Consider the following 56112-nt stretch of genomic DNA (forward strand, 5'->3'; position numbering starts at 1 on the left):
ATTCGAGAAATACGCCGACGGGGAATACCGGGTCGAATGCAGACTTGAAAGCAAAATCAAAAGCCCCTCACCCTAACCCTCTCCCGGAGGGAGAGGGAACTGACCGAGTTGTTTGGACAAAGTGCGCCAACGCTCGATACCGAGTCGAATGCAAGTATCAAAACCAACCAAAATCGGCACCCTCTCCCTCGGGAGAGGGCTGGGGTGAGGGGCGAATCCAAAACAATCCCAAGCCAACCACCCGCTTCTAACCACTCAACAATGAGCGTTAGCTCGCGTGCCCCTGATCTTGATCTTGCCTAACCAGCGACATCGGAAGGCTGAGCGCAGGGATTGATCCGGGCGTGGGAGCGCAGCGACCGTCTGGCGCAGCCAGACACAGCGGAAGTAGGTGCAGCGCAGCAAACCGTAGCCGCTGCGCCCGGATCGATCCCGGAGCGAAGGGACCCGAGCCTGCGAGGGCCGAACGCAGGAGCAAAGCCTTTTGGTTCCTTTTTGGCGTCTGAAAAAGGGACTCGCCGTAAGGGCGAAACCACCAGACGCATCACCCGAAGAAACGGATATACACCCAAAACAACCCGAGCATGGTCGGCCCTAAGGCCGCCAAGACAAAAAAAACCCCACAACCAAAAGGCGTGGGGCAAAGGAATTGGTTGGTTGCGGCCAACCAAAGGAGCTCAGCCAAATCAAAAAATCAGATGCAATCCTGCGCCGCCCGCTCAAAGCTCGACGGCAACAAATTCGAGGCCAGCAAGTGCCGCTCATAAATGAACACCTTGCCGCCATTCCCCGCCTTGTAAGCCTCAAGCACGTTGTCTGCGGAAATCTTGCTCGGCACCACAATCCGATAACTGCGCTGGGTCTGCGAAACCATCGGGTTCAGCGCACTGCCCTGCAACTTCGGCACCACGCACTCAGCGTACTGTGCCGGGGTCTTGCTGGTCTGCAAGGTCAGGCTCGGATTGTTCGGCGCCGAAGCACAACCGGCGAGCAGCAAGGAAGCGACAGCCATCGCAGGAACGAATAAAAGACGCATTGGTGTAATCCTGAAAATAAAGGTTCGGTTCAACCGGCAACGGTTCAGCCTCACGGAGCTGCCGTCGCCATTTATGTTTTGAGCGATCAGCTCGACGCCACCAGGGCCTTGAGCGATACATCGAATTGCTTCAAGGCGTCGAATTGCAGGTCGCGTTGTTTATCGATCTGTGCAGCGATCGCCGGTGCTGCCTGGTCATGCACCCAGACCGAAGGCAGCTGTTTTTCCACCGCGCCTTCAGCCTTGCCGATGTATTGCAGGTCGGCATCGTAGAAGCGTGCGGTAAATCGCGCCTCGACCAGGCTGTTACGCTGGGTCAACAAGCGATTGAAGGTATCGAGCTTGACCACTACGTCCGGGTGCGCCTGCACCAGGGCATCGAGGTTGTCGTAGACCGTCACCGAGAGAAACTGTTGTTGCAACGAACTCACCAGCCAGTCGATAGCCAACTCCGGATCGGAACTGCCGACAAACGCTTCGCGAATCCGCGAATCCAGCGCGTCTTTGGCGCCATTGGCTGCCATGTCGTGGTAACGCTCAAGGTATTGCAGGTTGTCCAGCGTGTTCGCGCTGAGCAACACGCCGACGGTTTGCGAATGCTGCAAGGTTGCGCCGCTGCTACCCAGGCTCTGGAAGTGGCACGCCCCGGCGTCGGCTGCGTAGGTCGGTGCGGTAAACATCGCGCCCGCGGTCAGCAGGGCGAGCAAAGCCAGTCGGGGCAGCATGTTCATCGCGCAATTTCCTTGAGCGGCGTGGTCGATGGAGGCGATTTTCCGCCGATCGCCGGCAAAGCAGAACTTGCGTTTCTTGATGGTCACTATTACTTCTAGCAATAGTTGCGCTCGCGCAGACTGCGAGACACTCCAATACAACGACAAAGACCCGTGAGGTTTGCCTTGAGAACGTTCGACCTGATCCGTGACGCCGTTTTGCCCGAATACCGCGACCGCGTCGCCGAGTATCTGGTGCAGTACGAGAACGTGTTGCTGGATAAAAACAACAGCGACCCACAGCTCAACAAAGACACCGCCAACCAGTTGCGCGGCTACCTGCGCGGGCTCAACACCACGCGCGTGTTGGGTATGGCTTATTGGGAAGAGCTGGATCGCCGAGTGGTCGACACCTGGCTCGCGCCTGCGCCATGACCGTCTAGACTTGCCGGGCGTTGTCCCGTCAGTCGAACCGGAGGTGCGTCATGAGCAACAGCGAACCCACAACTTTCAACGGCTGGGCTGCGACCGCGGCCGGCGCCCCGCTCGAACCTTACAGCTATGACCCCGGCCCCCTCGGCGAGGAAGACGTCGAAGTCGCCGTGGAATACTGCGGCGTCTGCCACTCTGACCAGTCGCTGATCGATAACGATTGGGGCATCAGTCGTTACCCGTTCGTACCCGGCCACGAAGCCGTCGGCAAAATCGTGCGCATGGGCTCGCAAGTGCGCGGCCTGCAGCTCGGCCAGCGTGTCGGTATCGGCTGGTATAAAGGCAGCTGCATGCATTGCTCATCGTGCATGTCTGGCTCGCAACAACTGTGCGGCACCGCGCAACCGACCATCATTGGCAGCAATGGCGGCTTCGCCGATCACCTGCGCGCGCATTGGGCGTGGGCGGTTGCGGTCCCGGACAGCCTCGATCCGGCGTTGGTCGGGCCACTGTTTTGCGCCGGTTCCACGGTGTTCAACCCGTTAATGCAATTTGGCGTGAAACCGACCGATCGGGTCGGCGTGGTCGGCATTGGCGGGCTTGGGCATCTGGCGCTGCGCTTTCTCAACGCATGGGGCTGCGAAGTCACCGCATTCACCTCGTCCCTGAACAAGCAGGACGAGGCCAAACGGCTCGGCGCGCACAATGTGGTTGCCTCGACCGACAGCAACGCGCTGAAGGCGATTGCCGGCAGCCTCGACTTCCTGCTGATCAGCGCCAACGCCGACCTCGACTGGCCGGCGATGCTGGCGACGCTACGCGCCAATGGCCGCTTGCATTTCGTCGGCATCGTACCCAGCGCGATTCCGGTGCATGTGTTCGATCTGATTCCGCAGCAGAAATCTCTATCCGCCTCCCCTGTCGGTTCGCCGGGCACCATGGCGACCATGCTCGAATTCTGTGCCCGGCACCAGATTCTGCCGCAGGTCGAGATGTTCCCGATGAGCAAGGTCAACGAGGCGGTCGATCACCTGCGCAGTGGCAAAGCGCGCTACCGCGTGGTGCTCGACGCCAGCCAATAAAGCCAGGGCGCGGCGGTGCCAGCCGACCGCGCCCTCTGCGAAAAACCCGTTCGAACGCTTACAATCGCCGGCCCAACCGCTCAATCAGACAGGCCCGCCCGGAAATGCTGCTCGACCCGCCAACGATGCTCACCATCACCATCGCGCTTGCAGCCGCTGCCGCGCTCTACCTGGCGGTCGAATGGCGCAGCATTCGCGAACCTTCGCTGCTGTTCTGGAGCGCCGGTTTCGCCACGATCAGCGTGGGCTCGACCCTCGCCCTGTTGCGCAGCAGCGGCTTCCTGTGGCTAGGCATCTGGTTCGCCAACGGCTTGCTGGTGACCGCGCACTTCTTTTTCCTGCTCGGCGTGGCGCGTTTTACCCAGACACGGCTGTCGCCGGCCTGGTACCTGATTTTCCTGACCTGGCTGGTGATGCTGCTGTTGCCGGACGGGCCGTTGTGGTCGAAGGCCATGCTGGTGGCCAATTCGCTGCTGGTGGCAGTCCCCACGCTCAAGGCCAGCTCGCTGCTGCGCCCGCATGGCAAGTCGCTGAGCGTCGGCGCGGTGCAACTGCGTTATGTACTGCTCGGCCATGGCCTCTTCTACGTCGCAAAAGCATTGACCGTGGTGATTCCTGGCACGTTGATCGATCTGGCGGCGTTTCGCGGCGAGATCATTCAGATCTCTTTGGTCGAAGGCGCAATGGCGATCATGTTGATTGCGCTGTCGATGACCGGTACCGAACGTTACCGCCGCGAAAAGCAGATTGCCCGCCTCGCCGAGCGTGATCCGCTGACCGCCCTGTACAACCGCCGCGCCCTGGAAAAACGCGCAACGCGCCTGTTGCAACAGGTTTCGCCGAAACAGCCGGGCGCCCTGCTGCTGATCGACATCGACAATTTCAAACTGGTCAACGACCACTACGGCCACACCGCCGGCGACCGCTTGCTGATCGCCCTGAGCGAAATGATCCTCGCGGCCCTGCCGCGCAATGCACTAACGGCGCGACTCGGCGGTGACGAGTTCGTCATCCTGTTGAACAACGCTTCCAGTGAGCGCATCGTCGAACTGGGCAACACCTTGCGCGACCAGTTTCTGACGATGGCCTCACAGACCTTTGCCACGCCGGCCGCCGTCACGCTGAGCATCGGCGCTACCTTGTTCGACACCGCACCGCCCAGTCTTGCCGCCCTGATCGAACAAGGCGATCTGGCGCTCTACGAATCCAAACGCGGTGGGCGCAATCGTCTGCGTCTGACCGGGCTCACCACTTCAGGATAATAAAAACCATGTCCAGCCTCGACACGCCCCTGCAAGACCTCGCCGCCCCCGAAGGCGTCTGCTACGGCTGCGGCGGCCGCAACCCACACGGCTTGCACGTCAAAAGCCGCTGGCACGACGACGGCGTCCACGTTATCGCCGAGCATTTGCCGGACAGCCAATATTGCGGCTGGCCGGACCTGGTCTACGGCGGCCTGATCGCCATGCTGGTCGACTGCCACTCCAACTGGACGGCGATGGCCTACCACTACCGCGCAGAAAACCGCGAAGCCGGCAGCTTGCCGCGCATCGATTGTGTCACCGGCAATCTGGGGATCAAATTCATCAAACCGACACCCATGGGCGTGCCACTGATCTTGCGAGCCAGGGTTGACGGTGAAGTCGGGCGCAAGACGCGAGTGATTTGCGAAGTGTATGCAGGGGAAGTGCTGACGGCGGTAGGCGAGTCTGTGTTTGTGCGGGTGGATACCGGGCAGTTGGCGGATGCGGCGCATGGGCGTTGAAATCTTGTATCAAAATTTTTGCGACAGACTGATAGACCGACTGGCCTTCATCGCTAGCAGGCTAGCTCCCACAGGGATTTTTGCAGTTTTCACGGGATGTGTCAGAAAACGAATAGCGCGTTAAAGAAGCACCCGACTGTGCTTCTTTAACGGACGGAGTCAGTGCGCGAATGCCGCCCGCGCCGAATGCAACTTCTTATAGCTCTCAATCAAACGCAAATGCCGATCCAGCCCTTCCAGCTTCATGCTCGTCGGGGTGAGTCCGTAAAAGCGTACGCTGCCGTTGACCGAGCCAATAGCTGCGTCCATGCGCTCATCGCCAAACATGCGGCGGAAGTTGGCTTCGTAGTCTTCCAGTTGCAGATCTTCGTCCAGCTCCATCTCCAGCACGACGTTGACCGCTTGATAGAACAAGCCGCGTTCGACGGTGTTGTCGTTGTATTGCAGAAAGGCTTCGACCAGGTCCTTGGCTTGTTCGTACTTCTGCAGAGCGAGGTAGATCAGCAGGCGCAGTTCGAGGATCGTCAGTTTGCCCCACGGCGTGTTGTCGTCGAACTCGATGCCGATCAGCGTGGTGATGTCGGTGTAATCGTCCTGTTCGCTGTTTTCCAGACCTTGGGCAAGATTGCGCAGGCCGACTTTGCTCAGGTTGTGCAGGTTGAGAATATCGGCGCGAAATTGCAGGGCTTTGTTGGTGTTGTCCCAGATCAGGTCTTCGATCGGGTAGATCTCCGAATAATCCGGCACGAGGATGCGGCAGGCCTTGGCGCCGATGTGCTCGTACACCGCCATGTAGACTTCCTTGCCCATGTCCTCAAGGATGCCGAACAGCGTCGCCGCTTCTTCGGCATTGGAGTTTTCACCCTGGCCGGAGAAGTCCCACTCGACAAACTCGAAGTCTGGTTTGGCACTGAAGAAACGCCACGACACCACACCGCTGGAATCGATGAAGTGCTCGACAAAGTTGTTCGGCTCGGTCACGGCCTGGCCGGAGAACGTCGGCTGCGGCAGGTCGTTGAGGCCTTCGAAACTGCGGCCCTGAAGCAATTCGGTCAGGCTGCGTTCCAGCGCCACTTCCAGGCTTGGGTGCGCACCGAACGAGGCGAATACGCCACCGGTGCGCGGGTTCATCAGGGTCACGCACATGACCGGGAATTCACCGCCCAGCGAGGCATCCTTGACCAGCACCGGGAAGCCCTGCTCTTCCAGGCCTTTGATACCGGCGAGGATGCTCGGGTATTTTTCCAGCACTGCTTGCGGTACGTCCGGCAGGGCCATTTCGCCTTCGAGGATTTCGCGCTTCACCGCGCGCTCGAAAATCTCCGACAGGCACTGCACCTGCGCTTCGGCCAGGGTGTTGCCGGCGCTCATGCCGTTGCTCAGGTAAAGGTTTTCGATCAGGTTCGACGGGAAGTACACCACTTCGTTATCGGACTGACGCACGAACGGCAGCGAACAAATACCGCGCTGGGTGTTGCCAGAATTGGTGTCGAACAGATGCGAGCCGCGCAGTTCGCCGTCGCGGTTGTAGATCTTCAAGGTGTAGTCGTCGAGGATCTCGCTCGGCAACTCGTCTTTTGCGCTCGGCTTGAACCACTTTTCGTCCGGGTAATGGACGAAGTCGGCGTTGGCGATCTCTTCGCCCCAGAACTGGTCGTTGTAGAAGAAGTTGCAGTTCAAGCGCTCGATGAACTCGCCCAGCGCCGAGGCCAGAGCGCCCTCCTTCGTGGCGCCCTTGCCGTTGGTGAAACACATCGGCGAATGCGCATCGCGAATGTGCAGCGACCAGACGTTGGGCACGATGTTGCGCCACGAGGCGATTTCGATCTTCATGCCCAGGTCGGCGAGGATGCCCGACATGTTGGCAATGGTCTGCTCCAGCGGCAGGTCTTTACCGGCGATGTACGTGCCCGCTTCAGAACCCGCATGCGGCATCAGCAAGGCCTGCGCATCGGCGTCGAGGTTCTCGACTTCTTCGATGATGAATTCCGGGCCGGTTTGCACGACTTTTTTTACGGTGCAACGGTCGATCGAACGCAGAATGCCCTGGCGGTCCTTGTCGGAAATATCTGCCGGCAATTCAACCTGGATCTTGAAGATCTGGTTGTAGCGGTTTTCCGGGTCGACGATGTTGTTCTGCGACAGACGAATGTTTTCCGTGGGGATATTGCGCGTGTCGCAGTACAACTTCACAAAGTAAGCCGCACACAACGCCGACGACGCCAGAAAGTAGTCGAACGGCCCCGGTGCCGAGCCATCACCCTTGTAGCGGATGGGCTGATCGGCGATCACCGTGAAGTCGTCGAACTTGGCTTCAAGTCGAAGGTTGTCGAGAAAGTTGACCTTGATTTCCATGCGGGATTACCAGAATACGGCTAAACGAATGGCCGCCATTATCCGGCTTTTGCGCACGATGTCTTGTGCTTTCGGGATTCGCCGCCAGCCGGCGACACTGGCATTTTCGGCAAATTCGCTACACTTCGAAGCAACGCGTCGTCATCCATGACAACAATCTGAACAATGTCCCCGCGCCGTTGTTCTAGATTCAGAAGACACCGGATCAAGGACGAGCACATGGCCGTTACTGCTTCTGCGCACCCCCTGCCGAGCCCGCAACGCGCGGTCACCCGCCGCCTGGCCATTGCGGTCGGCGCGTTGTTCGTTGCCGGCGTCATTGCCGCGGTGAGCGCCCTGCTCGGCATTGCCAATCAGCTTGATGAAAAAGACGTCGAACAAAACCGGTTCTATTCGGCCAGGGCGTTGGAAAACCGCATTACCACCTCGAAAAACTACATCACTAGCTACGCCTACTGGACCACCGCTTACGAACATTTGAGCGGGCCGGTCGATACGGACTGGGCGTACGCCGAGCAGAACATGGGCAAAACCATGTTCACCAGCGACGGCTATGACGGCGTCTTCGTGATCGATCGCAATCGCACCAAATACTCGGTGATTCGCGGGCAGATGGTCGAGACCGACCTTGCCGAGGTGCTGCAGGTGCCTGCCGCAGAATTACTGGAACAGGCGCTGAGTCAGCCGGACCTGACCAAACCGATTGCCACCTATTCCTTGTTCGAAGGCTGGCCGGCATTGATCACGGCGGCCCCGATCATTCCCAACGATGAACGCCCGCTCGATGAATTGAAAAATACCTCGGTGTTGATCTTCGTCGACAAACTGACCCCGACCAAACTACGCAAAATCGGCAGCGGCTACGGCCTGACCAACCTGACGCTGGCTCCGGACGACAGCATCCAAAGCACTCAGCCAAGGGTGCCGCTCGACAGCACCGGTTACAGCCTGATTGCCGATCTGCAACGCCCCGGCCAGCAACTGTTGTGGTCGTTGATCCCGCCCCTCGGCGCGACGCTGATCGTGCTGATGCTGCTGACTGCGTATTTCTTCCGCCATGCCCTACGCTCATCGCAATACGTCGACAACAGCATTGAAGCGATGCAGGCCTCCAATCTCGCGCTGGAAAGTGCCAACCATGCCCTCGAAGCCAGTGAAGAGCGCTTTCGTGCGGTGGCCGAGGCGGCTTCGGACTGGATCTGGGAAGTCGACCGCGATCTGTTGCTGACTTACCTGTCGGCACGCTTCAGCGAGGTCACCGGTTATCCGCAGACCTTGTGGCTGGGCCAGCACATCGGCGAATTGCTCACCTGTGACACGACACCGCTGGAGTTGTGGCTGCGCAAGCTCAGCGAAGAAACCAGCAGCAGCGATTTGCGCTGTACCTATCGCGATCACTCCGGACAACCGCGCCACTGTCGGCTGTCGGCACGACCAATCTTGCATCAGCATAATGTCGTCGGCTATCGCGGCACCGCCAGCGACATCACCGACGAAGTGGCCGCCCATGCGCAGATTCAGCACTTGTCGATGCACGATGCCCTGACCGGCCTGCCGAACCGCAACAAACTGGCGCGATATCTCGATGAAGCCCTGCTGCTCAAGGAACACGCGCCGCCGCTGTCGCTGCTGATGATCGACCTCGATAATTTCAAACCGATCAACGACTCACTCGGCCATCCGGCCGGCGATGCGGTGTTGCAGGAAGTCGCCGTGCGCCTGCGTGAATGCACGCGCGAAGACGACATCGTCGCGCGCCTGGGGGGCGATGAGTTCATCGTCGTTCTTAACGGCATGGACACGCATCACGAGATCGACAAATTCTGCACACGGCTGATCGGCAGCCTGCATCAGCCGGTCCTGTTCGAAGAACATCCGCTGCACATCGGCGCCAGTATCGGTATCGCCCTCAGTCGGCGTCACGGTTACGTGCCCAGTGATCTGATCCGCTATGCCGACATCGCGCTGTATCAGGCCAAATCCGACGGCAAGAACACCTGGTGCTACTTCGAAGCACACATGAGCGATCAGATCCAGACGCGTCGGCAGATGGAAGACGACATGCGCCACGCGCTCAAGCACAACGAATTCATCCTGCATTACCAACCGCGCTACAAGGTCGATGGCAAGCAGATCGTCTCGGTCGAAGCGCTAGTGCGCTGGCAGCATCCGACCAAGGGTCTGCTCGGCCCGGACGTATTCATTCCGTTGGCCGAGCAGACCGATCTGATCGTGCCCCTCGGACGCTGGGTATTGCGCGAAGCCTGCGAGACCGCGCTGGCATGGCCGGAGGACGTGCTGTTGTCGGTGAATCTGTCGCCGGCGCAATTCGCCGTCAGCGACGTGGTCGAGGATGTGCGCGAAGTGCTGGTTGCCACGCGCTTTCCGGCCAGTCGCCTTGAACTGGAAATCACCGAAAACGTCATGCTCAACGACACCGACGGCGCATTGACTACCATGAATGCGCTGAAAGAACTTGGCGTGCGCCTGAACATGGACGATTTCGGCACGGGTTACTCTTCGCTCGGTTACCTGCGCGCCTACCCTTTTGATGGCATCAAGATCGACAAGCGCTTCATCGCCTCGATCAGCAGCGGGACCAATGATCGCGCCGTGGTGCAGGCGATCATCGGCCTGGGTAAAGCCATGGGCCTGACCGTGACTGCCGAAGGCGTCGAGACCGAAGAACAACTGGATATTCTCGGTGTCGACCAGTGCAATGAAGTCCAGGGCTATTTCATGAGTCGGCCGATCGACAAAGCCGCGTTTGCCGAGTTGTTGCAGGCCTCACGCCTGTCGCCGGTGAGCAGCATTGCCACCAGAAAGGGCCGGGTGACCTGAGGTCAGCCCTGCCCGGCCACCCGCACCTTGCCGCTGAAGACCTTGAAGCCGAACGTGTTGTAGGCCAGCGTCAGCGGTACCAGCACGGCAAAACCGATCAGCATGAATACCTGGCTGTTCGGGCTGGACGCCGCGGCGCTCAGGGTCAGGCCCGGCGGGATGATGTAGGGAAACAGCGCGACCAGCATCGCGGCGAAGGCCAGTACGAAGACACCGAGCGCGGCGAACAACGGCAGGAAATCCCGGCGGCTGCGAAAACCCCGGGCAAAGACCAGCAAAGAAACGCCGAGGAGCAACCCCGCCGGCAACCACAGCCGTACATCCAGCAAGCGTTGCGCGTATTGCGGATGCAACGTGGCAGTCCACGCAACCAGTGCCAGCAGCGACAGCACGACGATCAATGCCAGAACCCGCGCCTGCCGCGCAGAGCGCTGCTGCAACTGATCCATCGTTCGCCAGTAAAGCCAGCAGGCGCCCAGCCACAGATAGCCGAGCACCAGCACCCCACCGCAGAACAGCGCAAAAGCACTGAGCCATTCACGGCCATCGCCGCTGTATTGACCATTGTGATGCGCAACACCCTGCACCAGCGTACCGAGCACCATGCCCTGCACGAACCCGGTCAGCAGCGATGCGCCCGTCAACACCCTGTCGATCGCCCGTTTGCGCCGTTCACTGGACGCATGGTCACGAAACTCCAGCGCCACCGCCCGCGCGATCAACGCCAGGAACATCACAATGAACGGTACATACAGGGCCGGCAGTAAAATCGCGTAAGCCAGCGGAAACAACGCGAGCAACCCACCGCCACCGAGTACCAGCCATGTCTCGTTGGCGTCCCACACCGGCAGAATCGTCACCGCCATGGCTCGACGCTCGCGGCTGCAAGCCGTCACGCCCATGAGCATGCCGACGCCCAGGTCGGTGCCATCGAGAATCACGTAGTTCATCACCGAGAACGCCAGCGCGGCGGCGCTGAGCAGGGTCAGCCAGTCAGTGTCCATGCAGCGGCGTCCTCAAGAATGCCCGGTTTCGTCAGCCAGGGTCGGTTGCGGTCCCGGCTCATCGGCTTGCGGCGGCTTACGCAGCAAGCGCAGCAACACCCACAGGCCGATGGCGAAAATCAATAGATAGAACAGCAGGATCAACCACGTCGAACCGAGCACTTGCGCACGCGATACCGACGACAGACTGTCCGCCGTACGCATCAAGCCGTACACCGTAAACGGTTGTCGGCCGACCTCGGTAACGACCCAGCCGCTGAGCATCGCCAGAAATCCGGCCGGGGCCAGCCACACGCAACCGCTCAAAAACCAGCGCGCGCTGTACAGGCGCCGACGCCGGCGCAGGATCAGGCTGATCACGCCTTGCGCAAGCATCAACAGCCCCAGCCCGACCATCAGGCGAAAGGCAAAAAACACCGGAGCCACCGGCGGGATGTCTTGCGGCGGGAATTCATCCAGCGCGGCGATGCTGCTGTGTAGATCGTGATGTAAATACAGCGAGCCCGCGCGTGGAATCGACAATTCCCACAGGTTGCGGCGCTCGTTCATGTCTGGCCAGGCCAGCAGGCGCAACGGTTCGCCAGCGCCTGCGGGTGGTCGGGTCCACGAGCCCTCGATCGCAGCGACCTTCTGCGGCTGGACCTGCAAGCTGTGCCGGCCATGCAGATCGCCGACCACGATCTGCAGCGGCATCAACAGCGCGATTACCCACAGGGCCATGGAAAACTGCAAGCGCGCACGGGGATTGTGCGCGGCCTTGCGCAATTGCCAGGCGCTGGCGCCGGCAATCAACGTGGCACTGCCGATGAACACGGCGAGGATCATATGCGCCAGACGATGCGCAAACGACGGATTGAAAATGATTGCCCACCAGTCCTCGGCGATGAATCGGCCGTCCGCGGCAATCGAATAGCCTGCCGGCGTTTGCATCCAGGAATTGGCAGAGAGAATCCAGAACGCACTGATCAGTGAACCCAGCGCCACGGCACAGGTGGCAAAAAAATGCAGTTTCGGGCCGACCTTTTTCAGGCCAAACAGCATGATGCCGAGGAAACCCGCTTCGATGAAAAACGCCGCCAGTACTTCATAGAACATCAGTGGCCCGATGACGTCGCCGGCCTGCACCGCCAGCCGCGACCAGTTCAACCCGAACTGGTATTCCAGAATCAACCCCGACGCGGTGCCCACTGCGACGTTGAGCGCGAACACTTTCAACCAATAACGATAAACATCCAGATAAACCGTGCGCCCGGTTTTCAACCACAACGCTTCCAGCACCATGAGGAAGTTGGCCAGACCGATGCTGAACGCCGCCAGCACGATGTGAAAACTGATGGTGATTGCGAACTGGGCGCGGGCCGCCATCAGGGCGGAATCAACGGACTCCATGCGCGCATTCAGCCACTGAAAAACAGCGCAAGCTTGTTGCCCTCGGGGTCGCGCAGGTACGCCACATAGAAGTCCGGCGTGTATGCCTCGCGCGTGCCCGGCGCGCCTTCGTCGCTGCCGCCGTTGTCGAGTCCGGTCTTGTAAATCTGATCAACCTGCTGCCGGGATTCGGCGCGAAACGCCGGCATCATGCCGTTACCCGCAGTCGCCGGCTCGCCGTTAAACGGTTTGGCGATGTGCACGCTACCGGGCCCGTTGGACTTGTCGGCCGCGCCGGGCAGATAGAAACAATCGTGTTCTTCGCGATCATGCTGATAACCCAGCGGCGTGAGGATCGCGTGATAAAAGGCCGCCGAACGTTCCACGTCATTGGCGCCGATAAACAGATAACTGAGCATGGGGATGTTCCTCCGCTGGCCATTCAACCGTGGGTTTGTTCTTCGTTATGGGTGAACAGATTGCCGGCGTCGCGCACCAGTTGCCGCCATTCCGCAGCGGTGATCAGGCCTTGTTCCTCCATCGCATCGGCGGCCCTGAGCAGTTCGTCGTAGCGCTGCTCGGGGTCCGGATCGTCCTGTGTTTGCGCCGCCAGTTCGCGCCAAGCCGCCAGTGATGCCTGTTTTTGTTGATCGAACATGCGGGTATCTCCTGAAAGACTCACCCGGTAGAAAGATTCGTTGCGGCGCTGGTTCAGGGCAGACGACGGACGGACGGTCCGGTTGAAACGGGTCAACGGTGTAGCTGTATTTGTTTATTGACCGTGCGGTGCCGATCCGCGAAGTTATTCCTCGTCCGGTTGTGGCTCATCGCCGGGGAAAAAGCCTGCTCGCCATGTGTTTCCCCGCCTGTTTCCTGCGTCGCACTGTTCACTGTTCATCCCTGTTCGCTGGAGTTTTTCGATGCCGTCGCCCAAATCCCTGCCCGCCGCCCTGCTCGGCCTGGCCCTTGCCTGCCCGGCGCTGGCCGAGACCCAAGGTCTGGAACTGGGGCAAGTGCTGATTTCGGCGGATGAGCGCAGCGGCACAGACGCCAGCGTCGAAGAAGCCAAGGCCAGTCTCGAACAGGTGCCCGGTGGCACCAACGTGGTCGACATGCGCCAGCCGTTGCAGGGCCGCGTGGCGAGCAATCAGGATGTGCTGGCCTACCAACCGGGCGTTTATGCACAGTCGGCGGGCAACGAAGGTGTGAAGATTTCCGTGCGTGGTTCGGGCATCAACCGCGCACCGGGCGCGCATGCGTCGGGGCTGTACACGATGCTCGATGGCTTGCCGTTGACCGGTCCCGGCGGCACGCCGTACGAGTTGCTCGAACCGTTGTGGGTCGATCACGTCGAGGTGCTGCGCGGCGCCAACGGTTTCGATCGCGGCGCGCTCGCGCTGGGTGGGGCCATCGATTACCTCAGCCACACCGGCTACACCGCGCCGAAGCTGCAAGTGCGCTATGCGACCGGCAGCCACGGCTATCAGCAGCGCCAGGTCAGTTCCGGGCAAGTGCTCGGCGACTTCGATTATTACGTATCGCTGACCGATGCCAATGCCGACGGCTATCAGGATCACACCGCCAGCGAAAGCAAAGGCGTGATCGCCAACTTCGGTTATCGCTTCAACCCGAATCTGGAAACGCGCTTCTATATCCGCTATCGCGAATCCGACAACGACCTCGCCGGTCGTGTGACCAAGCATTCCATCGAGCATCATCCGCGGGCAGCCAACCCGTCCTACGTGGCGCGGGACGACAGCCGCAAGCAACCGGGCAGCACCTTCATCGGCAACAAGACCACCTTCTACATCGACGACGATTCGAGCATCCAGACCGGCCTCGTCTATCACGACTATCCGATGGACCTGCGCGAAGGCCCGAACCGCTTGAAAGTCGCCTACTCCGACGTCAGCGGCACCTTCGACTACAAGCGCCGCGACACCCTGTTCGGCATGGAAAGCCGCAGCAATGTCGGCCTGCGCGTGACCAAGCACCTGCCCAACGACGGCGCCAGCGAATTTGTCCGGGTGCCGAGCGGCAACACGGCCGGTCATGCGCCGGGCACGCGCATGCGCAACTTCACGTATCAGGGTTCGGACACCGTCCTGCATTTTGGCAACGACCTGGAAATCGCCGACGACCTGTGGCTGACCACCGGCCTCGCCGCCATCTATACACGCCGCGAAAGCGCCGTGACCTACCCGCAAAGCGGCGGCAAAACCAGCCTCAACGATTGGGATTACGCGCCGCGAATCGGCCTGCGCTACCAGATCACCCCGGATGTTCAAGTATTCGGCAACCTCAGCCGCTCGGTCGAGGCGCCGCACCCGTGGTCGCTGATCTACAGCTCCAACGTGCGTTTCCCGGCTGGTAACGGCGCGGCCACCGGCACGCAAAAAGACCCGACCACCCTGCAAAACCAGACCGCCACCACCCTTGAGCTCGGTGGCCGTGGCGACAGCGCTGTCGGCGAATGGAGCCTGGCCTGGTATTACGCACAAGTGCGCCACGAACTGCTTTCGGTACTGCCCGACGCCACTGCCGTCACGCCGTACGAACTCAACGCCAGCCCGACCGTGCATCAAGGCGTCGAAGCCAGCCTCAACAGCAAACTGTGGACGGCGGCGGATGGCCGTCAGTTGAGCCTGCGTCAGGCCTACACCTTCAGCGATTTCCACTATCGTGATGACCAGCGTTTCGGTGACAACCGTCTGCCGGGCTTGCCGATGCACTATTACCAGGGCGAGTTGCGTTACGACTGGCCGCAAGGTTTCTTCGCCGCCGTGAACACTCAACTGGTTTCGAAAGCAGCCGTGGATTACGCCAACAGCTACTACGCTGACCCGTACGCGCTGTTCGGCGCAACGCTGGGCTACAACGCACCGAAGGGTGACTGGCAGGGTTGGGTCGATATGCGCAACCTGACCAACAAGCATTACGCCGCCACCGTCACGCCGGGGTATGACGACAAGGGGCTGGATGCAGCACGGTCGACGCCGGGCGAAGGAATGGGGGTGTATGTCGGGGTTTCGTGGAGTTTGCTCTGACCGATTGCCCTTGGAAGCAAGTACTGCGGGTTGCTCAGTGTCAGTCTCGCCAAGCTGACTATGATTTCACCCGCCTCCGATGATGGATCGTTCGATGAAATCTCGATGTCCTGAATGTGGCTATATTGCGAACAGTATTCCTCCAACCCACAAGTGCCCCGAGTGTGGAAGTTTCTCCCACGACTGGCTGATTTATGACTGGGCCACCTTCGCTTCCATCAAGCGTCGGCATCTCAGCTATAACGTCGCAATTATTTGCCTGGCGCTCGCTGGCCTGCTGACGGCTTTGAGTGTGGGATCATCCTCTGTGCTGCCATGGATGCTCGCCTTGCTGCTCATCCCTGCGATGGTCAGCGGATGGCGTTGCCGCAGGCAGCTGAGAGACCCGTCAAAATACCAGGGACACAAGGCTGGCATTGTGTTTCCCTGGTTTAGCGGTTTCGGGGGATTGTGAAGCACAGACAACGAGATCCGCTTCGCCCTACCCATCAAGGAAGATAACAACATTCGCCAAAGTAGAACGTTGAATAGCAGAGCGGCTGGCCAGAACAAGCCTGCCGCTCTTCCTCCCTGGGCTGAACAACCGCGGCGCGCACCCAGAGCTAAAAAGTGAGGCCCGCAAACACGGGCCTCACTTCGTCAACGGGCTGAATCGCTATGGATTAGAGCCTCACAGCGCTTTTTCCGCATTGTAGCCATCGGCATTTTCAAATACCCCCATGAACCCCGCGACCGTCGACTCGCGTGCCCAGTCGCGCTGAAGCTCGCAGTACAGCTGCACGCGGCTGATCAACCGGGCACCCGCCTGTTCCATGCGCCGTAACGCCGCTTCGTGAGCAACAACCGACGTACCGCCTACGGCATCAATCGGTATGTAGACCTCATATCCCTCCTGAATCGCATCGAGCACCGGAAAAGTCAGGCAGGCTTCGGTCCAGAGCGCGGTCATGATCAGCTTCGGTCGGCCAAGTGCCTTGACGGCTTGCTTGAACTCCGCGTCTTCCCAGCTGTTGATCGAGGTACGGTCATAGGTGGGCAAATGCCCGAGTACCGCTTGCAGTTCCGGTATCGGTGGTTTGTTGCGACCGGTCGCGACGTTCACCGTTGAATGGATGATCGGGAGATTATAGTTGACGGCCGCTTTGGCCACGCTAGTGATATTGAACACCAACTCGTCGCGCGGCATCGAGCGGATCGAGGACACCTGAATCGGCTGGTAATCAATAACGATCAGCGCCGAATTCACTGGCGACAACAGTTGATCGGTCAGAGGGTTGCGGATTGTCTCGCTTGCCATTTGCTGCTCCTGCTTTTAGTTGTCTTGTACGCAGCGCGGACCCGATAGCTCGCTCGAACAGCGGCGAGTGTTTCGTAGCCTGCACTGCATTGAGGGAGACTGCATTTCCCGGCTGCGTACCCGGTTGGGCCGTGTTGCCAGAGAGCAGGATTGTGCTGTTGCTCGACTCAACGCAGTAGTAGCATCCCGAGACTAGCTGTGTTGCAGAATGGGGAACGCTGGTTTTGGATATCGAAGAATTGCAGACCTTTGTAGCAGTCGCTGATGCGGGCGGAATTTCATCGGCGGCAACTCGGCTGGGCGTGTCCAAATCCATCGTCAGCCGCCGGCTCGCGCGGCTTGAGGCGGATCTGGGCATCCAACTGCTCGCACGCACGACTCGCGGCGCGGCGCTGACCGAAGCGGGGATCACGTTCCGCGATCATGCCGCGAGGGTCTGCGCCGAAATGGACATGGCGAAGGAAACACTTCTGCCTGCCGGCCCGCTGCGCGGCCGACTGCGGATTGCCGCGCCGCTATCTTTTGGTCCGACGCACTTCGCCCCGATGCTGGCAGAGATGGCGCGCCGTCATCCGTTACTGCAGATGCAGACTTGCTACAGCGATCGCTTCGTTGATCTGATCGGTGAAGGTTATGACTGTGCGATACGCGTAGGATATCTACCGGACTCGAATCTGATTGCGCGTGGCATCGGCCCGATCTTCACCAAACTCGTCGCCAGCCCCGGTTACATCAAAGTCCATGGCGAACCGGCATGTCCACACGACCTGCAGGCTCATGAGGCGTTGATGCAGGGCACCGAAACCTGGCAATTCATGGACGGCGGCAACGTGGTGACGGTTCGTCCGCAAGGACGTTTCAAGGCTGACAACGGCACGGCGTTGGTTGCCGCTGCAACGGCCGGATTGGGCATTGCCTATTTGCCGGACTGTCTTACCTATGAACAGGTGAAGTCAGGCGCACTGGTGCCGATCATGACTCACTACCCCCCGCCGCAGGCAGGCGCCTATGTCGTGCGCCCCCCGGGACCACATCCGGCGCGCAAGATCCAGGCCCTCACCGAACTGTTGATCGAGTCGTTCGGACAGTCACCTCATTTCGCCAAGCCTGTATCCGTGTGAACGGCTTCGCAATAAAACGCTATTCCAAAAACAGCACAGCCGCCGCTTCCCGCATGAAAATCTCAACGGTCTTTGGCCCGACCCCATCGAATTCGCAAAGGCGTTTTTCAAACGCCCTGCGATCAGCACTCGCGGCCACGATGTTGCTCACCTTGCCGGCGTATTCGCTATTGAGTTTGTTTGCCAACGCGAGCAATCGCGCAGCCGTGCTCTCGTCGTAACGCACGTACCGAGCTTGCCCGAGAAGCCCGACCAACTGGCGGTGGCTGCACTGTGCGAGTTTCTGCGGTGTATCGTTGCGATGCTGCACGACGATGATCTGGTACGCCTGCGCAGCAATCGCGCCCTGGATTCTTTTGCCCATCAAAAAACTGGCAACCAGCCATTTGAACAGCCCCGCTTCGTTGGCACCTTGAAGGTCGATCTGCAAGTCGCTTGCGCTGATGTTTTTACTCACCGGTCTGGTCTCAATGATGACACTCGCCCCCGGCATGGCTGCCGGGTATCAGCTGGATTTCAGCCTCGCCTTGTCAGTTCCGATAGGCCCAGGCAAGTGAAGGTTCGAAAAAACATCACGCTTCGAACATGTCGCAAGATGTATTCAACGAGGTCTGCTTCGGCCGTTAAATTGAATCTCAACCCAGCCCATGCGGTCAGCTTGTGGAGAAGACCAGACGAATGCCACGGGAAGAACCAATGAGCCTCGCAGCCTATGAATGCGCAGATACCCGGTCAAAAACCGCCTGAGATCAAGGCGCAAGAGACCGCAGACGCTGCCCCGATCAAGGCTGTCAGCGCTGTCGCGGCCTTGCGCCTCACAGTGGCGTTCATGTTGACGGTGATTCTGGCGTTTCTCAGCGTGGAAGGGTGGCGGACCTGGCGTGACTACCACTCAGCATTCAATTCGGCGCGCAATTCCGTCACCAACCTTGCCAGGGCGACGGCGCAACATGCCGAGGATGCCATTCGGCAAGTGGACGTGCTCACAGCGGCTCTGGGCGAGCGGGTAGAAGGTGATGGGCTGCGAAACATTGATGTGAATCGCATCCACAAATTGCTCGTCCAGCAATCCAGACTGATGCCGCAATTGCATGGCCTGTTCATTTATGGCCCGGACGGGCAATGGATCGTCACCGACAAGGAAGTGATTCCGGAACCCGCGAACAACGCCGACCGCGATTACTTCCAATATCACCGCACGCATACCGATCGCAATGTGCGGATCGGCAAGGTGGTGAAAAGCAAATCCACCGACGACCTCATCATCCCAATATCGCGCCGTCTGAATAACCCGGATGGTTCCTTTGCAGGCGTGCTCCTTGGGACCATCAAAGTCAGCTATTTCGTGGATTATTACGGTGATTTCAAAATCGACGACCGAGGCGCACTGGTTCTGGCACTGCGCGATGGAACAATCCTGGTCCGTCGCCCGTTTATCAAGTCCGTTATCGGTCAGAGCCTGGCGAGCAGTGAAATATTCACCCGTTATCTGCCCGTCTCCAGCGACGGCATTGCAGAAGTCAAAGCCGTCGTGGACGGCACCGAGCGCCTGTATGGTTATCGGGCCTTGACCACTTACCCCTTGGTGGTCGAAACCGGGCTGTCCCGTGAATCGATCATCGCGCCGTGGCGCTGGGACCTTTACAAGACCGGGTTTGTGCTGTCCTCGGTGATCTGCGCGTTTACGGCGTTCGGTCTGATTGTCCTGAATCAGCTTCGCCAGCGCATGGCCATCGAAAGAGAGCTACGTCTTGCCCACCAGACCATGCGCGATATGGCCTTGACTGACAGCCTCACCGGCCTGGCGAACCGGCGTCGGCTGGACACTGCACTGGCTGACGAGATTCGCTTGGCCAAGCGGCAGAACTCGTCGCTGTCATTGATCATGATCGATGTCGACTACTTCAAACGCTACAACGATACCTACGGGCATGCCGCCGGTGATGAATGTCTGAGCATGGTCGCCAGCGCAATCTCCCAAGCGCTGAAGCGCCCCGGGGACCTTGCCGTCCGGTACGGCGGTGAAGAGTTTTCGGTGCTGCTGCCCAACACCGACCTCCACGGGGCGCAACTGGTCGCCCAGCAAATTATCGAGACCATTCGAGCGCTGGCAATAGAGCACGCCAATCATCCGCTGGGTCACGTCACTGCCAGCGCCGGCATCGCGGCGTCCAGGCCCGCTGAACATGAGGTGAGCGCCGCTATGCTGATCAATGCCGCCGACAAGATGCTCTATGCAGCGAAGCAGCAAGGTCGCGATCGCTACTGCAGTGCCGCGCAGCCAGCATGATCGCTAATGCTCGTCATAATGCGGTCACTGCGCTTTGCTAGCCTCTGGCGCACGTATCACTTGCCCAAGGCGTGCAATTTCAAATGCAATGGAACGAGCCCCCACTTCGCCAGAAAATTATCCTGCGCTCCGACAACATGCGCTCCGATGACTTCGGCGCCCTCTTCTCGCAATTCTTCGGCAACCGCTACGCCGACACCCCGCCGATTCCCACGAACATCGTCATCAGTGGCGTCTACGGTCGACACGAAGGCGTGAGCTTTCGGCGCATGCATTATCGCGGCGACTTCAGCGTGGCCTTCCCTGACCCGCAGGACGAGATCACCTTCGTCATCCCCACCGCCGGCAAGATACTGTTCAATCACGCCGGGGAATCCATCGGCGCTTGCCACACCGGGTTGGCGATCGACAAGGCGGACATCCGCTCGATGCGCTTCTGCGACGATCACGCGCATCACGGCATGTCGATCAATCGTCATCAGCTCACTGAGCGTTTATCGGCCTTGCTGGATAAACCGATCGTGCAGAAGATCGTGTTTCAGCCCAGCGTGGATTTGCAGTCGCCAGCCTTTCAGGGCCTCAAGGCGCTGATCGATCTGGCCACCGGAAGCGAGTTCGACACGTTGCTCAATGGCGGAACCTTGATGCCCTCGCGCCTGCGCGAAATGTTGATCGATGCGGTGCTGGAGGCGTGGCCGCATAACTTCTCCGAGGCACTGCGTCGGCCGGCACCGCTGGTAGCGCCCAAGCATGTGAAATTGGCCGTGGAGTTTATTCAAACGTATCCGGAGCAACCGGTCAGCGGCGTGGAGTTGGCGCGAATGAGCCATGTCAGCCAGCGTGCCTTGCAGGAGGGCTTTCGTCGCTTTGTCGGCACGTCGATCGTCGCGTATCAGCGCCAGGTGCGTTTGCAGCGTGCTTATGAAGCGTTGGCGCAGCGGCATTCGGCGTCGGTCACGCAGGTGGCGCTGCGCTTTGGCTTTAGCAATGTCGGGCGGTTCTGTCAGTATTTCCAGAGTGCGTTCGGGGTGAGCCCGGCGCAGTTGAAATCCAGGCTTTGAAGCTTGCGTATCACCGAGCCTGCCCATGCACGTCATCCGCCTCCAGCGTGATTTGATGGAACAGCCACACCCTCATAACGACTAACCCTGACAGGCCACTCGATTGCAGCACCGGATCGCGTGGCGTCTACCTGGCTGCGGTGGCTGCTGCGGATGCGCCGGCGCAGGCTTCGATAGGGGGTTTCGATGACTGAGGATTTCACTGGATTTTTTACTGATCACGCGATTTTAGGCATTTCGCTGGGGAACTGGATTCTGGCGTTTTGCGCAACGTTGCTGAGCTATTTTCTGGCGCGGACGGCGATCCGCTTCGTGTTCCGCAAGGTGCAGGCGCGAGCCGCAGCCGGTAACAGACATTTGAGTTACATGGCCAGCGAAGTGCTGTCGGCGACCAGCACCACGTTGTTGCTGCTGGCGTCGATTCTCATCGGGATTGGCTTGCTCGATCTGCCCGAGCGTTGGCTCAATCGGGTCAGCAGCCTGTGGTTTGTCGTGGCAGCGCTGCAGGTCGGTCTGTGGGTCAATCGCGCATTGGCGCTGGCGTTGCATCGCTATTTTTCACGCCACAGCACCACTGGCACGTTTCAGGGCAGTGCTCTGGCGACGCTGAGCCTGTGGGGCGTCAAGGTGTTGTTGTGGGCGGTGATTCTGCTGGCCATGTTGTCGAACCTCGGCGTCAACATCACCGCGTTCGTCGCCAGCCTCGGCGTCGGCGGTATCGCCGTGGCGCTGGCGGTGCAGAACATTCTTGGCGATGTGTTCGCCTCGCTGTCGATTGCCGTCGACAAGCCGTTTGAAGTGGGCGACTTCATCGTCGTCGGCACGCTGGCCGGTACGGTTGAACATGTCGGTTTGAAAACCACGCGCATTCGCAGCCTCGGCGGCGAGCAGATCGTCATGGCCAACGCCGACATGATCGGCAGCACCATCCAGAACTACAAACGGCTGCAGGAGCGGCGGATCGTTTTCGAGTTTCGCCTGACCTATGAATGCTCGACCGAGCAGATCAAAGCGATCACCCGCCGCGTCGAAACCATCATCAGGAATGAAAAACAGGCGCGCTTCGATCGCTGCCATTTCCGCAGTTTTGGCGAAAGCGCACTGGAATTCGAGACGGTGTATATCGTCCTTGATGCCAGCTACAACGTGTACATGGATGTGCAGCAGCGGATCAATCTGCAGATCATGGAGGCGGTGGCCGAGGTCGATGCGGCGTTTGCCTTCCCGTCGCGGACGGTGCACATCGCGTCATTGCCCGAGGCGGCAGCATTGCCGCCGAGAGCGCAGCATGTGTCGCGCACGGAACACGCCTGAGCGCTTTGAACAACCGGCCGCCAGCAGCACTGGCGGCCGGTTGTTCGTTCAGAACGCGTAGCTGGCCTTGAGCCCGCCGTTGAAGCCGTGGCTGTCACCGCCACCGCTGGCGCCGACTTCAGCGCCCAGGCTCAGGGCGCCGAGATTGGCCATCAGGTTGACGCCGCCGCTGAACTGATCGCGGCTGTCGAAAGCCGCGCGCTGCTCAACGTCGAGGCCGAGCAAGTGGCCCTGGCTGTCGACCTGGTTATCGCCCAAGGTGCGTTCGTAGCCAACCTGCACGCCCGGCACCAGTTGCCAGGCGCCCATGGCCAGCGGAGCGAAGGCGACGTTGAGGTTGGCAACAGCGCTGCGGCGCGTGGCGCTGTTGTCGTCGACGTCCAGCGCCAGTTCGCTGCCCTTCTCTTTGAAACCGTTGAGGTCGAGGTGGCTGATGCGCAAGCCGAGGCTCGGCTCGAAGGTCATGCCGTCAACCGGGGCGCGGTAACCCAGCGCCAACGTGGCCCCGGTGAGGTTGCCATGGGTGTCGCCTTTCGCCGTGCCGAGGCCACCGCCGAGTTCGCGTTTGCTGGTGTAATCGACGTAACCGGCGCTGGCGTTGGCGTCAACGAACAGGCCGCGGTCCAGGCTGCTGAAACCGTAGCGCGCGCCGACATTGAGGAAGGTCAAGTCCGTATCCGCCTCCCCGCCCGCCCCGCCGACGCTGCCATTGCTGTAGCCGAATCCGCCGCGCGCACTGAACTGTTCGCTGAAGCGTTGAGTGATGCCGACCATCAGGCCCTGGCTGTGTTCGTTACTGCTGTCGGCATGGGCCGAGCCATCGGTGCCGAGGTAGCCAGCCAGCGCGGTACTCCAGAGGCGGTACTGCCCGACCTTGAGGTCGCTGCCGCTGGCGAACGGTGCCGCGGCTTGCTCGATCATCGCGTTCTGGCGCAGCAGGTAGCTCGCCGCGTCGGCATGCACCTGGCCGCCAACATGGCTTTCAACCCCGCCGAGGGTGCCGGCATCGATCGCCGATTGCAGATAGTAGTTGTAGGCGCTGTAAGTCCCGGACAACTGAGTGTTCTGCAACTGCCGCAGCAACTCGGCACCGGCCGCAGCGTTGCCGATCAGCCCGGCCTGCCCCGGCAGACTGTTGTATTCGAACAGTTTGCCGCGCAACACATAAATGGTTTCCTGCGACAGACCGAGCCCCTGTTTGAGGTAATTGTCCATACTGCCGTACTCGGCGGCGACCTGATCGAGACCGGCCTGCAAATAACTGGCCTGGACGCCGAGCAACGGCTCGTAGACCGCGGCCATGCTCGGCGGCAAGGCTTTCAGCGTCGCCGCCACACGGGCGGCGGTGTAGTCGTTGGTCGCCAGATAGTTGGCCATGATGGTCGCCTCATCGACCCCGGCAATGCTCTGCAACACCGCCGCAGTCCAGCCGGTGCGGTCCTTGCCGGCGGTGCAGTGAAACAGCTGCGCCGCATCGACACTGGCAAGAGCGTTGAACAACTGGCCGAACTGACCGCGCATACCCGCGTCGCTGACGAAAGCGCGGTTGGTCTGCTCCATCATGGCGATGGCGTCGGCGGCACTTTTGAACGAGATGTTGGTGATATCTGCCCCGGACGTGGTGCTGCCGATGATGTCGATGTTCTGCCAGCTGGCTCCCGCGATCATCGTGTCAGGCGTGGCGGCGATTTCGCTGGGCGTGCGCAGGTCATAAATCGCCCCGATACCCAGCCCGTTGAGCGTCGCCAGATCTGCAGCCGACGGCGTCAGCGCATTGGAGCGGTAAAACACGCCGCTGCGCAGGGTGCCATCGTGGGCGGTGGAGTAAGCCGTGGTAGTACCGGCAACGTCCCGAAAGTTATCGATGCCTTGCAGGCGCGGCGTGTCGAGTGCAATGGACTCGGCAGCGTGAGCGGCGGCGATGGACAGGCTTAGAACGGACAGTGAACACAAAAGACGTTGGAACACAGTGCAGCCTCATGGAACTAGCGTTGGGCTGGTCACTATGGGCACGTGAGTGAAACGAAATATGACAGTTGCGGGTGGACAGGAAATGCCTGCGCGAATGGTCCGTGGAATGCGTGAATGGTCTGGTTTCCAACATTCCGGATCTGTCAGCGATCAAATTGGCCCAGATGTGCATTGCACGTCAGACTGCTGTCGCTGCAGGCCAACTCCCACGGTTAAAACGCGAACAACCTGTGAGCGTCAGCCTGCTGGCGATGGCGGTGGATCCGGCGATGCAAGCGTTGTCGGAGCTGGAACAGTGACTTGCAGGCAATCACCCACACGGACCGGGGCCCGACCACGAGGCCGAGGGCGTTGTCTCCCGAGCAAAGGGCTGGCGAGGCGTTGTTCACGCCAAACACTACTCTGACCCTATGCGGCTGCGCCGTTATTGCGGCTTGGGATGTTCTTGCGAAACCGCGTTCGTCGCGTCGACATCCGCCATGTCTTCATCAACCGGTGCTTCGTCATCAGCCGGCAACGGCACCTCGGGATTTTTGCGCGGGGAGTCGTGCCCGGCCTCGTTGTCCGTCGTGCGTGTTGCGCCTTGCTGCGACTGATTGCCCGGTGGGCTTTCGTCAATGTCCATGTCTGTTCTCCGTGGTAATTCACAGTGGGTCAAAACTGAGAAAAGCGCTTGGCGGGCAAGTGCCCAATGCTGGACGAACGGTGCTTCGCTCGGTCGGTTGCCGTCCGCTCAGTTCGATGGAACCGCGGTTTTTCCTGGGTTTTCCAATGCACACCCCACCACGGAGAATCCGCCCATGGACACTCTGGTCTCGATCCTCAAGGAACACGCCGAACCGCTGCCGGATATTGGCAGCGACGCCTTTGCCGACCTCTTCGACCGCTACGCCGATGCCCAGGTGGTGCTGATCGGTGAAGCCAGCCACGGCACCCATGAATTCTACGAAGCACGCGCGGCGATCACCCGGCATCTGATTGCCCATCATGGTTTCACCATTGTCGCGGTCGAGGCTGACTGGCCGGACGCCGATCAGATTGATCGCTGCGTGCGCGGCCGGAGCAAAGGGGCGTGGCACGATGCGGCGTTTGCGCGCTTCCCGACGTGGATGTGGCGCAACACCGACGTGCAGGCGTTTACCCGCTGGTTGCAGCAATACAACCAGGCTCAGCCGGCAGAGCAACGCGTGGAGTTCCGCGGACTCGACGTGTACAGCCTGCGCAGTTCAATTCGCGAGGTGCTGGGCTATCTGCAAGACACCGACCCGGCCATGGCCCGTGAAGCACAACAGCGCTACGCCTGCCTCAATCCCTGGCACGATGACCCGGCGCTCTACGGGCATTTCACTGAAGTCGGCGGCATGGCCACTTGCGAACGTGCCGTGCTCGAACAACTTCAGGCCCTGTTGAGCGAACGCCTGAGCCTGATGGAAAACGACGGCGAAGCGCTGTTCAACGCCACCCAGAACGCCCGCGTCGTGCGCGCCGCCGAACAATATTATCGAGCGATGTATCGCGGCAGCCGCGAATCGTGGAACCTGCGCGACCGGCACATGTTCGACACCTTGCAAGCGTTGCGCACGCGCCAAGCGCATGAGGCGAAAGTGATCGTCTGGGCGCACAACTCGCACATCGGCGACGCCCGCGCCACGCAAATGGGCGACAGCGGCCAACTGACCCTCGGCCAGCTGTGCCGGCAAGCCTTCGGCGCAGATGCGGTGCTGATCGGCATGGGCACCGATCAGGGCAGCGTGGCAGCTGCCGACGACTGGGATGCGCCGATGCAGATCAAAAACGTCCGCCCCGCCCTGCCGCGCAGTTGGGAGCGCGCCTGTGTCGAAGCCGCTTGCCCGATGGCGTTATATGACTGGCGCGCGACGGATCGCGCCGAGTTGCGCGAAGCCCTCACGCGGCGCCTGCTCGAACGCGCGATCGGGGTGATCTACCGCCCGCAGACCGAACGCCAAAGCCATTACTTCGACGCCACCCTCAGCGAGCAATTCGATGCGTATTTGTGGTTCGCGCAGACTACGGCGATTACACCGCTGTCGAGCCCGGAGTCATCGAGTCATGAAGAGGACACGTTTCCGTTTGGGGTGTGAACGGTATCGGTAGAACAATGTAAAAAGCGAGTGGCTTGCCAGAGAGTCGTTTGTACGACTTTTTACCAATTTTGTCCTATCCCTGGGCAAATGCCGAAAGCTCTCGCCGCAATCTCCGTTGCGTCCTACAGCCAGCCTGAATGGATAGTTCTATGGTGAGGCCTTGTTCAATCGAAAGAACAGCGAGGCGAAAGTGCATAGAGATATCTTTTCCAAATGGGCTGAAAGCGCCGAGGGATTGGCAGCGCCAAATTATTCTGGCTATATTTGTCCAGAATATTGGAGTGAACTGATGATCATCGTTCCGCTGGCCGAAGCTAAAAACAACCTATCCAAACTTGTCGATGATGCCGCCGCTGGGCAAGTCATCACGATTGCCAAGCATGGCCGGGCGATGGCTCGTCTCGTTCCTGCAGGAAAACCGACCGCACAGCGTATTGGTGCGATGAAGGGCAAACTGTTGCTGCCTGCAGATTTCGACTCCCCATTGCCCGATGACATGCTGGACGCATTCGAAGGCACTCAGGCATGAGGCTACTGCTTGATACCCATATCCTGCTCTGGACGCTCAGTGATGACGCCAGATTATCTGGTAAAGCCAGAAAGCTGATTGAAAACGCTGCCGATATCTACATCAGTGCCGCCACTTTTTGGGAAATGGCTATCAAGGTCGGGCTCGGTAAGTTAGATGTTGATCTGGATGACGTCCGCCAACATTGCCTTGATAGCGGGTTTATCGAATTGCCGGTGACCACGGAACACGCCATAGCTGTTAAGGATCTTGAACACCATCATCGGGATCCGTTTGATCGCATTATCGTTGCCACAGCCATGACTGAACCGATGAGGTTGCTTACGGCCGATCCGTTGGTCGCTCGATATTCTGATCTGGTGGTTCTGGTATAACCCGATGCGTGGCTTTTCTACAATCGCGCTTCGTCATTCAAAATCCATATTGAATGTCGGGCCGCCATCGCTTGCAGGCAAGCTCCTACAATTTGTTCGTGGTTCTTCAATTGAAATGCGGTCCACTGTGGGAGCGGTGTGTTTAAGGTGGCAACGACAAAAGCCCGCTTTCAAAGCGGGCTTTTTGTTCTGTAGCGATACCGACTACTTCTGCTTTGCAGTCAGCGCCGAGTAGCTGTTCATCAGGTTGCGGTAGTTAGGGATACGCTGCGACAGCAGGTTGCCCAGGCCTTCAATGTCGTTGCGCCAGTCGCGGTGCAGCTCACAGGCCACCGAGAACCAGTTCATCATTTGTGCGCCAGCCTGGGTCATGCGGCTCCATGCGGCTTGTTGCACGGTGGTGTTGAAGGTGCCCGAAGCATCGGTGACCACGAACACATCAAAACCTTCCGCCAGTGCCGACAGCGTCGGGAACGCTACGCAGACATCGGTGACCACGCCGGCGATGATGATCTGCTTGCGGCCGGTGGCCTTGATCGCCTTGACGAAGTCTTCGTTGTCCCAGGCGTTGATCTGGCCTGGGCGAGCGATGTACGGCGCGTCCGGGAACATCTCTTTCAGTTCCGGGACCAGCGGGCCGTTCGGGCCTTGTTCGAAACTGGTGGTGAGGATGGTCGGCAAGTCGAAGAACTTGGCCAGGTCGGCCAGGGCCAGCACGTTGTTCTTGAACTCGTTGGGCGAGAAGTCCTGCACCAGGGAAATCAGACCGGTCTGGTGATCGACCAGCAGCACGATAGCGTCGTCTTTGTTCAGGCGGTTGTAAGTTGGAGTGGTCATGGTGTGCGTCCCTTTTCAAGTTTGAAGTTTGTTGTTGCGTTCAAGTTGGGTACAGATTACTGACCCAGCGAAAAGGGATAAATCGGCTGAAACGCGTTTCACTGTCCACTCAAAACGGACAATGCTTATTCGCTTTGTTCCGCTTCATCCTCCGAAACCAGCGGCAACGACGCCAGCATTTGCGCGTGACACACCGCGAGGATTTCATCAGCCAGCGCGGAATCATCCGGGCACGCCCGAGACAGCATGACCGCGCCCACCGCTTGCGCCAGCAGTCCGATCATCTTCAAACGCGCCGCGTCCGGGGCTGCTTCGGTGTCAGTCGGGTACTTCGCGCCCAGCGTCTGCAAGGTGCGCTCGATGCCGTCGGCGAACGTGGCTTTCAACTCGTCCGGCTGGCGGGCGGCGTCGCCGCAAAGTGCGGCCATGGTGCAACCATCGCCACGCCCGTCGCGGTGTTCACGCGACACGTAGAGGTCGATAAAGCCTTTGACGTCGAGAGTTTCGGCGGTCGCCAGTGATCGCCCCAGGCTGTTGGCCGAGGCTTCGGCCATCAAATCCGCTTTCGAGCCGAAGTGCTTGTAGAAACCGCCGTGGGTGAAACCGGCCGCCGCCATCAGATCAGCCACACCGACGCCGTCAAACCCTCGCTCACGAAACAGCTCGGACGCCGTCTCGACGATGTGTTCACGGTTGGCCTGTGCCTGGGCTTTGCTGACTCGCATGAGCGGTACCTCTGTGCGCTAAAAATCATCCGCCGATGATACATAGATGTTGGCCATAATCAAAACCGTTGACAGTTTAGATTTAGATCATCATCCTAAATCCACTTGCTGCTATCCGGCATTTACCCCAACCGATGCATTCGCAAAGAGATGAATCAATGACCACTCGCCCTGCTGTCCTGATCACTGGCGCTTCCACTGGTATCGGCGCGGTTTATGCCGAACGTTTCGCCCAACGCGGGCATGATCTGGTGCTGGTCGCTCGCGATGCTGCGCGCCTCGACACACTGGCCGCCCAACTGCGCAGCGAGCACAGCGTTGCCGTCGATGTGGTTCCGGCCGACCTGACCCGACTCAGCGATCTCACCACCGTCGAAACGCGTCTGCGTGACGACACGCGCATCGGTATCCTCGTCAACAACGCCGGTGCCGCACAGTCCGGCAGCTTTATCGAGCAGAGCACCGACAGCGTGGCCAATCTGGTCGCCCTCAACACCACCGCTCTGGTACGCCTTGCCAGCGCGATTGCGCCGCGTCTGGCCAAGGCCGGTGAAGGTGCGATCATCAATATCGGTTCGGTGGTCGGGCTGGCGCCGGAATTCGGCATGTCGGTTTACGGCGCGACCAAGGCGTTTGTGCTGTTCCTCTCGCAGGGCCTGAGCCTGGAACTGACGCCGCTGGGCGTGTACGTGCAAGCCGTGCTGCCCGCCGCGACCCGCACGGAAATCTGGGACCGCGCCGGCATCGACATCAACACCCTGAGCGAAATCATGGAAGTCAGTGATCTGGTCGACGCCGCACTGGTCGGTTTCGATCGCCGCGAGCCGGTAACCATTCCGCCGCTGCATGAAGGCCAGCGCTGGGATGACCTGCAAACCGCGCGGCAGGGTTTGCTCGGGCAGATTCGCCAGTCCGCGGTTGCCCAGCGTTACCTGCCATGAAAGCTTTTCTCATCGACCGCTACGGCCAACACCGCGGGCGCATCGGCGACGTCGCCGAGCCCGCGCCTGGGCCTGACGACGTCCTGATCGAGGTGCACGCAGCGAGCGTCAATGTCCTCGATTCGAAGATCCGCCGCGGTGAATTCAAGTTGATTCTGCCGTACGCAATGCCGCTGGTACTGGGCAACGATGTCGCCGGTGTGGTGATCTCGACCGGCGCAGCAGTCACCGCTTTCAAACCCGGCGATGAGGTCTATGCGCGGGTGCCGGAACAGCGCATCGGCACCTTTGCCGAGCGGATCGCGGTGGATCAGCATGCGCTCGCATTGAAGCCTGCCAACCTCAATATGGAACAGGCCGCGGCGATACCGTTGGTGACGTTGACTGCCTGGCAAGCGCTGGTCGACATTGCACAGTTGCGCGCCGGGCAGAAAGTACTGATCCATGCCGGTTCCGGCGGTGTCGGTACGGTCGCGATTCAACTGGCCAAACACCTCGGCGCGTTTGTCGCGACCACCACCAGCACGGCGAATGTCGAGTGGGTCAAGGCGCTCGGCGCGGACGTGGTGATCGACTACAAACACCAGCGTTTCGAGGATGAGCTACGCGGTTACGACGTGGTGCTCAACAGCCTCGGTAGCGATGTGCTGGAGAACTCACTGAAAGTGCTCAAACCCGGTGGACAGCTGATTTCCATCTCCGGCCCACCCACCGCCGAGTTCGCCAAGGCGCAAGGTCTGGCGTGGCCACTACGGCAAGTCGTGCGCCTGTTGAGCCTGAAGATCCGCCGCAAGGCTCGCCGGCACAACGTCAGCTACAGCTTCCTGTTCATGCGGGCCAACGGCTCGCAGCTGCGCGACATCAGTGCGTTGATCGAGGCCGGCAAGCTGGCGCCAGTGCTGGATCGCAGCTTTGCGTTTGAGTCGACGGCTGAGGCGCTGGCTCATGTAGAACAGGGCCGCGCCAAGGGCAAAGTCATTGTGCGGATGAAGTAGCCCTATGCCGGTCGATGACGTTGCAGGCAACGCTGAAGATCTCCCTGCCGGCACGCAGCAGTTCGGCACGATTGAGCCCGCCGGCGAGCGAACGCCCGCGATCGAGCCGCCAGCCCCCCTGCTCGACCCGGCCGCCATCGTCTGGCGGCCCTTGTTGCTTGAGCCCTGACCCGTTGCCCGTCAGGTATTCAACGGCGTTTGCGGCGTATCCGGATTGAGCTGACGACGGCGGAATTGCCCCGGCGGCTGGCCGTGAATCTGCCGGAAACGCCGGGAAAAATAGGCCTCGTCGGCAAAGCCGCACAAGCGCGCCACCTCGCCCACGGAGCGGGTGCTGTTGAGGAGAAAATTGCGCGCCGCGTGCATCCGCCGTTCGAGCACCAGTTCGGTGAAGGTCTTGCCGATTTCCTTGCGCAACCAGTGGGTCAGATAGGTCGGTGACAGGTACGTCGCCGCCGCCACTTTGATCAGGTTGAGGTCGGGGTCGGCGATGTTCTTGCGCAGGTATTCGAACATGCGGCTCAGCGCATCGCGTCGACTGACCTCAGCAGCGTTTTCTTCGGCCAGGCGCTTGAGCGGCTCGGCGTAAAGAAAACACACGCTGCCGATCAACTGCAGCAGCAAGCCCTTGAGCATCTCCCGCGTGCCGAACTGGCGATTCTCGTCCAGGCGGCGCATCTGCTCGATCAGCGCACAGACCCCGGCAAAATCCGCGTCCACGAGAATGAAATCCAGATGTTCCTGAAAGCGGAACGGCGACAGCTCCGGCGCCAGCAGGATCGACACCTCTTCGAGGTCCATCGGGTCGCACTGCAAATGCGGCAACAGGAAGGTCTGGGAAAAATTGATGACGATGAAATTGCTCTCCGCCGGGTGCGGAATCACGTGGACGCGGTGCGGCAGGATGAACGCCAGGGTGTTGCGCGGGAACGGACGTTCGACGTTGCCGATGTGCTGCACGGTGTCGCCGCCGAGGTTGATCTGGATCTGAAAGTATTCGTGGCGATGCGGCGCGGTTTCGGCGCGGCGGCCCTTTTTGTCGCGAATGTAGAAGTCGGTCAATTCGCTGCGTTGCTGCATGACGTAAGTCGGAATCCGGTGCGGTGACGACATCGGCGGAGGGTCCTCGGCAGGTACGTGGGCGCGAATCATCTTGCAGGCAAGCCCGCGACGCAGCAAGCAGTCATACGACGACATGAGCACCAGCAATTTTTTCCGCGTCGGAGTGGCGATTCGCCTGTCCAAAAAACCTGAAGCCATAACAAAACGTATTTATGTTTATTTTCAATACGTTAACGTGCATATCCAGTTGATTGTGGAACGTCGCACGCAGATTTTTTTCTTGGACAGGTTTAACCAGCCCCCGCGTCATAAGAAAAAACGTTCTAACCCTTGGCTTGATCTGACGAAGTTGTACGACCACTGTAATAGCCAACGCAGCCCAGCCTCCTCCAAAAACAATCAAAGGTGTGCACGTCATGAACCAGCCATTACTTCTCGCCGCCCCTCCCGATCCCGCCGAACCGGCCTGCCGTGAGACGTACCTGAACGTCTGACGCCAGGCCTTCGTGCCGTCGCTTTTCAGTGCCGATCTGTCTGCCCCCACGCGTGTGGGCAAGGCCTTCGGCTGCGCGAAACCCCTCGACCCTTCTAACAATAACGAGGTCTGACCATGTCCAATTCCCATGCTTCTCAAGCCACTGTGCCGCCGGTGATTGCCGGCGCACGCGACGCGGTGGTGCCGCAACGCCTGCCCTCGCGGCGCCGCTGGTTCATGCTGTCGCTGTTGCTGATCGCGACCATCATCAACTACATCGACCGGGTCAATATCTCAATCGCCGCACCGTTCATGGCCAAGGACCTGGGGCTGGACAAGATCGAGATGGGCCTGATCTTTTCCGCGTTTGCCTGGACCTATGCGCTGGCGCTGGTGCCGGCCGGGTTCATCGCCGACCGCTTTGGTTCGCGCTTCACCTACGGGGTTTCGCTGATCAGTTGGTCGACGGTCACCGTGTGCCAGGGCTTCGCCACCGGTTTCGCCTCGCTGTTCGGTTTGCGCCTGGCGGTCGGTGCCATGGAAGCGCCGGCGTTTCCGGCCAACAGCCGCGCAGTGACGGTGTGGTTTCCGGCCCGCGAACGCGGTCTGGCGAGCAGCATTTATGTCTGCGGCCAGTACCTCGGCACGGCGCTGTTCACTGGCGCGCTGCTGTGGCTGGCGACCACCTTCGACTGGCGCCACGTGTTCTACAGCACCGGCGCACTGGGGATCATTTTCGGTGTGCTGTGGCTGTACCTGTATCGCGACCCGCTCAATTGCAAAAAGGTCAGCAAAGCCGAATTGCAGTACATCGAAGCGGGTGGCGGCCTGGTCAAAAGCAGTCAGGAACGCACCCGTTTCAACTGGCGGCAGATCGCCGAGTTGTTCAGCTACCGCCAGGTCTGGGCGATCTGCATCGGCAAGTTCGCCAGCACTTCGGCGCTGTACTTCTTCCTGACCTGGTTCCCCACCTACCTGATCGAAGAACGCCAACTGACCATGATCAAGGCCGGGATATTCGCCGTGCTGCCCTTCGTCGGCGCGACCGTGGGCATTCTGCTCGCCGGGATCGTCTCCGACGGATTGATCCGCCGGGGCTACTCGATGTCGTTCGCCCGCAAGTTGCCGCTGGTGGTCGGGTCGATGCTGGGCATGTCGATCGTGCTGGTGAATTTCACCGACTCGAACACGATCTGCATTGCCGTGCTGACCATCGCCTTTTTCGCTCAGGGCATCGCCTCGTCTTCGTGGGCGGCGGTCTCGGAAGTCGCGCCCAAGGAACTGATCGGCCTAACCGGCGGCATCACCAGCCTGGCGGCGAACATCGGCGGCATCGTCACGCCGATCGTGATTGGCGCCATCGTGCATGCCACCGGCTCGTTCGCCTGGGCGTTCTGGTTCATCGGCGGCGTGGCGCTGATCGGCACCCTCTCCTACTCGCTGCTGCTCGGCCGTCTGTATCGCATCGAATTGAAACCACGCTGAGCGCAACAGCACCGTTTTCTCCAAGCCGAAGCGGCATTCGTCCAACTACACCGACGCGCGCCGCCGTAGGCTGATCTCACACACAGGACCTCACAGGATGAACATGACTGAATACGTTTTCACTCCGGATCTGCCCGCGACCTTGCCGGTGGTGGGCAGCGCGCAACGCTTTCCTGTCGGTCGGGTATTTTGTGTCGGCCGCAACTACCCGTGGCCGGACAGCCAGGGCCAGTCGCGCCAGCCACCGGTGTTTTTCATGAAGCCGGCGAGCAACGTCATCGATGCCGTCGGTGAAGTGTCCTACCCGCCGTTGACCGAGGAGTTCGTCCATGAAATCGAACTGGTGGTGGCGATTGGCGAAGGCGGCGCGAACATCCCCGAAGACCAGGCGTTGGCCTATGTCTGGGGCTACGCCGCCGGCCTCGACCTGACCCGCCGCGACGTGCAACTGGCGGCCAAGAGCAAGGGCCTGCCGTGGGAAGGCGCCAAGGTTTTTGATGGTGCCGCGCCGATGACCGCGATTGTGCCGGTCAGCCGCGGCGGCCATCCCGAGGGCGAGTTGTGGCTCAACGTCAACGGCGAGGAGCGCCAGCGTGACAGCCTCGACAATCAGATCTGGTCGGTCAGCGAAGTGATCAGCCGCATCTCTCGTTCGGTGGCGTTGCGCGCCGGCGATCTGATCATGACCGGCAGCCCGGCCGGCGTCGACGCGCTGCAGCCCGGCGACCTGATCAGCGCTGGCATCGACGGCATCGGTCAACTGGAAATGCGCGTCGGCGCTCGTCCTCAGCCATTTGCATAAGGAGTACCCGAGCATGTCCACTTCATCACCGTTAAAAGTCGCGCTGGTCACCGGTGCGGGCAGCGGCATCGGCCGCGCCGTGGCGCTGGGCCTGATGGCCGACGGGTTCACCGTGGTCGCCGCCGGACGCCGAGCGGAACCTTTGCAAGCGCTGGTCGAACTGGCGACGAGCGAAGGCCACGAGGCGCTGGCGGTACCCACCGACGTGCGCGACCCGGCCAGTGTCGACGCGCTGTTTGCGAGCATTGCCGAGGTCTACGGACGCCTCGACGTGGTGTTCAACAATGCCGGGGTCAATGCCCCTGCCGTGCCGCTGGACGAGCTGTCGTTCGAGCAATGGCGCAATGTCATCGACACCAATCTCAACGGGGTTTTCCTCTGTGCCCGCGGCGCCTTCGGCCTGATGCGCCGCCAGCAGCCACAGGGCGGACGCATCATCAACAACGGTTCGATTTCCGCGCACACGCCGCGCCCGTTCAGCAGCGCCTATACCGCCAGCAAACACGCGGTGCTGGGCCTGAGCAAATCGCTGGCGCTGGACGGTCGCGAATTCAACATCGCCTGCAGCCAGATCGACATCGGCAATGCCTTGACCGAGATGTCCGAACGCATGACCCGCGGCGTGCGCCAGGCCAACGGCAGCATCGCCGTCGAGCCGATGGTCGACGTCAAACACGTCGCCGAGGCCGTGCGCTACATCGCTGGCCTGCCGCTGTCGGCCAACGTTCTGAACATGACCGTCATGGCCACTGCCATGCCGTTTGCCGGCCGCGGTTGAGCCGGCCTTTTTATTCGGTAAGTGAGGTTTACATGAAGCCCGAAGTCTTGCAGTTGAGCCCGATCCTGATTCCTGAAATCAACGCCCGTCTCGATGAACTGTTCACCGTCCGACGCTATTTCCAGCAGGCCGACAAACCCGCATATCTGCGTGAGCACGGCGCCAATATTCGCGGGGTGATCACCGGCGGGCACACCGGCATCAGCCAGGCCTTGATGGCGCAACTGCCGCAACTGGAAGTGGTGGCGGTCAATGGTGTTGGCACCGACGCGGTCGATCTGGCCTACGCCCGCGATCGCGGCATCCGCGTGACGGCAACCATTGGCGCGCTGACCGAAGACGTCGCCGACCTCGCCATCGGTTTGCTGATCGCCGTGTGTCGCGGTTTGTGCACCAGTGATCGCTACGTGCGCTCGGGTGAATGGCCGCACAGCCCGACGCCGCTGGCGCCGCTGCCATTGGCGCGACAGGTGTCGGGCATGCGCATCGGCATCGTCGGCATGGGTCGGGTCGGTCGTGCCGTGGCCAGTCGCGCCGCCGCGTTTGGCTGCCCGATCAGTTACACCGATCTGCAGCCGATGAGCGATGTCAGCCATACCTTCGTCGCCGATCTCAAGCAACTGGCCCGCGACAGCGACGCGCTGATCCTCGCCGCCGCCGCCGACAAGGCTGAAGCGATTATCAACGCTGAAGTCCTGCAAGCCTTGGGCAAGGGTGGTTATCTGATCAACGTCGCGCGCGGCAAACTGGTCAACGAAGCGGACCTGTTGGCGGCGTTGACGGCCGGCGAAATCGCCGGGGCCGGGCTGGATGTGTTTGTCGATGAACCGAATGTGCCAGAAGCCTTGTTCAACAACGAACAGGTGGTGCTGCAACCGCACCGCGCCAGCGCCACCTTGCAGACGCGTACGCGGATGGGCGAGATGGTGGTTGCCAGCCTGCTCGACAGCTTTGCCGGGAAGGTACCGCAGGGGTGTGTCACCGGGTAAGCGCCGGGGCTGAAATGGCAGCCCTGCACCAGCCCGAGCGCCCCAACCTGATCGTTCCCACGCTCCGCGTGGGAATGCCTCTTGTGACGCTCTGCGTCACGCTTTTGGACGCAGAGCGTCCGGGGCTGCATCCCCACGCAGAGCGTGGGAACGATCAGGTTGCTCCGCGTGGGAACGATCAGGATCGACTCGGTCGGCTCCCTCTCCCTCTGGGCGGTCCGACGTTTCGGGAGGGCTGGGGTGAGGGGCTGCGGTTCACGCAGATCGCAAACGCCTCACAAGGTATAAGAAATCCCCACCTGCACCGTCCGCGGCGCGCCCGGATAGGCGTAGACGTTGCCGAACGCCCCTTCCTCATAATCACGATCGAACAGATTCTTCAGATCAAGGTTGAGCCGCACCTTGTCGTTGACCTTATAAAAGCCCAGCAAGTCGACCACCGTGTAGCTGCCCATCGAAAACGCGGTATTGGCGGTTTGCCCGGCGCGTTCGTCGACATACTTGAGCCCGGTACCGAGGCCCAAGCCTTTCAGAGCGCCGTCCTGGAATTCGTAGACGTTGAGCAGGCTGAAGCTGTTTTGCGGGATGTTCAGCAAGCGGGTGCCGGAGCGGATCGTGTTGTCCTTGGTCACTTCGGCATCGACATAGGCATAGCCGCCGATGACCCGCCATTCCGGGGTCAGGTTGCCCGCGACGTTCAGGTCGAAGCCACGGCTGCGCACCTCGCCTGCGGCAACGCTGAAGGTCGAGTCGACCGGGTCGGTGGTCAGCACGTTGCGTTTTTCGATCTGGTAGATCGCCGCATCGACGCTTAGCTGATGATCCAGCGCCTCCCACTTGAGGCCCATTTCATAGGATTTGCCTTTCTCCGGGGCAAAGCCGCCACCGGCGCGGCTGGCGCCGGTGTTGGGTTTGAACGAGCGCGCGGTGTTGGCGTAGACCGCGAGGGTTTCGGTCAGATCGTAGGTCACGCCCAGACGCGGGGTGACCGCGTTATCCGCGGCCTGCCAGCTCTTGCCACCCGGCACGTAGGTTTCATAGTCGTGTTCGAAACGCTCGAACCGCGCCCCGGCAAGCACTTTCAGGCGCTCGGTCAACGCCACCTGATCCTGGACGAAGGCGGCGTAGGTCTTGAGGTTTTCCTTGTCGTGGGTCGGCGTGCGGGTCAGGGCCGGGCGCGGCTGGCCGTAGACCGGATCGAAGATGTCGATCGGGTAGGCACCGACCGCACCGCTGGAGCGCTGGATGATCGACTTGTAGTCGTAGTCTTCGTATTCGATGCCGGTGAGCAAGGTGTGCTGCAGACCGCCGGTGCTGAAGTGCCCGGTCAGATTCAGCTGGGTGTCCTTGTCGGTCCATTCCAGTTTGCGGTAGTTGAAGTTGCGCCCCAGGGTGCGACCGTCAGCGGCGATGCCGTTGGCTTCGATCGCGTTGCCTTTAAGCGAGCCGTCGAGCCACTGGAAACCACCGCCCAGGGTCCAGTCGTCGTTGAGCAGGTGCTCGAAACGCAGCTGCGCCATGTTGTTGTCGTTGTGCAGCTTGCCGACGTCCTTCTCGCCGAAGAACGTGTCGCGCGAGGCGGTGCCGATCTGCTTCGGATAGCGCGTCACGCCACGGTCGAGCGGCGCATTGTTGCGCATGAAATCGCCTTCGAAAATCACCTTGGTCGCATCGGTCGCCTGCCAACTCAGCACCGGCGTGATGCCGTAGCGTTCGGTCTCGACATGATCACGAAAGGTGTCGCCGCCCTCGCCCACGACGTTGAGCCGATAGGCCAGCCGGCCTTCTTCATCCAGCGGCCCGGAAGCGTCGAGGGTGCCGCGTTTTATACCTTGATCGTTGAGCTGGCTGCCCAGGGTGACGGTGCGCTCGGCCAGCGGTTGTTTGGACACCACGTTGAAGGTGCCGCCGGGATCGCCGCGACCGTAGAGCGTGGTGGCCGGGCCGCGCAGTACTTCCAGACGCTCGATGGTGTTGGCGTCGGGCATGTTCGGGTAGCCGCGGTTGATCGGAAAACCGTTGCGATAAAACTCGCCGGTGGTGAAGCCACGCACGGTGAAAGTAGTCAGGCCTTGCCCGCCGAAATTGTTCGCACGGCCAACGCCGCCAGCGTAATCCAGCGCGTCTTGCAGGCGGGTCGCGCCGATGTCCTCGACCGCATCCTTGGTCACGACACTGATCGATTGCGCGGTTTCATGAATCGCCGTGTCGGTGCGCGTGGCACTGGCCGAACGCGTCGCGCGATAGCCCTGCACCGGGCCGTCGGCCCGTTCGTAATCTGCCGTGCCGACCACATCGGTGGCGTCCAGCTCAAGCACTGAGGAGGTGGAATCGGCCTGTTCGGCCCACGCAGAAGAAGACAACGCCTGCAGCACGCAAATGGAAAGCAGAGTACGACGCATGAAAAGGAAACCTTTACGAATAGGCCAGAACGGATGGCAGAACTGCCAGCGAAGCGGCGCGCATGGTATACCAGTGCAATGCGTAATTGAAACGTATTCTTATTTGTCATGTTGCAGTTGCGGGCCCATCGAACCCGACGGCAATGGGCACCTGCATCGTCAGGTCAGCCTGCTGTGCGCTGACTGAACACCTCCTTGAACACTGGCACAGCGGAAAAAGCGTTGGGCCAGCCGGCGTAGAACGCCAGTTGGGTGATCATTTCCGCCGCCTCGGTCTGGCTCAGACCGTTGTCCATCGCGCGATTGAGGTGATAACCGACCTGGCCCACCTGCCCGTTCGCCACCAGCGAACTGACGGTGATCAGGCTGCGGTCACGCGGAGCCAGGCCCGGGCGCAACCAGAGATCGCGAAACAGCGCCTTGGTGGTGAATTCGACCAGTCCCGGCGCAGCAGAGCCAACTGCCGCGTTCACCCGTTCGACGCGATCCGCCTCGCGCACCTCATCGAGCGGCAGCAGTGGCGGCGACACCGGCGCCAGTTGCTCCGGGCCGATGTGGCGCGCGGCGAATATCTGCTGAGCGATCGGCAGCGCCGCCGTCGCGTTGCCCCAACCGGAATAAAACGCCAGATGATTGAGGGCTTCCGACAATTCCAGCGGCGTCACGCCGTGGTCCAGCGCCAGATTGAACTGAATTGGCATCTCGGCGGTTTGCCCGCGTGCGATCAGCACCGCCACCGTGACCAGACTGCGATCGCGTGGCGACAGACCCGGGCGTTGCCACAGTTCGCCAAGCAGCATTGATTCGGTGTTGTGCGCCAGCGCCGGCGAAACCGCGGCAGCACTGGTTTGCGTTGTTACAGGAGCATGGTTCATCAAGGGCGTTCCTTTTTCAGCGGAGGCACAGGCAGACAGCACCAGGGCCAGGGCCGTCAGCAGGAGACTGCCGGGCTGGAACGCGTTTCGAATCGACGGTACGGGCATGGCCACACTCCTGCTGACGGAATCATCAGCGGCCACGTTAAGGGGCTTATGCCCCAGCGACTAGCCAGCCTGCGTCTCATGGAGTCATGAGTGTGATTCATCAATCGGAGGTCGCGCGGCGCTTTTGGGGATCAGTGGTCCAGCAGCCGCGTGGTCATCGCCATCGCGGTGTGCAGTGACTGTCCGGTGCGCTGCAACTTGTTCAGCAGGCTGGCGCCCAACCACAACTGATACAGGGTTTCCGCCAGATGCCGTGCGTCACCCTCTGGCAGGCTGCCATCCGCCTGGCCTTGTTCGAGGCATTCGGTGATGCGTGCCACCACGCGCTCGGCGCCATCACGCAAGGTCAGGCGCATCGACTCGGAGAGGTCGGCGACCTCGGCGCTGAGTTTTACCACCAGGCATTCATCGCCGTGGCCTTCGAGGGTGCAGCGGTTCTGCCAGCCCTGCCAGTAATCCATCAGCCGCTCATAGGCGTTGAGCCCCGGCAGCGTCAGGCGGCGCTCCATGTCGGCGAGGTAGCCGACGAAGTAATCCTCAAGCAATGCCTGGCCGTACAGCTCTTTGGATTTGAAGTAGTGATAGAACGAGCCCTTGGGCACACCGGCGGTCTGCAGGATCTCGTTGAGGCCAACGCTGGTGAAGCCCTTCTCGGCCATCATCCGGTGGCCGGTGTCGAGCAAGTGTTGGCGGGTGTCGTCGTAGGTCGGTTTCATGGGGCGCGAATTAGCTGGCAATAGACCAGTCGTATGCTGAGAAGGAACGCGAGTTTGCCATACCTGAACCTAAAAAAACCAAAGATAAAAAATTACTAGACGACTGGTCTAATTGGGATCTATGCTGCGCCCCGACAAACGATTTCTGCCGGGTGCCAGCGATGGGCGAATCCCTCTCCCACGAAACACCTGACCTACACAAAGGTGCGTTTATGAAAGTCCTGATGGTGCTGACCTCTCACGATCAACTCGGCAACACCGGCAAGAAAACCGGTTTCTGGCTGGAAGAATTCGCCGCCCCCTACTACGCCTTCAAGGACGCCGGCGCTGACGTCACGCTGGTCTCGCCGGCCGGTGGTCAGCCACCGCTCGACCCGAAAAGCGACGAGCCCGGCGCGCAGACCGCTGAAACCGACCGCTTCCGCCAGGACCCGGCCGCCCAGCAAGCGCTGGCAAACACCGGACGCCTGGCCGAGGTCAGCGCAGAAGATTTCGATGCGGTGTTCTACCCGGGAGGCCACGGCCCGCTGTGGGATCTGACCGAGGACAAGCATTCGATCGCCCTGATCGAAGCCTTCGACCGCGCCAACAAGCCGCACGGTTTTGTCTGCCACGCACCGGGCGTGCTGCTTCATGTGGTTCGGGCTGATGGCCAGCCGATCGTCAAGGGCCGCAACGTCACCGGTTTTACCAACGCTGAAGAAGCAGCGGTCGGCCTCACTGACGTCGTGCCGTTCTTGATCGAAGACGAGTTCCAGCGTCTGGGCGGTCAATACTCGAAAGTCGCTGACTGGCAGGTACACGTGGTTGCCGACGGGCAACTGGTCACCGGTCAGAACCCGGCCAGCTCCGCCGCCGTCGCCGAGAAACTGCTGAAACTGCTCGGCTAGGTTCACGCTCAACCCCTAAGAACGCCGTGCGCGGTTTGCCCGGCGTTTTTTTTCATTCGACTAGTAGTCGACTGGTCTAATTACTCAAGGTCACTCCATGAAGCACAACCCGTTTTCTACCCCCCGTCACCCTCGGCGGCCACACCCTGAAAAACCGTATCGTCCTGCCGCCCCTGACCCGTCAACGCAGCACGCAACCGGGCAATGTCGCCAACGCGCTGATGGCCGAGTATTACCAGCAACGTGCCGGCGCCGGCCTGCTGATCACCGAAGGCACGCAGATCGAACCGCGCGGCCAGGGTTACGCGTGGACACCAGGCATCCATACCCCGGAGCAAATCGCCGGTTGGCGTGAAGTCACCGAGGCGGTGCATGGCGCAGGCGGGGTGATTTTCGCCCAGTTGTGGCACGTTGGCCGGGTCTCGCACAACGCGTTGCAACCCGGCGGCGCGGCCCCTGTGTCGGCTTCGGCGGTAGCGACCGATCGGGTCAGCGTGTTCATCGAAACGGCGCCCGGCGCTGGTGAACTGGTCAGCCCTTCGGCGCCGCGCGCACTCAGCACGCTGGAAGTCGAAGAACTGGTGCAGCTGTATATCCAGGCCGCACGCAATGCGATGGAGGCCGGTTTCGACGGCATCGAGTTGCACTGCGCCAATGGTTATCTGGTCAATCAGTTCATCTCGGCGCACAGCAACCTGCGCGACGATCAATACGGTGGCTCGCTGCACAATCGCCTGCGGTTCCTGCGTGACGTGGTTGCGGGCGTCGCCGAATGCATCGGCAGGGACAAAGTCGGTGTGCGCTTCGCGCCGCTGTTCACCACCACTGATGAAGCGCGCACGTATCTGGGCCTGGTCGAGGACGATCCGCACACCACCTACATCGAAGCGATCAAAATCCTTGAGAACGTCGGCATCGCCTATCTGTCCATCGCCGAAGCGGACTGGGACAACGCCCCCGAGATGCCTGTGACTTTTCGTCAGGCCGTGCGCGACACCTTCAGCGGCGCGATCATTTATGCCGGGCGCTACACCGCGGAATCCGGCGCACGCTTGCTGGAATCCGGGCTGGCGGATCTGGTCGCGTTCGGCCGTCCGTTCATGGCCAACCCCGACCTGCCAGCGCGCATCGCCAACGGCTGGCCGCTGAATGCGTTGAACTCGGCGACCGTCTATGGCGGTGGGGCTGAAGGTTATACCGACTACCCGGTCTACAACGGCTGAGCGGGCTTCTGCGCACGATTCAGACAGCGCCAGGTTTTCGTTGAGCAGGTCGCAAATATCTATACACGAACTACAATCTGTATAAGTATTCGCAGCCCAACAACGAATCCCTGGCCGAGCACCCGTTGCTGCTCCTCACCTGAATCCGCGCACATGAACACCACCCATCGGCTTTGTCTGGTGCTGGGCGACCAGTTGTCGTTCGACCTCGCGTGCCTCGCCGATCTCGACCGCGCGCACGACGCTGTGCTGCTGGTCGAGGTCATGGAAGAGGCCAGCCATGTCGCCCACCATCCGCAAAAGATCGCGCTGATCTTCAGCGCCATGCGCCACTTCGCCAAGGCCCTGCAGGACCAGGGCATCCGCGTGCATTACGTCACCCTCGACGACCCGCACAACAGCGGCTCGGTACCCGGCGAACTCAAGCGCTGGCAGGCGCTGTTGCAAGCGCGCGAAGTGCACCTCACTGAATGCGGCGACTGGCGTCTGGAACAATCGCTGAAGGATTGCGGATTGCCGCTGCACTGGCATGCCGACCGGCGTTTTCTCTGTTCGCGTGTCGAATTCCGCGCCTGGGCCGCCGGGAAAAAACAGCTGCGTATGGAGTACTTCTACCGCGACATGCGCCGCAAAAGCCGCCTGCTGCTCAACGGTGACGGCACCCCCGTCGGCGGCGCCTGGAACTTCGACAGCGACAACCGCAAGGCCCTGCCCAAAAGCGCCAAGCCACCCTACCCCGCGCGATTTGCCAACGATGCGATCACTCTCGAGGTGCTGGCGCTGGTCGCCGAGCGCTTCGCCAGTCACTACGGCAGCCTCGAAGATTTCAATTACCCGGTGACTCACGCCGACGCGCAGGCACTCTGGGCTTATTTTCTCGATTATGGCCTGGCCGGTTTCGGTGACTATCAGGATGCGATGGCCAGCGACGAACCGTTTCTGTTCCACGCACGGATCAGCGCTGCGTTGAATATTGGTCTGCTTGATCTACGCCAACTGTGCAGCGATGTCGAGGCGGCGTACTGGTCCGGCGCGATTGCCCTGAATGCTGCCGAAGGCTTCATTCGCCAATTGATCGGCTGGCGCGAATATGTGCGTGGCGTGTACTGGCTGAAAATGCCCGAGTACGCCGACGGTAATGTCTTCGCCAATCAGCGTGCCCTGCCGGAGTTCTACTGGACCGGCGCCACGCAAATGAACTGCATGCGCCAGGCCATCGGCCAAAGTCTCCGGCACGCCTACGCCCACCATATTCAGCGGCTGATGGTGACCGGCAATTTCGCCTTGCTCGCCGGCATCGCGCCGAGCCAGATCTGTGAGTGGTATCTGGCGATCTACATGGACGCGTTCGACTGGGTCGAGTTGCCCAACACCCTCGGCATGGTCATGCACGCCGACGGCGGCTACCTCGGTTCCAAGCCGTACTGCGCCAGCGGCCAGTACATCAACCGGATGTCCGACTACTGCCGCGACTGCGCCTACTCGGTTCGCGAAACCACGACTGACAACGCCTGCCCGTTCAACGCCCTGTACTGGCATTTCCTCATGCGCCACGGCGATCGGCTGCGCGGCAATCAGCGGATGAGCATGATGTACAAGAACCTCGACCGCATGCCGCTGGCCAAACAGCAGGCGCTGTGGCAACGCGGGCAAAGCCTGCTCGAGCGGCTGGATAACGGCGACGCGTTATAACTGCGCGGGCGTGCAACTTAAACGTGGCGCGCCGGGTCAATGCTGACACAGTGTCCAGCTCATGAATGTTCGTTGCGGCGTGCCGTTCGAAAGCAGAGCCGACCATCAACAAGGCATGAGGAGTGGATGTCCTGAAACAGCTAACTCGCGAGCAGCTCGAGTCCGAGGTCACGCGCCTGCGCCTGGCCGTCGAGGCCACCTGCGACGCCGTCTGGGACTGGGATCTGAAGACCGACCGGATCGTCTGGAACGACTCCCTGCAACAGGCCTACGGCTATGTCGCCGAGGCCATCGAGCCGACCTGCGACTGGCGCTTTGCGCAGATCCATACCCAGGACCGTGGCCGGGTAACCAACTCGATTCGCTCGGCGATCGACGGCAAGGGCACCACCTGGAGCGCCGAGTACCGCTTTCGCTGCCACGACGGTTCCTATGCCGAAGTGCTCGATCGCGGTCATCTGATCCGCGATTCCGCCGGCCAGCCTGAGCGAATGATCGGCGCGATGCTCGACCTGACCCGCTCGCGCAGCGCGGAAAATGCATTGCGCCTGAGCGAAGAACGCTTCAGCACAATCCTCGAAACCATCGAAGCGGCGTTCGCCATCGTCAAGGTCAAATTCGATGCCGACGACCAGCCGATCGATTATTTCTTCGTTGAAGCCAACCCGGCGTTCGAGCGTCAGGCCGGGGTCAACCTGCGCGGCAAATGGGTCACCGAGTTTGCGCCGAATCTGGAACGGTTCTGGTTCGAGACCTACGGCCATGTGGCGAAAACCGGTGAGCCGGCGAATTTCGAAAACTATGCCAATACCTTCGAACGCTGGTTCGACGTGCGCGCCGTGCGCGTTGGCGAGCCGGCCGATCGGCAGATCGCAATTCTGTTCAATGACGTCACCGAACGCCGCAACGCCCAGGAACGCCTGCGCGTCAGCGAGGCCGTGGCCCGCGAGAACATCGAGCGTGTGCAACTCGCCCTCGCCGCTGGCGCGATCATCGGCACCTGGCATTGGCACCTGCCCTCCGATGGTTTTTCCGTCGATGAAGCCTTCGCCCGGGTGTTCAACCTTGACCCGGCGCTGGGCCGCGATGGCCTGAGCCTTGAGCAGATAGTCATCAGCGTCCACCCCGACGACCGCGACGGACTGATCGCCGCGATCAACGAAGTGATCGCCCGTGGCGGTGCCTATTCGCATCAGTACCGCGTGTGCGGGGCCGACGGTAAATACACCTGGATCGAAGCCAATGGCCGCGTCGAATGCGCCGAGGACGGCACGCCGCTGCGTTTTCCCGGGGTGCTCATTGATGTCGAGGACCGACGCAATGTCGAGGCCGAGCGCGACCGCGCCACCGCCGCCCTGCGCGCATTGAATGACACGCTGGAACAGCGGGTTTCGGCACGCACCGCCGAACTGATGCAGGCCGAAGAAAAGCTGCGCCAGTCGCAGAAAATGGAAGCGGTCGGGCAGCTCACCGGCGGCCTCGCCCATGACTTCAATAACCTGCTCGCGGGGATTTGCGCCTCGCTTGAGCTGGTCGACAAACGCATCAGTCAGGGGCGTCTGCACGACGTCGGCAAGTACATGGAAATCGCCCAGGACGCGGCCAAGCGTGCCACCGCCCTGACTCATCGTCTGCTGGCATTCTCCCGGCGCCAGACCCTCGATCCGCGGCCCACTGAAGTCAACGGATTAATCGCCGGCATGAGCGAATTGATCCAGCGTACCGTCGGCCCGAGCATTCGCCTGAAAACCGTGATCGCTGCCGATCTGTGGCCGGCGCTGGTCGATGCCAGCCAACTGGAAAACGCCCTGCTCAACCTGTGCATCAACGCCCGCGATGCGATGCCCGATGGCGGGCGCATCACCGTCGAAACCGCCAATCGTTCGCTGGATGCCGAAGCCGCGCGGGTGCTGGACATGCCCGCCGGTCAATACCTGTGCCTGTGCGTGACCGACACTGGCACCGGGATGAGCGCCGAAGTCATGGCCAAGGCCTTCGATCCGTTTTTCACCACCAAACCCTTGGGCCAGGGCACCGGACTCGGGCTGTCGATGATTTACGGTTTTACCAAGCAATCCGGCGGTCAGGTGCGGGTGCAGTCGCAAGTCGGCCAAGGCACCGAAATGTGCATTTACCTGCCGCGTTATCGCGGCGCGGCGCAGCACAATCATGACGACGCGCAGAGCACCAGCACGCCGTTTGCCAAGGCCAACGAGACCATTCTTATCGTTGACGACGAACCCTCGGTACGCATGCTGCTCAAGGACATTCTCAACGACCTCGGCTACAGCCTGCTCGAAGCGGCGGACAGCCTCGAAGGGCTTGAAGTGCTGCGTTCCGGCGCGAAGATCGATCTGTTGATCACCGACGTCGGCCTGCCGGGCGGCATGAACGGTCGGCAGATGGCGGATGCCGGGCGGCAAATCCGCCCGCAACTGAAAACCTTGTTCATCACCGGCTACGCGGAAAACTCGGTGATCGGCAATGGCCAGCTCGGGCCGGGTATGCAGGTACTGACCAAACCCTTTGCGGTTGACACGCTGGTGTCACGGGTCAGTGGGCTGATGGCCGCGCCCTTCGAGTGACGGCTCACCCCGGTACGCAGCGAAGCCGTTGCGCCCGGCGGCTTTGGCTTGATACAGCGCCTGATCGGCGGCTTCGATCAGGCTTTGCACGGCATCCAGTTGCGCCCCCTGCCCCGCGGCAACGCCGATGCTCACGCTGACCCGGGCCAGTGGGCTGGAGGGATGCGGCAGATGCTCGTGCCTTAGGCGATCAACGAGCAGTTGCGCCACAACGGCCGCGCCTGCTGCGTCGGTGTCGGGCATGATCACCGCGAACTCTTCACCGCCGTAACGCGCGACCAGATCCGACGGGCGCCGCACCGCGTCTTCCAGCAGTTTGCCGACCGCCTGCAAACACGCGTCGCCGGCGACATGTCCGAGCGAATCGTTGTACAACTTGAAGTAATCCAGATCGATCATCAGCAAGGCCAGAGAGGTACCGTCACGCTGGGACCGGCGCGCCTCGGTGGCGAGGGTCTGGTCGAAACAGCGACGGTTGGCCAGCGCGGTCAGTGCATCCTTCATCGCCAGCAATTCCAGCTGTCGATTGGAACCGAGCAACTGCTGCTGGGCGATCCGCAATTCTTCTTCGATCTGGGTGCGCCGACGAATATCGCGATACAAAAACCAGCCGATGATACCGGTCAGTCCCAACAGGCTGGCCACCACCACCGCAGACAGCAAAGCCTCGGTGCGCCACGCCGCAAGGGCTTCGTGTTTGCCGAGGGCGACCGTGGTGATCAGTGGCAGTTTCTGGCTTTTGCGAAACGCATAAAGGCGTTCGACGCCGTCCAGACTGGAGGTAAACGACGCGGTGCCCACCGAGCGTTCCAGCAGGTATTTGGCGTAGATCGGCGATTGGGAAAAGTTGCGGCCCATGTCCTGCTCGCGGAACGGGTAGCGCACCAGCAGCGTGCCGTCGGTGTACGACAGGCCGATCGCGCCGTCCTGACCGACGTCGAGTTTGCCGAACAGGCGCAGAAAGTTCTGCACGCCCAACGTCACCGCAACCACCCCGGCGAACGCGCCCTGATCGTCATTGAAGCGGCGGCTGACGGTGATCACCCACTCGTCATTGCTACGGCTGCGGATCGGCGGGCCGATGAAGGTCTCGCGGCTCGGATCGTCGCGGTGATGAATGAAATAGGCGCGGTCGCTGCTGTCGGCGCCCTGGGGAATCGGCCGGTTGGATGACATCAGCCAATGGCCGTGACGGTCGTAAATGGTGATGCCGCTCAGTTGCGGCATCAGCGGTTGCTGATGGTTGATCAACGTGCGCAAGCGCTCGATCTGCGCCGGGCCACTGCCTTCGGTTTCGAGGCGTTCGACCAGGCCGAGCAACAACAGCGAACTCTGGCGGACGATGCCTTCGGAATAGGTTGCCAGTGCTTGCGTCAGGTTCAGGCTGTGAACGTTGACTTCCTCAAGCGCGCGCTCGCGCGAGGCGAGGACTTTCCAGATGGTCAGAGACGCCAGGGAACAGCCGATCACCAGCAACAGGAGGATGACGAGGTGGGTATCACGCTTCACGAAAGTACCTTGTGGAAAGTCCGGTTTCCCGTTCCTGCCGTCAGCGGATCGAGGCCCTGACAGCGACCGTATGTCCTCGGCTGGGGCAAGGATACAAGCAGTGCGTGTGGCGTGCAGCAACTGACTGTTGCGCGGTCAGCACGGAGATCGAGAGGAAGTGGTGGCTTGCTTTCATGGGGCGAGTTTTTTTGACCGAGTACATATCCGTTGCTGCGGTAACGGCGGCTTAGGGTTTCGCCCTTACGGCGAGTCCCTTTTTCAAACGCCAAAAAGGAACCAAAAGGCTTTGCTCCTGCGTCCGGCCCTCGCAGGCTCGGGTTCCTTCGCTCCGGGACCGATCCGGGCGCAGCGGCTACGGTTTGCTTCGCTGCACCTCCTTCCGCTGTGTCTGGCTGCGCCAGACGGTCGCTACGCTCCCACGCCCGGATCAATCCCTCCACTCAGCCTTCCGATGTCGCTGGTTAGGCAAGATCAAAAGCACGCGAGCTAACGCTCATTGTTGAGTGGTTAGAAGCGGCGCTTGGCTTGGGATTTGTTTTGGATTCGCCCCTCACCCCAGCCCTCTCCCGAGGGAGAGGGAGCCGATCTTTGGGCTTTTCAAATTTTGTGTTCGACTCGGTATCGCAGCTCGGCGTAGCACTCGCATCCACCTGGGTCAGTCCCCTCTCCCTCCGGGAGAGGGTTAGGGTGAGGGGCTTTTGATTTTCGCGTCCTGACGCTCATCCGTCGAACGTCGCTGCCCGCGCAATGCGACGATGTCGCGCTTGGGCGCGGCGCCGAACAGTCGGCTGTATTCGCGGCTGAACTGCGATGGGCTTTCGTAGCCGACCTTGAAGGCCGCGCTGGAGGCGTCCTGCTGTTCGTTGAGCATCAGTCGCCGCGCTTCGGTCAGGCGTAGCCACTTCTGATATTGCAGTGGGCTCATCGTCGTCAGTTGGCGAAAATGATGGTGGAAGGTCGGCGCACTCATTTGCACCCGCGCGGCCAGTTCCTCGACCCGCAACGGCGAGGTGTAGTTGATTTTCAGCCAGTCGATGGCTTTGGCGATGCGGTAGCCCTGGCCGTCGACCGCGGTGATCTTGCGCAGTCGCGCGGCCTGATCGCTTTGCAACAGGCGGAAGTGGATTTCGCGCTGGATCAACGGCGCCAGTACCGCGATTGCATCCGGCTCATCGAGCAGTGCGAGCAAGCGCTGGAACGCCAGCAGCATCGGTTGGGTGACCGAGCCGATGCCGACGCCTTTGCGCTCGGCAACGTCGCGGTACGGCGGTGGATCACTTTGCGCGGCCAGCTCGGCGAGCATCTGCACATCGATTTTGAACGACAGGCCCAGACAAGGCTGCTCGGGGCTGGCCTGCAACACTTCAGAGTTGGCCGGCAGGTCCAGTGAGGTCAGCAGGAATCGCGAGGTGTCGTACATGAAACCTTCGCCGCCCACCCACAGTTTTTTCTCGCCCTGCGCTACCAGAATCACGCTGGGTTCAACCATGCACACCAGCGGTGACGAGGGCTGTTCGCGGCGAAAAAAGCCGAGACCGGCAATCGCCGTGGGGAAATCGCCAGGCACCTGGGCATGGGCGCCGATGGTCTGCGCCAGCTCGGCTTGCAGCGGTAAATGTTGGGAAATTGTGTTGGTCATAGGGTTCCGTTACCTCTGCGCTGAACTGTAGCGTGCCGGCGCGCGAGCGTCCCGCGCAAATGGCGCGACTCAGCGGATCAGGCAAGAAATCCAGCGAATCGCGCTACAGCCCTGCGCGTCTGACCGGGACAATGGGCGTTTCGCGCAACACAGGATTTCGACAATGACCGTGACCACACCTACCCCGCCGCAACCGCACGCCTCATGGGGCGCGGTTTTCGCCATGTCGCTCGCGGCCTTCGTGCTGGTGGCCTCGGAGTTCATGCCGGTCAGCCTGCTGACGCCAATCGCCAGCGATCTGCATATCAGCGAAGGCCAGGCCGGTCAGGGCATTTCCGTGTCCGGGCTGTTTGCCTTGCTCACCAGTTTGCTGATTCCGTTGCTGGCGGCGCGGGTTGATCGCAAACCGCTGCTGCTGTCGCTGACCGGGCTGATGATCGTCTCCGGGACTGTGGTCGCGTTCGCACCGAACTACACGGTGTTCATGCTCGGCCGCGCACTGATCGGCGTGGCGATTGGTGGCTTCTGGTCGCTGTCGGCGGCGACAGCGATGCGCCTGGTGCCGGATGAACAGGTCACGCGGGCGATGGCGATCGTCAACGGCGGTAATGCGCTGGCAACCGTGATTGCCGCGCCGCTGGGCAGTTTTCTCGGCGCGTTGATTGGCTGGCGCGGGGCGTTTTTCTGCGTGGTGCCGGTCGCTCTGTTGGCCGGGGCCTGGCTGATGTTCAGTCTGCCGTCGATGAAAGCCGTTGGTGGCGCGGCTTCGGGCAATGTCTTGCGCTTGCTCAAACGCCCGCCGGTGGCGTTGGGCATGCTTGCGGTCAGTGTGTTTTTCATGGGCCAGTTCATGCTGTTTACCTATCTGCGGCCGTTCCTTGAAACGGTCACTCAGGTGAACGTCTCGGTGCTCTCGCTGATGTTGCTCGGCCTCGGCGCGGCCGGGCTGGCCGGGACTTTCCTGATCGAAGGGTTTGTGAAAAAAAGCCTGCATCGCACGCTGATCGTCATTCCGCTGCTGATGGCGGTGATAGCGATGGCGCTGATTGCCTTTGGTAGTTCTACGCTCATTACAGCGGTGCTGCTCGGATTGTGGGGGCTGGTGGCGACGGCGGCGCCGGTGGGCTGGTGGACGTGGCTAGCGCGAACGCTGCCGGATGCTGCGGAAGCTGGCGGCGGCCTGATGGTCGCGGTGGTGCAGTTCGCGATCGCCTCGGGCGCGATTGTCGGCGGCGTGTTGTTCGACATGAGCGGCTATCGCGCGACGTTCGAATCCAGCGCCGGGCTGCTCATCGTCGCGGCGGTGCTGGCGTTGCTCGCCGCGCGTTCGGCTTTGCGGGTGCCGCAGCCGTCGATGAGCCTGACCTGACTTGCAGTATTAAATGCACTGAACAACAAAAGCCTGCTTCTCAGCAGGCTTTGCGTTTTTCATCAGGTCATTACTTCTGCTGAGCCGTCAGCGCCGTATAGCTGTTCATCAGATTGCGGTAGTTGGGAATACGCTGCGACAACAGGTTGCCCAGGCCTTCAATGTCGTTGCGCCAGTCGCGGTGCAGCTCACAGGCCACCGAGAACCAGTTCATCATTTGTGCGCCGGCTTGGGTCATGCGGCTCCATGCGGCTTGTTGCACGGTGGTGTTGAAGGTGCCCGAAGCGTCGGTGACCACGAACACATCAAAACCTTCCGCCAGCGCCGACAAGGTCGGGAACGCTACGCAAACATCGGTGACCACGCCGGCAATGATGATCTGCTTGCGGCCGGTGGCCTTGATCGCTTTGACGAAGTCTTCGTTATCCCAGGCGTTGATCTGGCCTGGGCGAGCAATGTACGGCGCGTCCGGGAACATCTCTTTCAGTTCCGGGACCAGCGGGCCGTTCGGGCCTTGTTCGAAGCTGGTGGTGAGGATGGTCGGCAGGTCGAAGAATTTTGCCAGGTCGGCCAGGGCCAGTACGTTGTTCTTGAACTCGTTGGGCGAGAAGTCCTGCACCAGGGAAATCAGGCCGGTCTGGTGGTCAACCAGCAGCACGATAGCGTCGTCTTTGTTCAGGCGGTTGTAAGTTGGAGTGGTCATGGTGTGCGTCCCTTTTCAAGTTTGAAGTTTGTTGTTGCGTTCAAGTTGGGTACAGATTACTGACCCAGCGAAAAGGGATAAATCGGCTGAAACGCGTTTCACCGTCCACCCAAACGAGACAATCCACACCCGCTGATCAACGCCATTAGTCCACGCACTGTTAAGTTCATGGAACACATCGCCGCGCCGCGGCATCACCCGTCTTGCAACTTACCCACTTCATCTGTCAGAGATTGTGGAGGTATTTATGCCTGTCGATATCAGCCGTTTGCGCATCACCACACCCGTCGCCACTTCGCCCACCAACCCGGTCGCACTGGAGTTGCTGGGCGATGAGGCGTTGTTGCGTTTTCCTGAAGTCATCAGCCGTCAGCCGGATGGCAGCATCCGTTTCAGCGCGCCTACTCGTGGCGCTTCAAGCAAAAGCACCCATCGCACGCGCTGCGAATGGAAAGAGTCGGTTTACTGGACGCTGGAAAGTGCGGCGTTACACGTCAATCGCCAACGCATGACGCTCACGCAAGTGAACTCCGCGCAAAAAGTGGTGATTTCACAGATGCACGTCAAGGACGACGACAGCCCGGCGATCAAGGTGTTCTGGAACAAGAACAAAATCACCTGGGGCTTTCGCCAGAGCTTCAATCAGCCCGACCCGGTCAACAGCACGATCGCCAGCAATATTGGCCTTAACGTACCTTTCACGGTCGAGATCAACGTCAGCGCAGCAGGGCTGGTCAACGTGCTGGTGATCTGCAATGGCGTGACCACCTCGGCGCCGCCGCAGCAAATGGACAGCAGTTGGGCCAGCCAGCGCTTCAATTTTCATGGTGGCGTCTACAACCAGATCGATTACAGCGCGACCACGGCGGCAACCGATGGCTCGGTCTGTCTGATTCACGACTTGCTGCTGAGCCATTAACCGTTCGACCGCTTATCGGGCAACTGTAAAACAATCAAAACGATTCACGCTTTGGCGTTATCGGAATTAGTGTCCGTTGCGTTAACGGACAGCAAGTTAACCCTCACTGTTGTCGGAGAACCATCATGACTACCGGTAATAAGAATCAGGGCAATAACAAGACCTCCACCAGCGATAAAAAAGGCTCATCGGGCGGCGGCAATGGCGGCAACTTCGCCAATGATCGCGAAAAAGCCTCGGAAGCCGGCCGTAAAGGCGGGCAACAGAGCCATGGCGGCGGACGCAAGTCTTAAACGCCAGATCGGGGGCAGCGTTGCTGCCCCTTTTTAACTTGAGGTCTGCCATGAAAGCGTCCATCGAAAATCATCACTGCGCGATGCAAATGGAAAAGGCTGAAGAACCTGCCCATGAAATGGAGCTAAGCTCTCCTCCAGGCCTGACAGTGGCAGAGGATCAGCCTCAACAGCCAGTCAGTGCGCCAGAGCCGCCACGCCCTGTTCCCGCCGTGGCGTCGCGCAGTTGCTACGAGCGCCTGCAAGGCGCCGCTCAGGCCGAGCGCCAATGCGCAGCCACGCATACCCGGCCGGTTTGCGAGCGAGGTCATTAAGCAAGTCCGCCCTAACAGCAGTCGGTAAGCCCGCATCGTCAAAACGCCATTAAACAGCGAGGTGACTCATGCCCGTTCACGTCATCAATTTCACGGGACCGATCAACGCGTCCACCTGCGGCCAATTGATCGACAAAGCCTCCATAGCCGTACAGCAAAAAGCCTCGAAGCTGATCGTCAACATCGCCACGATGGGTGGCGAATGCAGTTACGGTTTCACCATGTACAACTTTCTGTTGTCCCTGCCGGTTCCGGTGCACACGCATAACCTGGGCACAGTCGAGTCGATGGGCAATATCGTCTTCCTCGCTGGCGAGCGCCGCTCGGCGTGTACCCATAGCAAGTTTCTCTTCCATCCGTTTCACTGGCATTTACAGGGCGCGGTCGATCATTCGCGCATGTCGGAATACGCCATGAGCCTGGATTACGATTTGTACCTGTACGCGCGCATCGTCGCTGAACGAACGGAAGGTGCGCAGGAAACACTGGAAACCGAGAAATACCTGACGGCTGCCCCGCGGATCATCGACCCGTCGCAGGCCATGCTGTGCGGCTTGATCGATGCGATCGAGGCACCGGTGATCACGGCAGAATCGGTGAATTCGATCATTCATGGTTGATGGCGCTGAGGGTCGTTCGTGAGTCGGCGGGTCATCTTTTCTTACACCTTTTATCGCCCTATCCCACGCCATCCGCCGATCCGTGGCCGGCGTCTGCCTGCAGTTTGGTATCATGCGCCGCTTTTACGGTTAACCCCCCGCCAGTCCTGTCGACTGACGGGCTGCAAAAGGCGGTATTAGATGACGGCTTTGTTGACTCGCCGCAAGGTACTTGCGGGAATGGGCGTGCTCGGGCTGGGCCTGCTCGCCGGCTGCGACACCCGCGGCCAACTGTCGTACAAGTACGGCAAGGATCTGAGTAACAAGATCATGGGGCGCACCTTCAAACTGAAGAACACCGACGGCGAAACCATGACGCTGTCGAGCTTTCGTGGCATGATGCCGATGGTGTTCTTCGGTTTCACCCAATGCCCGGCCGTGTGCCCGACCACCCTCGCCCGTGCGGCGAAGATCAAGAAGCTGATGGGTGCCGACGGCGATCGCTTGCAGGTGATCTTCATCACCCTCGATCCCGAGCGCGACACCCCGCAAATCCTCGACGCCTACATGAAAGCCTTTGACCCGACCTTCGTCGCGCTGTACGGCACGCTTGAGGAAACCCAGGCCACGGCCAAGGAATTCGACGTGTTCTACGAGAAGGTTCCGGCCGGCGACACCTACACCATCTCGCACACCGCGACCAGTTACGTCTACGACTCCAACGGCGGCTTGCGCCTGGGTCTGTCCACATCGCTTTCGGCAGAACAATGCACGGAAGATTTGCTTACTGTTATGGAGGTCTGCTGATGCGTCCTGTCTTGAACCACATCAAACGTGCTGTACTGGGTCTGTCGTTGCTGGGCCTGGCTTTTCAGGCATCGGCGCAAACCAAAGTCGACGACGCCTGGGTTCGCGCCACCGTGCCGACCCAGACCGCCAGCGGCGCGTTCATGACCCTCACCGCTGACAGCGACAGCAAGTTGCTCAGCGTGGCTTCGCCGGTCGCCAAAGACGTGCAGATCCACGAAATGACCATGAAGAACGACGTCATGAGCATGGGCCCGGTGAAGTCGGTCGACCTGCCGGCGGGCAAAGCGGTCGCGTTTGACCCCAATGGTTATCACGTGATGCTGATGGGGCTGACCGGGCAGCTCAAGGAAGGCGAAAGCGTGCCGCTGACCTTCACCGTGGAAAACGCCAAGGGCGAGAAAGAGACCCTCGAAGTGAAGGCGCCGGTGCGTGCGCTGACCAATATGCAGGAGCATGATCACAGCAAGATGCATTGATTGGTGGTGGAGGTCGACGCAGGAGCTTGGGTTTCGTGGTGGAGCTACCCCTCATCGGAACGCCGCCCGCCCAGCCCTCTCCCCCTGGAGAGGGAGCCGATTTGTGGGCCGTTCAAACCTTTCGTTCGACTCGGTATCGCAGGTTGGCGTATCTCTCGCATTTACCTCGGTCAGTCCCCTCTCCCTCCGGGAGAGGGTT

52 protein-coding genes and 1 pseudogene are annotated in these 56112 nt (G+C 60.7%); 33 read left to right on the forward strand and 20 right to left on the reverse strand.

All coding sequences use genetic code 11. The features are described 5' to 3' along the window. Positions 1–694 precede the first annotated feature (694 nt). Both ACGSLL_RS25050 and ACGSLL_RS25055 read right to left on the reverse strand, forming a co-directional pair. Positions 695–1036, reverse strand: a complete 342-nt coding sequence (locus tag ACGSLL_RS25050; protein ID WP_394507018.1) for a hypothetical protein — start codon at positions 1034–1036, stop codon at positions 695–697. Between the two features lie 86 nt (positions 1037–1122). Then, positions 1123–1767 carry an ATPase gene (locus ACGSLL_RS25055; RefSeq protein WP_394507017.1) on the reverse strand — a complete coding sequence of 215 codons (645 nt, stop codon included), beginning with the start codon at positions 1765–1767 and terminating at the stop codon, positions 1123–1125. 165 nt (positions 1768–1932) lie between these two features. Here ACGSLL_RS25055 and ACGSLL_RS25060 point away from each other — a divergent pair, with 165 nt between their 5' ends. The 4 genes from ACGSLL_RS25060 to ACGSLL_RS25075 all read left to right on the forward strand — a co-directional run bounded on the left by ACGSLL_RS25060 (position 1933) and on the right by ACGSLL_RS25075 (position 5025). Continuing rightward, positions 1933–2181, forward strand: a complete 249-nt coding sequence (locus ACGSLL_RS25060; protein WP_394507016.1) for a hypothetical protein — start codon at positions 1933–1935, stop codon at positions 2179–2181. 50 nt (positions 2182–2231) lie between these two features. Then, a complete protein-coding gene (ahr, locus tag ACGSLL_RS25065) occupies positions 2232–3260 on the forward strand; it encodes an NADPH-dependent aldehyde reductase Ahr (protein ID WP_394507015.1) in 1029 nt (342 codons plus the stop codon). Between the two features lie 104 nt (positions 3261–3364). After that, complete coding sequence (locus ACGSLL_RS25070) at positions 3365–4522, forward strand: GGDEF domain-containing protein (RefSeq protein ID WP_394507014.1); 1158 nt, start codon at positions 3365–3367, stop codon at positions 4520–4522. Between the two features lie 8 nt (positions 4523–4530). Beyond that, positions 4531–5025 (forward strand): PaaI family thioesterase, encoded by a 495-nt coding sequence (locus tag ACGSLL_RS25075; protein WP_394507013.1) that lies wholly within the window; start codon positions 4531–4533, stop codon positions 5023–5025. A gap of 159 nt (positions 5026–5184) precedes the next feature. On the opposite strand, the gene ACGSLL_RS25080 is transcribed toward ACGSLL_RS25075, so the two are convergent. Beyond that, complete coding sequence (locus ACGSLL_RS25080) at positions 5185–7380, reverse strand: OsmC domain/YcaO domain-containing protein (RefSeq protein ID WP_394507012.1); 2196 nt, start codon at positions 7378–7380, stop codon at positions 5185–5187. 219 nt (positions 7381–7599) lie between these two features. Here ACGSLL_RS25080 and ACGSLL_RS25085 point away from each other — a divergent pair, with 219 nt between their 5' ends. Beyond that, positions 7600–10221 carry a bifunctional diguanylate cyclase/phosphodiesterase gene (locus tag ACGSLL_RS25085; RefSeq protein ID WP_394507011.1) on the forward strand — a complete coding sequence of 874 codons (2622 nt, stop codon included), beginning with the start codon at positions 7600–7602 and terminating at the stop codon, positions 10219–10221. 2 nt (positions 10222–10223) lie between these two features. On the opposite strand, the gene cydB is transcribed toward ACGSLL_RS25085, so the two are convergent. Genes cydB through ACGSLL_RS25105 form a run of 4 tightly spaced genes read right to left on the reverse strand, consistent with a single transcriptional unit; the run spans position 10224 to position 13251 of the window. Further along, the gene (cydB, locus tag ACGSLL_RS25090; protein ID WP_394507010.1) at positions 10224–11225 is read right to left on the reverse strand and encodes a cytochrome d ubiquinol oxidase subunit II; all 1002 of its coding nucleotides are present in this window, start codon (positions 11223–11225) and stop codon (positions 10224–10226) included. 12 nt (positions 11226–11237) lie between these two features. Next, a complete protein-coding gene (locus tag ACGSLL_RS25095; RefSeq protein WP_394507009.1) occupies positions 11238–12614 on the reverse strand; it encodes a cytochrome ubiquinol oxidase subunit I in 1377 nt (458 codons plus the stop codon). Positions 12615–12622: 8 nt separating this feature from the next. Continuing rightward, a complete protein-coding gene (locus ACGSLL_RS25100; protein WP_394507008.1) occupies positions 12623–13012 on the reverse strand; it encodes a VOC family protein in 390 nt (129 codons plus the stop codon). Positions 13013–13035: 23 nt separating this feature from the next. Next, positions 13036–13251: a hypothetical protein gene (locus ACGSLL_RS25105; RefSeq protein ID WP_394507007.1), complete on the reverse strand. Its 216-nt coding sequence runs from the start codon at positions 13249–13251 to the stop codon at positions 13036–13038. Positions 13252–13513: 262 nt separating this feature from the next. Here ACGSLL_RS25105 and ACGSLL_RS25110 point away from each other — a divergent pair, with 262 nt between their 5' ends. Both ACGSLL_RS25110 and ACGSLL_RS25115 read left to right on the forward strand, forming a co-directional pair. After that, a complete protein-coding gene (locus ACGSLL_RS25110) occupies positions 13514–15640 on the forward strand; it encodes a TonB-dependent receptor family protein (RefSeq protein ID WP_394507006.1) in 2127 nt (708 codons plus the stop codon). A 94-nt stretch (positions 15641–15734) separates the two neighbouring features. After that, positions 15735–16094 (forward strand): hypothetical protein, encoded by a 360-nt coding sequence (locus tag ACGSLL_RS25115; RefSeq protein WP_394507005.1) that lies wholly within the window; start codon positions 15735–15737, stop codon positions 16092–16094. A 216-nt stretch (positions 16095–16310) separates the two neighbouring features. Here ACGSLL_RS25115 and ACGSLL_RS25120 read toward each other — a convergent pair whose 3' ends face one another. Continuing rightward, a complete protein-coding gene (locus ACGSLL_RS25120) occupies positions 16311–16937 on the reverse strand; it encodes a hydrolase (RefSeq protein WP_258449469.1) in 627 nt (208 codons plus the stop codon). A gap of 224 nt (positions 16938–17161) precedes the next feature. Here ACGSLL_RS25120 and ACGSLL_RS25125 point away from each other — a divergent pair, with 224 nt between their 5' ends. Then, positions 17162–18058, forward strand: coding sequence for a LysR family transcriptional regulator (locus ACGSLL_RS25125; RefSeq protein WP_394507004.1), 897 nt, complete (start codon positions 17162–17164; stop codon positions 18056–18058). 19 nt (positions 18059–18077) lie between these two features. Here ACGSLL_RS25125 and ACGSLL_RS25130 read toward each other — a convergent pair whose 3' ends face one another. Beyond that, positions 18078–18515, reverse strand: a complete 438-nt coding sequence (locus tag ACGSLL_RS25130; protein WP_394507136.1) for an HhH-GDP family DNA glycosylase — start codon at positions 18513–18515, stop codon at positions 18078–18080. 255 nt (positions 18516–18770) lie between these two features. Here ACGSLL_RS25130 and ACGSLL_RS25135 point away from each other — a divergent pair, with 255 nt between their 5' ends. The 3 genes from ACGSLL_RS25135 (at position 18771) to ACGSLL_RS25145 (ending at position 22723) form a co-directional block, all read left to right on the forward strand. Continuing rightward, positions 18771–20348, forward strand: a complete 1578-nt coding sequence (locus tag ACGSLL_RS25135) for a sensor domain-containing diguanylate cyclase (RefSeq protein WP_394507003.1) — start codon at positions 18771–18773, stop codon at positions 20346–20348. 83 nt (positions 20349–20431) lie between these two features. Beyond that, complete coding sequence (locus tag ACGSLL_RS25140; protein ID WP_394507002.1) at positions 20432–21409, forward strand: AraC family transcriptional regulator; 978 nt, start codon at positions 20432–20434, stop codon at positions 21407–21409. A gap of 186 nt (positions 21410–21595) precedes the next feature. Next, entirely contained in the window at positions 21596–22723 is a 1128-nt protein-coding gene (locus ACGSLL_RS25145; RefSeq protein ID WP_394507001.1) for a mechanosensitive ion channel family protein, read from the forward strand. A gap of 48 nt (positions 22724–22771) precedes the next feature. Here the strand turns inward: ACGSLL_RS25145 and ACGSLL_RS25150 are convergent, their stop codons facing one another. Next, the gene (locus ACGSLL_RS25150) at positions 22772–24691 is read right to left on the reverse strand and encodes a tyrosine-protein phosphatase (RefSeq protein ID WP_394507000.1); all 1920 of its coding nucleotides are present in this window, start codon (positions 24689–24691) and stop codon (positions 22772–22774) included. A 104-nt stretch (positions 24692–24795) separates the two neighbouring features. Here ACGSLL_RS25150 and ACGSLL_RS25155 point away from each other — a divergent pair, with 104 nt between their 5' ends. After that, a complete protein-coding gene (locus tag ACGSLL_RS25155; RefSeq protein ID WP_394506999.1) occupies positions 24796–24993 on the forward strand; it encodes a hypothetical protein in 198 nt (65 codons plus the stop codon). A gap of 125 nt (positions 24994–25118) precedes the next feature. On the opposite strand, the gene ACGSLL_RS25160 is transcribed toward ACGSLL_RS25155, so the two are convergent. Continuing rightward, positions 25119–25319, reverse strand: a complete 201-nt coding sequence (locus ACGSLL_RS25160; RefSeq protein WP_394506998.1) for a hypothetical protein — start codon at positions 25317–25319, stop codon at positions 25119–25121. A gap of 175 nt (positions 25320–25494) precedes the next feature. Here ACGSLL_RS25160 and ACGSLL_RS25165 point away from each other — a divergent pair, with 175 nt between their 5' ends. The 3 genes from ACGSLL_RS25165 (at position 25495) to ACGSLL_RS25175 (ending at position 27702) form a co-directional block, all read left to right on the forward strand. Next, positions 25495–26796, forward strand: a complete 1302-nt coding sequence (locus ACGSLL_RS25165) for an erythromycin esterase family protein (RefSeq protein ID WP_394506997.1) — start codon at positions 25495–25497, stop codon at positions 26794–26796. Positions 26797–27001: 205 nt separating this feature from the next. Further along, positions 27002–27328, forward strand: coding sequence for a type II toxin-antitoxin system Phd/YefM family antitoxin (locus ACGSLL_RS25170; RefSeq protein ID WP_394507135.1), 327 nt, complete (start codon positions 27002–27004; stop codon positions 27326–27328). Next, complete coding sequence (locus ACGSLL_RS25175) at positions 27325–27702, forward strand: type II toxin-antitoxin system VapC family toxin (protein WP_394506996.1); 378 nt, start codon at positions 27325–27327, stop codon at positions 27700–27702. The genes ACGSLL_RS25170 and ACGSLL_RS25175 overlap by 4 nt, the downstream gene beginning before the upstream one ends. Before the next feature lie 204 nt (positions 27703–27906). On the opposite strand, the gene ycaC (ACGSLL_RS25180) is transcribed toward ACGSLL_RS25175, so the two are convergent. Together ycaC (ACGSLL_RS25180) and ACGSLL_RS25185 are read right to left on the reverse strand one after the other, a co-directional pair. Further along, complete coding sequence (gene ycaC, locus ACGSLL_RS25180; protein ID WP_394506995.1) at positions 27907–28539, reverse strand: isochorismate family cysteine hydrolase YcaC; 633 nt, start codon at positions 28537–28539, stop codon at positions 27907–27909. A gap of 125 nt (positions 28540–28664) precedes the next feature. Further along, positions 28665–29264, reverse strand: a complete 600-nt coding sequence (locus tag ACGSLL_RS25185) for a TetR/AcrR family transcriptional regulator (protein WP_394506994.1) — start codon at positions 29262–29264, stop codon at positions 28665–28667. Between the two features lie 158 nt (positions 29265–29422). Here ACGSLL_RS25185 and ACGSLL_RS25190 point away from each other — a divergent pair, with 158 nt between their 5' ends. Genes ACGSLL_RS25190 through ACGSLL_RS25200 form a run of 3 tightly spaced genes read left to right on the forward strand, consistent with a single transcriptional unit; the run spans position 29423 to position 31369 of the window. Beyond that, positions 29423–30205 (forward strand): SDR family NAD(P)-dependent oxidoreductase, encoded by a 783-nt coding sequence (locus ACGSLL_RS25190; protein ID WP_394506993.1) that lies wholly within the window; start codon positions 29423–29425, stop codon positions 30203–30205. Continuing rightward, positions 30202–31200, forward strand: a complete 999-nt coding sequence (locus tag ACGSLL_RS25195) for an NADP-dependent oxidoreductase (RefSeq protein WP_394506992.1) — start codon at positions 30202–30204, stop codon at positions 31198–31200. The genes ACGSLL_RS25190 and ACGSLL_RS25195 overlap by 4 nt, the downstream gene beginning before the upstream one ends. 4 nt (positions 31201–31204) lie before the next feature. Further along, complete coding sequence (locus ACGSLL_RS25200; protein WP_394506991.1) at positions 31205–31369, forward strand: hypothetical protein; 165 nt, start codon at positions 31205–31207, stop codon at positions 31367–31369. Between the two features lie 11 nt (positions 31370–31380). Here ACGSLL_RS25200 and ACGSLL_RS25205 read toward each other — a convergent pair whose 3' ends face one another. Then, positions 31381–32313 carry a helix-turn-helix transcriptional regulator gene (locus tag ACGSLL_RS25205; protein WP_394506990.1) on the reverse strand — a complete coding sequence of 311 codons (933 nt, stop codon included), beginning with the start codon at positions 32311–32313 and terminating at the stop codon, positions 31381–31383. 82 nt (positions 32314–32395) lie between these two features. Here ACGSLL_RS25205 and ACGSLL_RS25210 point away from each other — a divergent pair, with 82 nt between their 5' ends. The 5 genes from ACGSLL_RS25210 (at position 32396) to ACGSLL_RS25230 (ending at position 36791) form a co-directional block, all read left to right on the forward strand. Beyond that, on the forward strand, positions 32396–32737 hold the full coding sequence (locus ACGSLL_RS25210) for a hypothetical protein (RefSeq protein ID WP_394506989.1): 342 nt from the start codon (positions 32396–32398) through the stop codon (positions 32735–32737). Between the two features lie 135 nt (positions 32738–32872). Further along, entirely contained in the window at positions 32873–34222 is a 1350-nt protein-coding gene (locus ACGSLL_RS25215; RefSeq protein ID WP_394506988.1) for an MFS transporter, read from the forward strand. 97 nt (positions 34223–34319) lie between these two features. Further along, the gene (locus tag ACGSLL_RS25220; protein WP_394506987.1) at positions 34320–35024 is read left to right on the forward strand and encodes a fumarylacetoacetate hydrolase family protein; all 705 of its coding nucleotides are present in this window, start codon (positions 34320–34322) and stop codon (positions 35022–35024) included. Between the two features lie 13 nt (positions 35025–35037). Then, positions 35038–35802, forward strand: a complete 765-nt coding sequence (locus tag ACGSLL_RS25225; RefSeq protein ID WP_394506986.1) for an SDR family oxidoreductase — start codon at positions 35038–35040, stop codon at positions 35800–35802. 32 nt (positions 35803–35834) lie between these two features. Then, positions 35835–36791, forward strand: a complete 957-nt coding sequence (locus tag ACGSLL_RS25230) for a 2-hydroxyacid dehydrogenase (RefSeq protein WP_394506985.1) — start codon at positions 35835–35837, stop codon at positions 36789–36791. A gap of 275 nt (positions 36792–37066) precedes the next feature. On the opposite strand, the gene ACGSLL_RS25235 is transcribed toward ACGSLL_RS25230, so the two are convergent. The 3 genes from ACGSLL_RS25235 to ACGSLL_RS25245 form a co-directional block, all read right to left on the reverse strand. Beyond that, complete coding sequence (locus tag ACGSLL_RS25235) at positions 37067–39193, reverse strand: TonB-dependent siderophore receptor (protein ID WP_394506984.1); 2127 nt, start codon at positions 39191–39193, stop codon at positions 37067–37069. 164 nt (positions 39194–39357) lie between these two features. Further along, a complete protein-coding gene (locus tag ACGSLL_RS25240) occupies positions 39358–40068 on the reverse strand; it encodes a carboxymuconolactone decarboxylase family protein (RefSeq protein WP_394506983.1) in 711 nt (236 codons plus the stop codon). A 239-nt stretch (positions 40069–40307) separates the two neighbouring features. Beyond that, positions 40308–40892, reverse strand: a complete 585-nt coding sequence (locus ACGSLL_RS25245; RefSeq protein WP_394506982.1) for a TetR/AcrR family transcriptional regulator — start codon at positions 40890–40892, stop codon at positions 40308–40310. Between the two features lie 212 nt (positions 40893–41104). On the opposite strand from ACGSLL_RS25245, the gene ACGSLL_RS25250 reads away from it, so the two are divergent. The 4 genes from ACGSLL_RS25250 (at position 41105) to ACGSLL_RS25265 (ending at position 47282) form a co-directional block, all read left to right on the forward strand. After that, positions 41105–41782, forward strand: coding sequence for a type 1 glutamine amidotransferase domain-containing protein (locus ACGSLL_RS25250; protein WP_394506981.1), 678 nt, complete (start codon positions 41105–41107; stop codon positions 41780–41782). 146 nt (positions 41783–41928) lie between these two features. After that, positions 41929–43005 carry an alkene reductase gene (locus tag ACGSLL_RS25255; protein ID WP_394507134.1) on the forward strand — a complete coding sequence of 359 codons (1077 nt, stop codon included), beginning with the start codon at positions 41929–41931 and terminating at the stop codon, positions 43003–43005. A gap of 153 nt (positions 43006–43158) precedes the next feature. Then, positions 43159–44697, forward strand: a complete 1539-nt coding sequence (locus tag ACGSLL_RS25260) for a cryptochrome/photolyase family protein (RefSeq protein WP_394506980.1) — start codon at positions 43159–43161, stop codon at positions 44695–44697. 122 nt (positions 44698–44819) lie between these two features. After that, positions 44820–47282 carry a PAS domain-containing protein gene (locus tag ACGSLL_RS25265; RefSeq protein ID WP_394506979.1) on the forward strand — a complete coding sequence of 821 codons (2463 nt, stop codon included), beginning with the start codon at positions 44820–44822 and terminating at the stop codon, positions 47280–47282. Here ACGSLL_RS25265 and ACGSLL_RS25270 read toward each other — a convergent pair. Next, complete coding sequence (locus ACGSLL_RS25270) at positions 47244–48791, reverse strand: sensor domain-containing diguanylate cyclase (protein WP_394506978.1); 1548 nt, start codon at positions 48789–48791, stop codon at positions 47244–47246. The genes ACGSLL_RS25265 and ACGSLL_RS25270 overlap by 39 nt on opposite strands. A 682-nt stretch (positions 48792–49473) precedes the next feature. Beyond that, entirely contained in the window at positions 49474–50430 is a 957-nt protein-coding gene (locus ACGSLL_RS25275) for an AraC family transcriptional regulator (RefSeq protein ID WP_394506977.1), read from the reverse strand. 163 nt (positions 50431–50593) lie between these two features. Between ACGSLL_RS25275 and ACGSLL_RS25280 the strand changes: the two genes are divergently transcribed. After that, complete coding sequence (locus ACGSLL_RS25280) at positions 50594–51799, forward strand: MFS transporter (protein WP_394506976.1); 1206 nt, start codon at positions 50594–50596, stop codon at positions 51797–51799. A 70-nt stretch (positions 51800–51869) separates the two neighbouring features. Here the strand turns inward: ACGSLL_RS25280 and ycaC (ACGSLL_RS25285) are convergent, their stop codons facing one another. After that, entirely contained in the window at positions 51870–52502 is a 633-nt protein-coding gene (gene ycaC / locus ACGSLL_RS25285; protein ID WP_394506975.1) for an isochorismate family cysteine hydrolase YcaC, read from the reverse strand. Between the two features lie 247 nt (positions 52503–52749). Between ycaC (ACGSLL_RS25285) and ACGSLL_RS25290 the strand changes: the two genes are divergently transcribed. The 5 genes and pseudogenes from ACGSLL_RS25290 (at position 52750) to ACGSLL_RS25310 (ending at position 55913) form a co-directional block, all read left to right on the forward strand. Beyond that, positions 52750–53421: a polysaccharide lyase family 7 protein gene (locus ACGSLL_RS25290; RefSeq protein WP_394506974.1), complete on the forward strand. Its 672-nt coding sequence runs from the start codon at positions 52750–52752 to the stop codon at positions 53419–53421. Positions 53422–53612: 191 nt separating this feature from the next. Continuing rightward, positions 53613–53714 (forward strand): annotated as a pseudogene (locus ACGSLL_RS25295) (con-10 family general stress protein); the annotation flags it as partial. Positions 53715–54096: 382 nt separating this feature from the next. Next, positions 54097–54648 carry an ATP-dependent Clp protease proteolytic subunit gene (locus tag ACGSLL_RS25300; RefSeq protein WP_394506973.1) on the forward strand — a complete coding sequence of 184 codons (552 nt, stop codon included), beginning with the start codon at positions 54097–54099 and terminating at the stop codon, positions 54646–54648. A 180-nt stretch (positions 54649–54828) separates the two neighbouring features. Further along, on the forward strand, positions 54829–55434 hold the full coding sequence (locus ACGSLL_RS25305; protein ID WP_394506972.1) for an SCO family protein: 606 nt from the start codon (positions 54829–54831) through the stop codon (positions 55432–55434). After that, complete coding sequence (locus ACGSLL_RS25310; RefSeq protein WP_394506971.1) at positions 55434–55913, forward strand: copper chaperone PCu(A)C; 480 nt, start codon at positions 55434–55436, stop codon at positions 55911–55913. The genes ACGSLL_RS25305 and ACGSLL_RS25310 overlap by 1 nt, the downstream gene beginning before the upstream one ends. Positions 55914–56112: the final 199 nt, after the last annotated feature.

Source organism: Pseudomonas retamae (genome assembly GCF_043496865.1).
Classification (GTDB): Bacteria; Pseudomonadota; Gammaproteobacteria; order Pseudomonadales; family Pseudomonadaceae; genus Aquipseudomonas; species Aquipseudomonas retamae.

What these genes read in the sequence shown, in the direction of transcription:
- ACGSLL_RS25050 (WP_394507018.1), bottom strand. Translation starts at nt 1,036, where the DNA reads ATGCGTCTTTTATTCGTTCCTGCGATGGCTGTCGCTTCCTTGCTGCTC.
- ACGSLL_RS25055 (WP_394507017.1), bottom strand. Translation starts at nt 1,767, where the DNA reads ATGAACATGCTGCCCCGACTGGCTTTGCTCGCCCTGCTGACCGCGGGC.
- ahr (WP_394507015.1), top strand. Translation starts at nt 2,232, where the DNA reads ATGAGCAACAGCGAACCCACAACTTTCAACGGCTGGGCTGCGACCGCG.
- ACGSLL_RS25070 (WP_394507014.1), top strand. Translation starts at nt 3,365, where the DNA reads ATGCTGCTCGACCCGCCAACGATGCTCACCATCACCATCGCGCTTGCA.
- ACGSLL_RS25075 (WP_394507013.1), top strand. Translation starts at nt 4,531, where the DNA reads ATGTCCAGCCTCGACACGCCCCTGCAAGACCTCGCCGCCCCCGAAGGC.
- ACGSLL_RS25080 (WP_394507012.1), bottom strand. Translation starts at nt 7,380, where the DNA reads ATGGAAATCAAGGTCAACTTTCTCGACAACCTTCGACTTGAAGCCAAG.
- ACGSLL_RS25085 (WP_394507011.1), top strand. Translation starts at nt 7,600, where the DNA reads ATGGCCGTTACTGCTTCTGCGCACCCCCTGCCGAGCCCGCAACGCGCG.
- cydB (WP_394507010.1), bottom strand. Translation starts at nt 11,225, where the DNA reads ATGGACACTGACTGGCTGACCCTGCTCAGCGCCGCCGCGCTGGCGTTC.
- ACGSLL_RS25095 (WP_394507009.1), bottom strand. Translation starts at nt 12,614, where the DNA reads ATGGAGTCCGTTGATTCCGCCCTGATGGCGGCCCGCGCCCAGTTCGCA.
- ACGSLL_RS25100 (WP_394507008.1), bottom strand. Translation starts at nt 13,012, where the DNA reads ATGCTCAGTTATCTGTTTATCGGCGCCAATGACGTGGAACGTTCGGCG.
- ACGSLL_RS25105 (WP_394507007.1), bottom strand. Translation starts at nt 13,251, where the DNA reads ATGTTCGATCAACAAAAACAGGCATCACTGGCGGCTTGGCGCGAACTG.
- ACGSLL_RS25110 (WP_394507006.1), top strand. Translation starts at nt 13,514, where the DNA reads ATGCCGTCGCCCAAATCCCTGCCCGCCGCCCTGCTCGGCCTGGCCCTT.
- ACGSLL_RS25115 (WP_394507005.1), top strand. Translation starts at nt 15,735, where the DNA reads ATGAAATCTCGATGTCCTGAATGTGGCTATATTGCGAACAGTATTCCT.
- ACGSLL_RS25120 (WP_258449469.1), bottom strand. Translation starts at nt 16,937, where the DNA reads ATGGCAAGCGAGACAATCCGCAACCCTCTGACCGATCAACTGTTGTCG.
- ACGSLL_RS25135 (WP_394507003.1), top strand. Translation starts at nt 18,771, where the DNA reads ATGAATGCGCAGATACCCGGTCAAAAACCGCCTGAGATCAAGGCGCAA.
- ACGSLL_RS25140 (WP_394507002.1), top strand. Translation starts at nt 20,432, where the DNA reads ATGCAATGGAACGAGCCCCCACTTCGCCAGAAAATTATCCTGCGCTCC.
- ACGSLL_RS25145 (WP_394507001.1), top strand. Translation starts at nt 21,596, where the DNA reads ATGACTGAGGATTTCACTGGATTTTTTACTGATCACGCGATTTTAGGC.
- ACGSLL_RS25160 (WP_394506998.1), bottom strand. Translation starts at nt 25,319, where the DNA reads ATGGACATTGACGAAAGCCCACCGGGCAATCAGTCGCAGCAAGGCGCA.
- ACGSLL_RS25165 (WP_394506997.1), top strand. Translation starts at nt 25,495, where the DNA reads ATGGACACTCTGGTCTCGATCCTCAAGGAACACGCCGAACCGCTGCCG.
- ACGSLL_RS25175 (WP_394506996.1), top strand. Translation starts at nt 27,325, where the DNA reads ATGAGGCTACTGCTTGATACCCATATCCTGCTCTGGACGCTCAGTGAT.
- ycaC (WP_394506995.1), bottom strand. Translation starts at nt 28,539, where the DNA reads ATGACCACTCCAACTTACAACCGCCTGAACAAAGACGACGCTATCGTG.
- ACGSLL_RS25185 (WP_394506994.1), bottom strand. Translation starts at nt 29,264, where the DNA reads ATGCGAGTCAGCAAAGCCCAGGCACAGGCCAACCGTGAACACATCGTC.
- ACGSLL_RS25190 (WP_394506993.1), top strand. Translation starts at nt 29,423, where the DNA reads ATGACCACTCGCCCTGCTGTCCTGATCACTGGCGCTTCCACTGGTATC.
- ACGSLL_RS25195 (WP_394506992.1), top strand. Translation starts at nt 30,202, where the DNA reads ATGAAAGCTTTTCTCATCGACCGCTACGGCCAACACCGCGGGCGCATC.
- ACGSLL_RS25200 (WP_394506991.1), top strand. Translation starts at nt 31,205, where the DNA reads ATGCCGGTCGATGACGTTGCAGGCAACGCTGAAGATCTCCCTGCCGGC.
- ACGSLL_RS25205 (WP_394506990.1), bottom strand. Translation starts at nt 32,313, where the DNA reads ATGTCGTCACCGCACCGGATTCCGACTTACGTCATGCAGCAACGCAGC.
- ACGSLL_RS25210 (WP_394506989.1), top strand. Translation starts at nt 32,396, where the DNA reads ATGAGCACCAGCAATTTTTTCCGCGTCGGAGTGGCGATTCGCCTGTCC.
- ACGSLL_RS25215 (WP_394506988.1), top strand. Translation starts at nt 32,873, where the DNA reads ATGTCCAATTCCCATGCTTCTCAAGCCACTGTGCCGCCGGTGATTGCC.
- ACGSLL_RS25220 (WP_394506987.1), top strand. Translation starts at nt 34,320, where the DNA reads ATGAACATGACTGAATACGTTTTCACTCCGGATCTGCCCGCGACCTTG.
- ACGSLL_RS25225 (WP_394506986.1), top strand. Translation starts at nt 35,038, where the DNA reads ATGTCCACTTCATCACCGTTAAAAGTCGCGCTGGTCACCGGTGCGGGC.
- ACGSLL_RS25230 (WP_394506985.1), top strand. Translation starts at nt 35,835, where the DNA reads ATGAAGCCCGAAGTCTTGCAGTTGAGCCCGATCCTGATTCCTGAAATC.
- ACGSLL_RS25235 (WP_394506984.1), bottom strand. Translation starts at nt 39,193, where the DNA reads ATGCGTCGTACTCTGCTTTCCATTTGCGTGCTGCAGGCGTTGTCTTCT.
- ACGSLL_RS25240 (WP_394506983.1), bottom strand. Translation starts at nt 40,068, where the DNA reads ATGAACCATGCTCCTGTAACAACGCAAACCAGTGCTGCCGCGGTTTCG.
- ACGSLL_RS25245 (WP_394506982.1), bottom strand. Translation starts at nt 40,892, where the DNA reads ATGAAACCGACCTACGACGACACCCGCCAACACTTGCTCGACACCGGC.
- ACGSLL_RS25250 (WP_394506981.1), top strand. Translation starts at nt 41,105, where the DNA reads ATGAAAGTCCTGATGGTGCTGACCTCTCACGATCAACTCGGCAACACC.
- ACGSLL_RS25260 (WP_394506980.1), top strand. Translation starts at nt 43,159, where the DNA reads ATGAACACCACCCATCGGCTTTGTCTGGTGCTGGGCGACCAGTTGTCG.
- ACGSLL_RS25275 (WP_394506977.1), bottom strand. Translation starts at nt 50,430, where the DNA reads ATGACCAACACAATTTCCCAACATTTACCGCTGCAAGCCGAGCTGGCG.
- ACGSLL_RS25280 (WP_394506976.1), top strand. Translation starts at nt 50,594, where the DNA reads ATGACCGTGACCACACCTACCCCGCCGCAACCGCACGCCTCATGGGGC.
- ycaC (WP_394506975.1), bottom strand. Translation starts at nt 52,502, where the DNA reads ATGACCACTCCAACTTACAACCGCCTGAACAAAGACGACGCTATCGTG.
- ACGSLL_RS25290 (WP_394506974.1), top strand. Translation starts at nt 52,750, where the DNA reads ATGCCTGTCGATATCAGCCGTTTGCGCATCACCACACCCGTCGCCACT.
- ACGSLL_RS25300 (WP_394506973.1), top strand. Translation starts at nt 54,097, where the DNA reads ATGCCCGTTCACGTCATCAATTTCACGGGACCGATCAACGCGTCCACC.
- ACGSLL_RS25305 (WP_394506972.1), top strand. Translation starts at nt 54,829, where the DNA reads ATGACGGCTTTGTTGACTCGCCGCAAGGTACTTGCGGGAATGGGCGTG.
- ACGSLL_RS25310 (WP_394506971.1), top strand. Translation starts at nt 55,434, where the DNA reads ATGCGTCCTGTCTTGAACCACATCAAACGTGCTGTACTGGGTCTGTCG.